The 56692-nt window shown below is 62.6% G+C and carries 54 protein-coding genes (1 of these 54 cut by a window edge); 29 read left to right on the top strand and 25 right to left on the bottom strand.

From position 1 onward, the window contains the following. From EP165_RS18920 to EP165_RS18845, 16 genes are all read left to right on the top strand, one after another. Positions 1 to 3073: the 3' portion of a baseplate multidomain protein megatron gene (locus EP165_RS18920; protein WP_127524417.1), read on the top strand. Its footprint begins 836 nt before the window's first position; 3073 of the gene's 3909 nt are visible here — the last part of the coding sequence; its start codon lies beyond the left edge, outside the window; it ends in the stop codon at positions 3071 to 3073. Positions 3074 to 3092: 19 nt separating this feature from the next. Further along, positions 3093 to 3299 (top strand): hypothetical protein, encoded by a 207-nt coding sequence (locus EP165_RS18915; protein ID WP_127524416.1) that lies wholly within the window; start codon positions 3093 to 3095, stop codon positions 3297 to 3299. Between the two features lie 72 nt (positions 3300 to 3371). Further along, on the top strand, positions 3372 to 3794 hold the full coding sequence (locus EP165_RS18910; protein ID WP_127524415.1) for a GFA family protein: 423 nt from the start codon (positions 3372 to 3374) through the stop codon (positions 3792 to 3794). An 80-nt stretch (positions 3795 to 3874) separates the two neighbouring features. Beyond that, entirely contained in the window at positions 3875 to 4180 is a 306-nt protein-coding gene (locus EP165_RS18905) for a hypothetical protein (RefSeq protein ID WP_127524414.1), read from the top strand. Between the two features lie 63 nt (positions 4181 to 4243). Continuing rightward, positions 4244 to 4909 carry a response regulator transcription factor gene (locus tag EP165_RS18900; RefSeq protein ID WP_127524413.1) on the top strand — a complete coding sequence of 222 codons (666 nt, stop codon included), beginning with the start codon at positions 4244 to 4246 and terminating at the stop codon, positions 4907 to 4909. A 36-nt stretch (positions 4910 to 4945) separates the two neighbouring features. Further along, positions 4946 to 6331, top strand: coding sequence for an ATP-binding protein (locus EP165_RS18895; RefSeq protein WP_127524412.1), 1386 nt, complete (start codon positions 4946 to 4948; stop codon positions 6329 to 6331). Between the two features lie 106 nt (positions 6332 to 6437). Next, a complete protein-coding gene (locus EP165_RS18890) occupies positions 6438 to 6866 on the top strand; it encodes an RT0821/Lpp0805 family surface protein (protein ID WP_245440227.1) in 429 nt (142 codons plus the stop codon). Positions 6867 to 6952: 86 nt separating this feature from the next. Beyond that, a complete protein-coding gene (ccmI, locus tag EP165_RS18885; protein ID WP_127524469.1) occupies positions 6953 to 8080 on the top strand; it encodes a c-type cytochrome biogenesis protein CcmI in 1128 nt (375 codons plus the stop codon). After that, complete coding sequence (gene ccmE / locus EP165_RS18880; protein WP_127524411.1) at positions 8077 to 8514, top strand: cytochrome c maturation protein CcmE; 438 nt, start codon at positions 8077 to 8079, stop codon at positions 8512 to 8514. Before ccmI ends, ccmE begins: the two co-directional genes overlap by 4 nt. A gap of 12 nt (positions 8515 to 8526) precedes the next feature. After that, positions 8527 to 10506, top strand: coding sequence for a heme lyase CcmF/NrfE family subunit (locus tag EP165_RS18875; protein WP_127524410.1), 1980 nt, complete (start codon positions 8527 to 8529; stop codon positions 10504 to 10506). Next, complete coding sequence (locus tag EP165_RS18870) at positions 10503 to 10964, top strand: cytochrome c-type biogenesis protein (RefSeq protein WP_127524409.1); 462 nt, start codon at positions 10503 to 10505, stop codon at positions 10962 to 10964. Before EP165_RS18875 ends, EP165_RS18870 begins: the two co-directional genes overlap by 4 nt. Positions 10965 to 11142: 178 nt before the next feature. Continuing rightward, the gene (locus EP165_RS18865) at positions 11143 to 12675 is read left to right on the top strand and encodes a Do family serine endopeptidase (RefSeq protein WP_127524408.1); all 1533 of its coding nucleotides are present in this window, start codon (positions 11143 to 11145) and stop codon (positions 12673 to 12675) included. 186 nt (positions 12676 to 12861) lie between these two features. Continuing rightward, entirely contained in the window at positions 12862 to 13536 is a 675-nt protein-coding gene (locus EP165_RS18860) for a response regulator transcription factor (RefSeq protein ID WP_127524407.1), read from the top strand. Beyond that, a complete protein-coding gene (locus EP165_RS18855; RefSeq protein ID WP_127524406.1) occupies positions 13533 to 14972 on the top strand; it encodes a sensor histidine kinase in 1440 nt (479 codons plus the stop codon). The genes EP165_RS18860 and EP165_RS18855 overlap by 4 nt, the downstream gene beginning before the upstream one ends. Beyond that, positions 14969 to 17938 carry a bifunctional [glutamine synthetase] adenylyltransferase/[glutamine synthetase]-adenylyl-L-tyrosine phosphorylase gene (locus EP165_RS18850; protein ID WP_127524405.1) on the top strand — a complete coding sequence of 990 codons (2970 nt, stop codon included), beginning with the start codon at positions 14969 to 14971 and terminating at the stop codon, positions 17936 to 17938. The genes EP165_RS18855 and EP165_RS18850 overlap by 4 nt, the downstream gene beginning before the upstream one ends. A gap of 66 nt (positions 17939 to 18004) precedes the next feature. Continuing rightward, complete coding sequence (locus EP165_RS18845; protein ID WP_127524404.1) at positions 18005 to 18463, top strand: EF-hand domain-containing protein; 459 nt, start codon at positions 18005 to 18007, stop codon at positions 18461 to 18463. A gap of 47 nt (positions 18464 to 18510) precedes the next feature. Here the strand turns inward: EP165_RS18845 and EP165_RS18840 are convergent, their stop codons facing one another. After that, positions 18511 to 20862, bottom strand: a complete 2352-nt coding sequence (locus EP165_RS18840; RefSeq protein ID WP_127524403.1) for an ATP-binding protein — start codon at positions 20860 to 20862, stop codon at positions 18511 to 18513. 122 nt (positions 20863 to 20984) lie between these two features. Then, positions 20985 to 23618 (bottom strand): aminopeptidase N, encoded by a 2634-nt coding sequence (pepN, locus tag EP165_RS18835; protein ID WP_127524402.1) that lies wholly within the window; start codon positions 23616 to 23618, stop codon positions 20985 to 20987. Positions 23619 to 23761: 143 nt separating this feature from the next. Here pepN and EP165_RS18830 point away from each other — a divergent pair, with 143 nt between their 5' ends. Both EP165_RS18830 and EP165_RS18825 read left to right on the top strand, forming a co-directional pair. Then, entirely contained in the window at positions 23762 to 26068 is a 2307-nt protein-coding gene (locus EP165_RS18830) for a xanthine dehydrogenase family protein molybdopterin-binding subunit (RefSeq protein WP_127524401.1), read from the top strand. A gap of 55 nt (positions 26069 to 26123) precedes the next feature. Next, on the top strand, positions 26124 to 27080 hold the full coding sequence (locus EP165_RS18825; protein ID WP_127524400.1) for a DMT family transporter: 957 nt from the start codon (positions 26124 to 26126) through the stop codon (positions 27078 to 27080). Here the strand turns inward: EP165_RS18825 and EP165_RS18820 are convergent. Continuing rightward, positions 27064 to 27864 (bottom strand): helix-turn-helix domain-containing protein, encoded by an 801-nt coding sequence (locus EP165_RS18820; protein ID WP_127524399.1) that lies wholly within the window; start codon positions 27862 to 27864, stop codon positions 27064 to 27066. The genes EP165_RS18825 and EP165_RS18820 overlap by 17 nt on opposite strands. Before the next feature lie 125 nt (positions 27865 to 27989). On the opposite strand from EP165_RS18820, the gene EP165_RS18815 reads away from it, so the two are divergent. Then, the gene (locus EP165_RS18815; RefSeq protein ID WP_127524398.1) at positions 27990 to 28385 is read left to right on the top strand and encodes a hypothetical protein; all 396 of its coding nucleotides are present in this window, start codon (positions 27990 to 27992) and stop codon (positions 28383 to 28385) included. Here EP165_RS18815 and EP165_RS18810 read toward each other — a convergent pair. Beyond that, entirely contained in the window at positions 28382 to 29215 is an 834-nt protein-coding gene (locus EP165_RS18810) for a uracil-DNA glycosylase (RefSeq protein ID WP_127524397.1), read from the bottom strand. The genes EP165_RS18815 and EP165_RS18810 overlap by 4 nt on opposite strands. A gap of 37 nt (positions 29216 to 29252) precedes the next feature. Next, positions 29253 to 29843 (bottom strand): hypothetical protein, encoded by a 591-nt coding sequence (locus EP165_RS18805; protein WP_245440225.1) that lies wholly within the window; start codon positions 29841 to 29843, stop codon positions 29253 to 29255. 234 nt (positions 29844 to 30077) lie between these two features. Here EP165_RS18805 and EP165_RS18800 point away from each other — a divergent pair, with 234 nt between their 5' ends. Beyond that, positions 30078 to 31757 carry an electron transfer flavoprotein-ubiquinone oxidoreductase gene (locus EP165_RS18800; protein WP_127524396.1) on the top strand — a complete coding sequence of 560 codons (1680 nt, stop codon included), beginning with the start codon at positions 30078 to 30080 and terminating at the stop codon, positions 31755 to 31757. 40 nt (positions 31758 to 31797) lie between these two features. Continuing rightward, positions 31798 to 32721: a diacylglycerol/lipid kinase family protein gene (locus EP165_RS18795; protein WP_127524395.1), complete on the top strand. Its 924-nt coding sequence runs from the start codon at positions 31798 to 31800 to the stop codon at positions 32719 to 32721. Here EP165_RS18795 and EP165_RS18790 read toward each other — a convergent pair. From EP165_RS18790 to EP165_RS20585, 4 genes are all read right to left on the bottom strand, one after another. Beyond that, on the bottom strand, positions 32718 to 33614 hold the full coding sequence (locus EP165_RS18790; RefSeq protein WP_164743098.1) for an endonuclease/exonuclease/phosphatase family protein: 897 nt from the start codon (positions 33612 to 33614) through the stop codon (positions 32718 to 32720). The two genes, EP165_RS18795 and EP165_RS18790, sit on opposite strands and share 4 nt — an antisense overlap. A gap of 147 nt (positions 33615 to 33761) precedes the next feature. Continuing rightward, positions 33762 to 35264 carry an AMP nucleosidase gene (locus EP165_RS18785; RefSeq protein WP_127524393.1) on the bottom strand — a complete coding sequence of 501 codons (1503 nt, stop codon included), beginning with the start codon at positions 35262 to 35264 and terminating at the stop codon, positions 33762 to 33764. 112 nt (positions 35265 to 35376) lie between these two features. Beyond that, on the bottom strand, positions 35377 to 35565 hold the full coding sequence (locus tag EP165_RS18780; RefSeq protein WP_127524392.1) for a hypothetical protein: 189 nt from the start codon (positions 35563 to 35565) through the stop codon (positions 35377 to 35379). A 22-nt stretch (positions 35566 to 35587) separates the two neighbouring features. Then, the gene (locus tag EP165_RS20585) at positions 35588 to 35758 is read right to left on the bottom strand and encodes a hypothetical protein (RefSeq protein ID WP_206075948.1); all 171 of its coding nucleotides are present in this window, start codon (positions 35756 to 35758) and stop codon (positions 35588 to 35590) included. Positions 35759 to 35946: 188 nt separating this feature from the next. Here EP165_RS20585 and EP165_RS18775 point away from each other — a divergent pair, with 188 nt between their 5' ends. Next, on the top strand, positions 35947 to 36651 hold the full coding sequence (locus tag EP165_RS18775) for a glutathione S-transferase family protein (RefSeq protein ID WP_127524391.1): 705 nt from the start codon (positions 35947 to 35949) through the stop codon (positions 36649 to 36651). A gap of 57 nt (positions 36652 to 36708) precedes the next feature. Here EP165_RS18775 and EP165_RS18770 read toward each other — a convergent pair whose 3' ends face one another. Next, positions 36709 to 37056 (bottom strand): DUF2147 domain-containing protein, encoded by a 348-nt coding sequence (locus EP165_RS18770; RefSeq protein ID WP_127524390.1) that lies wholly within the window; start codon positions 37054 to 37056, stop codon positions 36709 to 36711. A 416-nt stretch (positions 37057 to 37472) separates the two neighbouring features. On the opposite strand from EP165_RS18770, the gene EP165_RS18765 reads away from it, so the two are divergent. Beyond that, entirely contained in the window at positions 37473 to 37730 is a 258-nt protein-coding gene (locus EP165_RS18765; protein WP_127524389.1) for a sel1 repeat family protein, read from the top strand. Positions 37731 to 37746: 16 nt separating this feature from the next. On the opposite strand, the gene EP165_RS18760 is transcribed toward EP165_RS18765, so the two are convergent. Together EP165_RS18760 and EP165_RS18755 are read right to left on the bottom strand one after the other, a co-directional pair. After that, complete coding sequence (locus EP165_RS18760) at positions 37747 to 39708, bottom strand: acetyl/propionyl/methylcrotonyl-CoA carboxylase subunit alpha (protein ID WP_127524388.1); 1962 nt, start codon at positions 39706 to 39708, stop codon at positions 37747 to 37749. An 84-nt stretch (positions 39709 to 39792) separates the two neighbouring features. Beyond that, positions 39793 to 40746 (bottom strand): DMT family transporter, encoded by a 954-nt coding sequence (locus EP165_RS18755; protein WP_245440224.1) that lies wholly within the window; start codon positions 40744 to 40746, stop codon positions 39793 to 39795. A 147-nt stretch (positions 40747 to 40893) separates the two neighbouring features. Between EP165_RS18755 and EP165_RS18750 the strand changes: the two genes are divergently transcribed. Next, positions 40894 to 41490 (top strand): DUF922 domain-containing Zn-dependent protease, encoded by a 597-nt coding sequence (locus EP165_RS18750; protein ID WP_127524387.1) that lies wholly within the window; start codon positions 40894 to 40896, stop codon positions 41488 to 41490. Between the two features lie 4 nt (positions 41491 to 41494). Here EP165_RS18750 and EP165_RS18745 read toward each other — a convergent pair whose 3' ends face one another. From EP165_RS18745 to EP165_RS18720, 6 genes are all read right to left on the bottom strand, one after another. Continuing rightward, on the bottom strand, positions 41495 to 41983 hold the full coding sequence (locus EP165_RS18745) for a CreA family protein (protein ID WP_127524386.1): 489 nt from the start codon (positions 41981 to 41983) through the stop codon (positions 41495 to 41497). 78 nt (positions 41984 to 42061) lie between these two features. Then, positions 42062 to 42391 (bottom strand): SH3 domain-containing protein, encoded by a 330-nt coding sequence (locus tag EP165_RS18740; protein WP_127524385.1) that lies wholly within the window; start codon positions 42389 to 42391, stop codon positions 42062 to 42064. A gap of 130 nt (positions 42392 to 42521) precedes the next feature. Then, on the bottom strand, positions 42522 to 42902 hold the full coding sequence (locus tag EP165_RS18735) for a YciI family protein (RefSeq protein ID WP_127524384.1): 381 nt from the start codon (positions 42900 to 42902) through the stop codon (positions 42522 to 42524). A 26-nt stretch (positions 42903 to 42928) separates the two neighbouring features. Beyond that, positions 42929 to 43144, bottom strand: coding sequence for a DUF4287 domain-containing protein (locus EP165_RS18730; RefSeq protein WP_127524383.1), 216 nt, complete (start codon positions 43142 to 43144; stop codon positions 42929 to 42931). Between the two features lie 105 nt (positions 43145 to 43249). Then, positions 43250 to 44146, bottom strand: a complete 897-nt coding sequence (locus tag EP165_RS18725) for an HNH endonuclease (protein WP_127524382.1) — start codon at positions 44144 to 44146, stop codon at positions 43250 to 43252. Between the two features lie 62 nt (positions 44147 to 44208). Continuing rightward, a complete protein-coding gene (locus tag EP165_RS18720; protein ID WP_127524381.1) occupies positions 44209 to 44550 on the bottom strand; it encodes a DUF2200 domain-containing protein in 342 nt (113 codons plus the stop codon). Positions 44551 to 44766: 216 nt separating this feature from the next. Between EP165_RS18720 and EP165_RS18715 the strand changes: the two genes are divergently transcribed. Further along, positions 44767 to 45150, top strand: a complete 384-nt coding sequence (locus EP165_RS18715; protein WP_206075946.1) for a DUF2314 domain-containing protein — start codon at positions 44767 to 44769, stop codon at positions 45148 to 45150. Between the two features lie 33 nt (positions 45151 to 45183). Here the strand turns inward: EP165_RS18715 and EP165_RS18710 are convergent, their stop codons facing one another. Continuing rightward, the gene (locus tag EP165_RS18710) at positions 45184 to 46791 is read right to left on the bottom strand and encodes a carboxyl transferase domain-containing protein (protein WP_127524379.1); all 1608 of its coding nucleotides are present in this window, start codon (positions 46789 to 46791) and stop codon (positions 45184 to 45186) included. A 310-nt stretch (positions 46792 to 47101) separates the two neighbouring features. On the opposite strand from EP165_RS18710, the gene EP165_RS18705 reads away from it, so the two are divergent. Continuing rightward, positions 47102 to 48259, top strand: coding sequence for a PcfJ domain-containing protein (locus EP165_RS18705; RefSeq protein WP_127524378.1), 1158 nt, complete (start codon positions 47102 to 47104; stop codon positions 48257 to 48259). A 32-nt stretch (positions 48260 to 48291) separates the two neighbouring features. On the opposite strand, the gene EP165_RS18700 is transcribed toward EP165_RS18705, so the two are convergent. Both EP165_RS18700 and EP165_RS18695 read right to left on the bottom strand, forming a co-directional pair. After that, positions 48292 to 49455, bottom strand: coding sequence for an isovaleryl-CoA dehydrogenase (locus EP165_RS18700; RefSeq protein WP_127524377.1), 1164 nt, complete (start codon positions 49453 to 49455; stop codon positions 48292 to 48294). Continuing rightward, a complete protein-coding gene (locus EP165_RS18695; RefSeq protein WP_127524376.1) occupies positions 49436 to 50065 on the bottom strand; it encodes a TetR/AcrR family transcriptional regulator in 630 nt (209 codons plus the stop codon). Before EP165_RS18695 ends, EP165_RS18700 begins: the two co-directional genes overlap by 20 nt. Before the next feature lie 144 nt (positions 50066 to 50209). Between EP165_RS18695 and EP165_RS18690 the strand changes: the two genes are divergently transcribed. The 3 genes from EP165_RS18690 to EP165_RS18680 all read left to right on the top strand — a co-directional run bounded on the left by EP165_RS18690 (position 50210) and on the right by EP165_RS18680 (position 52191). Beyond that, positions 50210 to 51136 carry a bifunctional helix-turn-helix transcriptional regulator/GNAT family N-acetyltransferase gene (locus EP165_RS18690; RefSeq protein WP_127524375.1) on the top strand — a complete coding sequence of 309 codons (927 nt, stop codon included), beginning with the start codon at positions 50210 to 50212 and terminating at the stop codon, positions 51134 to 51136. A 95-nt stretch (positions 51137 to 51231) separates the two neighbouring features. Then, positions 51232 to 51759, top strand: a complete 528-nt coding sequence (locus tag EP165_RS18685) for a hypothetical protein (protein WP_127524374.1) — start codon at positions 51232 to 51234, stop codon at positions 51757 to 51759. Positions 51760 to 51792: 33 nt separating this feature from the next. Continuing rightward, a complete protein-coding gene (locus tag EP165_RS18680) occupies positions 51793 to 52191 on the top strand; it encodes a VOC family protein (protein ID WP_127524373.1) in 399 nt (132 codons plus the stop codon). On the opposite strand, the gene EP165_RS18675 is transcribed toward EP165_RS18680, so the two are convergent. The 4 genes from EP165_RS18675 to EP165_RS18660 all read right to left on the bottom strand — a co-directional run. Beyond that, positions 52188 to 53300, bottom strand: coding sequence for a pyridoxal phosphate-dependent aminotransferase (locus tag EP165_RS18675; protein WP_127524372.1), 1113 nt, complete (start codon positions 53298 to 53300; stop codon positions 52188 to 52190). The two genes, EP165_RS18680 and EP165_RS18675, sit on opposite strands and share 4 nt — an antisense overlap. A gap of 24 nt (positions 53301 to 53324) precedes the next feature. Then, positions 53325 to 54488 (bottom strand): serine hydrolase domain-containing protein, encoded by a 1164-nt coding sequence (locus EP165_RS18670; RefSeq protein ID WP_164743097.1) that lies wholly within the window; start codon positions 54486 to 54488, stop codon positions 53325 to 53327. Between the two features lie 77 nt (positions 54489 to 54565). Further along, a complete protein-coding gene (locus EP165_RS18665) occupies positions 54566 to 55462 on the bottom strand; it encodes a tyrosine-type recombinase/integrase (RefSeq protein ID WP_127524370.1) in 897 nt (298 codons plus the stop codon). Positions 55463 to 55753: 291 nt separating this feature from the next. Next, positions 55754 to 56692 (bottom strand): porin (locus EP165_RS18660; RefSeq protein WP_164743096.1); only part of this gene is annotated, 939 nt, incomplete at its 5' end.

Here is a 56692-nt window from a genome sequence, read left to right as displayed (position 1 = left end):
CAGCTGTACCGTACGCCCGAAGGTCACGCAGACCAATCCGGCCGGTATTTCACAGTCCTGGTTGGTTTCTGGGCTCGATCGCGCGAGCGCGCTGGCGGTTTCGCAGCATCAGGGCGGCGCGGCTTATGGCGGCACGCCGACCGACCGTAGCGTGATGGACGCGATTTCCGAGATCAAGGCGCGGGGCATCAAGGTCACGCTCTACCCCTTCGTGATGATGGATGTGCCGGCCGGCAACGCGTTGACCGATCCCTACACAGGCGGAAGCGGTCAGCCGGCCTATCCCTGGCGGGGCCGCATCACCTGCTCGCCGGCACCTGGTGTTTCCGGAAGCGCAGACAAGACCGCCAGCGCCCGGAGCCAGGTCGACACCTTTTGCGGGTCGGCTGTGCCCGCGCATTTCAGCGCCGCCGGCGACACCATTGCCTTTTCCGGGTCGGCAAGCGACTGGGGCTATCGGCGCCTCATCCTCCACTACGCGAAGCTGGCGGCAGCGGCGGGTGGCGTCGACGCTTTTCTCCTTGGTTCCGAGCTGCGCGGACTGACGGCGCTGCGCGATGGCCTGGGCGCTTTTCCGTTCGTGGAGCAGCTTTGCGGCTTGGCTTCCGACGTGCGCGGCATTGTCGGAGGCGGCACCAAGATCAGCTATGGTGCCGACTGGTCGGAATATTTCGGACACCAGCCGGGCGACGGCACAGGGGATGTGCTGTTCCATCTCGACCAGCTCTGGTCGCATGCCGACATCGATGCGGTGGGCATCGACTGCTATTTCCCGCTGGCCGACTGGCGCGACGAAGACCATGGCGCAGGCAGCCCCGACGGCTATGCCGGACCCTACGACGTTGCGAAGCTGCGCGAGGCTATCGCTGCCGGCGAGGGGTACGATTGGTACTACGCTTCGGATGCCGATCGGCTGGCTCGTACGCGCTCGCCGATTTCGGACGGCGCCTACGCCAAGCCTTGGGTTTACCGCTACAAGGATCTGGTGAACTGGTGGAACAACCACCACTACGACCGGCCCGGCGGCGTGGAGGCGGGGAGCCCGACCGCCTGGGTGCCTCGTTCCAAACCGATATGGCTGACCGAACTTGGCGGGCCGGCGGTGGACAAGGGGCCGAACCGGCCGAATGTATTTCCCGATCCGAAGTCGGCCGAAAGCGCATCGCCGCATTTTTCGAACGGCGCGCGGTCGGACATCGCCTCGCAAAGCCTGATCCAGGCCCATCTCGACCGTTGGGACGGCGTTGCTGCCGATTTCGACGCGGACCAGAACCCGGTTTCCGAGGTCTATGGCGGGCGCATGCTGGACGCCTCGCGCATCTATCTGTGGGCGTGGGACGCACGGCCATTTCCGGCATTTCCGCTGCGGCGCGATCTTTGGAGCGACGGCGACAACTGGCTGCTCGGCCATTGGCTGAACGGCCGCCTGAATGGCGTCGCCGTTTCGGACCTGATTGCCGCCGTCATGGAAGATTTCGGCGCCGGTACTGTGAGTGCGGCCGGCGTGTCCGGTTCGGTGACGGGTTACATCGTTTCCGACCCGACCACTGCCAGGAGTGCGCTCGAGCCGCTGGCGGACCTGTTCGGTCTGTCTTTCGCTGCCGGCGAGGTTGGTCTTGTGGTCACCAGCGACGACGTGCGCCCCGCCGCGGTAAGCGCGTTATCGGAACTTGTGATCGGGGACGGCGAGCCGGTGATCAGCAAGACCCGGCTGCCGGATCACGAATTTCCGTCCGAATCTGTTCTCGTCTTTGCCGATCCGATGCAGGACTATCAGTCGGCCACAGCTCGGCGCCTGCACCCCGATGCGCCGCATGACGGGCAGGATTATCAGAGTTTCCCCGGCGCGTTGGACCCGGCGCAGGCCGAAAGCCTGCTGGCCGATCGAACCCGCCGCAAATGGATGGGACGCGAGGAGGTGCGTTTCGCGCTGCCGCAATCGCGTATCGATGTCGGTGCCGGCGCAGTCGTGCGGCTGGAGCAGGGATCGGCGGCCACCGATTATCTGGTCACGAATTGCGAGGCCGGGCTGACGCGCCAGATCAGTGCGCGGCGGTTGCGCCCCGTAGCGCCAGCGCCTTGGCGAGCGCAGGTCGTCGGGCAGGCGAAAAACAAGGTTCCGCGCGCCGGGCCGCCGCTCGCGGTGTTTCTCGACCTGCCGCTTTTGCCTGGCTACGCGGAACCGCGCAACGCGTTAAGGCTTGCACTGCGTGCTTCGCCCTGGATCGCACACGCAGCCTATGTGTCGCCGGGAGAGAGCGGCTTCGAACGCCGTGGGCTTTTCTCCCGCGAGGCGACGATCGGAGTGCTCGATGCGCCGCTTGCTGGCGGGTTTGAGGGCCGGTACGACGATGCGAGTGTTCTCGATGTGACGCTCTATTCTGGCGAACTTTCCAGCACCGCCGATCCGAATCTGCTCAACGGAGCGAATGCGGCGGCGGTACAATCGAACAGTGGTGCGTGGGAGGTGCTTCAATTTGCGAACGCCGAAGAGATCGGCCCTTCGCAATGGCGGCTGACCCGGCTGCTGCGCGGCCAGCGGGGCAGTGGCGCGGCTTTGAAGTCAGGCGCGGACGCGGGAGCGCATTTCGTGCTGCTGGATACCGCCGTGGGCGCGGCGGGGCTGAACGCCGCCGAGGTCGGGCTCACGCTTAACTGGCAGGTCGGGCCGCTGGGCTCCGATTTTGCCGGACCGGCTTTCGCGAATGCCACGCTTGCTGGCGGGACACGCGCGCTGACGCCGCTTTCGCCGGTACATCTCGATATGCAGATTGGCTCAGGTGGAGATGCCGAATTCACCTGGGTGAGACGCGACCGGCTAGCCGCAGACACCTCATGGACCGGCGCCCTGCCGCTTTCGGAGGATGATGAGTCCTACCTGATTTCGGTTGCCGCTCCGGGCGGATCGGCCGTCAGAACAGTCGCAGTAACGTCTCCCGCATGGACCTATTCAGCGGCCGAAATCGCCGCCGATTTCGGGTCGCCGCCAGCTGAGATCGAACTGACCGTGCAGCAGCTGAGCGGCACAATCGGTCCTGGCGACCCCGCAGTCTCTGTTTTCGACTACTCCTGACCATCTGAAAGGACGTTCCGTGGATAGCATCAAACCTTGGTATCTTTCGCGCACGATCTGGGCCTCTGTTGTGACTGTCGGCAGCGCAGTAGCGGCGATTTTCGGCATTCCGGTCGCTGGCCTCGACAATGCGGCATTAACGGAGACCGTGCTGCAGGGAGTGACCGCAATTTCCGGTATCGTCGCAATTTTCGGGCGCGTTGGCGCAATGAGCCGCATTGCGTAGAAGGTCTGTTATCTTACCTTGAGCGATCGGCGATCTCAGTATACCTGATCGCCGATATTGCGAGGTGGATAAATGTATGCAGAGAAGACCGGCAGTTGTGCTTGCGGATCCGTTACATTCAAGGTTATTGCACCTTCGACTTACGGCGCTTGTCACTGTGAAATGTGCCGCCGCTGGTGCGGCGGTATTTGGATGGGTGTGGTCTGCGAGGAAGTCGTATCGATTACAGGCACAGTGATCGAGTGGAAGTCATCCAAAATCGCTTCACGCGGCTTCTGCGGAGACTGTGGAAGCTCTGTTTGGCACAAGCCTAGACATACTCAGAAATTCACCTTCGGCCAGGGGCTGTTCGATGACCAGTCGGACTGGCGGTTGACCCGCGAACTGTTCGACGAATTGCGGCCGAACCATTACGCATTGGCTGAACGAGGCCAAAAGGCATTCACCGGCTGGGGAACGCTTTGGGCGGCACTCCTGGGACGTCTTCCCCGCTAGCGCGTTGTTACGCCGCCGGCTGTCATAATGAACTTCTTTCGTTCATTTCACGTTCAGGCCCGATCGGTTAAACAGGCAGCATGAAAACGTACACCAAATGGCTGGCGGCCGCCTTGTTTGCCGCATCTGTGCCCCTGGCTCCCGCTGCCGCGGCTGCCGGCGTTGTGCAGGTCACGCCTGCCGTGCCGGAGAACGGCATCCCCATTGTGACGGTCCAAAGCAGCTGCAGCGCGGTCGGCCAACAGCAGGCCGCGAAATACGGTGGCACGCTGGCTAGCGTCAGCGCGGAAAATCGCGGTGGCCGTACCGTATGTGTCGGGGTCGTGATCGTGCCGGCGAAGGATGGCGAACGCGGACGTCGCGTGTCTTTCGAGGAGCCGCTTTAACGGCTATCTATTGAACGGGGACCGGCTACTCCGGCCCCCGTTTTGTCACGAGGGGGGTAATCGATGCGCATTCTGGTCGTGGAAGACGACAAGGATCTCAATCGCCAGATTGCAGAAGCGCTCGCCGACGCGGGGTATGTCGTCGACAAGGCCTTCGACGGTGAGGAAGGTCACTTTCTCGGCGACACCGAACCGTATGACGCCATCGTGCTTGATATCGGCCTGCCACAAATGGACGGTATCAGCGTACTGGAACGCTGGCGCCGCGACGGCCACAAAATGCCTGTGCTGATGCTGACTGCGCGCGATCGCTGGTCCGACAAGGTGGCTGGGATCGACGCCGGTGCCGACGACTATGTCGCGAAACCCTTTCATATCGAAGAGGTTCTGGCGCGCCTGCGCGCGCTCATCCGCCGTGCGGCGGGTCACGCGTCAACCGAGCTGACCTGCGGCCCCCTCAGGCTCGACACAAAAGCCTCCAAGGCCGACGTCAACGGCATGACGCTGAAGCTGACATCGCATGAATTCCGCCTTCTTGCCTACTTGATGCACCACATGGGCGAAGTCGTCTCTCGAACCGAGCTGGTGGAACATCTCTACGATCAGGACTTCGATCGCGATTCCAACACCATCGAGGTATTCGTCGGCCGGCTGCGCAAGAAGATGGGGATCGACCTTATCGAGACCGTGCGCGGCATGGGCTACCGTATGCGTGAGCCGCAGGCGTGACCGGGCGCCGGAAAGCCTCGCGAGGCTGACAGCTCCATGCCGTTTTTCCGGCAACTTTTCCGCTCGCTCACCTTTCGCGTCATCGCCTTTTCTTCGGTCTGGGCAGTGCTTGCCCTGATCGTCATCGCTACCGTGATCTCCACGCTCTTCAGGCAGGCGAGTGAACGCGGTTTCGAGAGCCTACTCTCTGCGCATCTGTTCAACCTCATCAGCGCCGTCAATGTTGCCGACGAGGGCATCCTCACCGGTCTCCCCAACCTGAGCGACCTGCGTTTCGCCCAGCCGCAGTCTGGCTGGTACTGGACGGTCGAGCCCGTAAGCAGCAATTTGCGGGGCGAATTGAGCTCGCCGTCCATGACCGGGCCGGTGCCCGGAGTTTCGACGAGCGTTGTTCCGTTCGACGACCGCTTTCAACGCCGCTACCGGGCCCTGGGACTTGCCGGTGAGGAACTCGAAGTCATTGAAAGCGAGTTCGTGCTCGATGACGAGAACCGCGTTGCGCGTTTCCGGATGATGGGCAACCGGACGGAACTGGAAAGCGAAATCGCCGCGTTTGAGCGGCAGCTTTATACATATCTCAGTGTCTTCGGTCTTGGCATGATCGGCATCAACGCCGTTGCCATCTTTCTGGGGCTAATCCCGTTAGGCAAGGTCAGCCGGGCGTTGGCGAGGATTCGCGAAGGCTCCGCACAACGGCTCGACGGCCGTTTTCCAACCGAGATTGCCCCGCTAGCTTCCGAAACCAATGCATTGATCGAAAGCAACAAGCGCATCATCGAGCGCTCGCGCACGCAGGTGGGCAATCTCGCGCATTCGTTGAAGACGCCGCTCGCAGTGATCCAGAATGAAGGCCGCGCACTGGATGACGCCAAGGGCAAACTGATCGCCGAACAAGCGTCCCTCATGCGCGATCAGGTCGAGCATTATCTGCAGCGTGCTCGCATGGCTGCACAACGCGAGAGTGTGGTGTTCCGTACTCCCGTGGCCGAAACGCTTCAGCGGCTGGTACGCGTTACGCGCAAGCTCTCGCCGGACAAGGAACTCAAGCTGATATTGCCGGAGGAGGAGCTGATCTTTTCCGGCGAGCGCGAGGATCTCGAGGAGATTGTCGGAAATTTGCTGGAAAACGCGATGAAGTGGGCGGCCGGCAAGGCGCGCATTTCGGTGGAGACCGGTGCTGACGATGCCGAAGGGGAGCGGTTTCGCTTGACGGTCGAAGATGATGGCCCCGGTATTCCTGATGACAAAGCGCGCGAGGCGGTGAAACGCGGCCGCCGGCTCGACGAATCGAAACCGGGCACCGGACTCGGCCTCTCGATTGTTGCCGATCTCGTCAGCGAATATGGCGGTGCGCTGTCGCTTTCCCGCTCAGACCTTGGAGGACTCAAGGTCGATCTGATCTTGCAGCGTGTCGATGCCTGACATCATCAACCATTTGTGTGGCGCATGCGGGCCGCATTTCGGTCAAATATAAGGGTTAGCCAGACCTCTACTGATGCTTCTGCGAATTCGAGCGGCAAATCAAACAATGAAAGCAATTCTCACAATGCTCGGCGTGGTGCTTTTGCTGGGCGGCTGCGCAACGAGCGGCGGCGGCAGTTCCGCGCTTGTCGGCAGCTTTGCGGGAACGAACCAGCTGTCGCGCAATTCCGCCGCCCGCCCGATCGGCAATGGGCTGATTGCTGCCTATCAGGGTGCGCGGCTGGCCGCGGGCGACAGGCGCCTCGCGCTCGAAGCCGAATATCAGGCGCTGGAGTACACGCAGGCCGGTGAGCCTGTGTCGTGGACCGGCACGGATGGCGGTGTCAAAGGCCAAGTAACCGCATATCAGCCCTACCGCGTGGGATCGCAGGATTGCCGCCAGTATCAGCATGTGCTGCAGCACGGCGGCTCGCCGCAAACGCTTCTCGGCGCAGCGTGCCGCAACGAGGACGGCAGCTGGTCTCTTTTGACCTAGCTGGCCGCGTCAGGGACCCGACGCCAAATGGTCGCAACCCCCGCCTATAGGCTGGACGGCACCGTGGCGATATTACCACCGGCATGATTGTCTTCTGGATAGTCGCAGCGCTGATGACGGCCGCAGCATGTCTGGCGGTCATTTTGCCGTTTCTTCGGCCGCAAGCCAGTTTGGAAACAGGGCACGACGTCGAGGTCTATCGCGACCAGCTTGCTGAAATTGATCGCGACCTGGCGCGCAGAGCAATTTCGCCGGCCGAAGCGGACGAGGCCAAGGCCGAGATCGGCCGCCGGATTTTGCGGGCCGCCGAAAACAGGCCCGGCGGTACAGAGCGCGCCGACAGCAGTCTGACACGCATTGCCGCAACCCTGGCGATCCTGCTTGTGCCCGTCCTGGGTCTCGGCGGCTATCTCTATCTGGGATCGCCGGCGATACCTGATCAGGCTCTTGCGGCGCGGCTGGATGCCAACCCCTCAACAAACTCCGTCGAAGAGTTGATAGCCCGCGCCGAGCGGCATCTTGTCGAGAACCCGCAGGACGGGCGCGGCTGGGACGTGCTGGCGCCGATTTACCTGCGTGTAGGGCGCGCGGAAGATGCGGTGATCGCGTTTCGCAATACGATCAGCCTGAACGGCCCCAACGCCGCGCGCGAAGCCGGGCTTGGCGACGCGCTCTTTCAATTGGCCGGCAACGTCGTTACGGCCGAGTCGCGCGAGGCATTCGAACGCGCGCTTGGACTTGACGGTGCCAATCCGAAGGCACGCTTCTTCCTGGCTCTCGCGCTGGCACAGCAAGGCGATACGGAATCGGCCGCCGGCCGATGGCGGGCCCTGTTTGATGATCTGCCGCAGGATTCGCCCTGGCGTGGCACGATCGTGCAGGCACTGGAACGCGTTCACGGGGCGCCAGCCCCGCAACCGGGAAGCGGACCGTCCGCCGAGGAGATCGAAGCCGCAGCCGATATGACGCAGGAGGATCGTGCGGCGATGATCGAGGGTATGGTCGCGCAACTTGCCGAACGCATGCGCGACAATCCTGACGATGTCGCCGGATGGCAGCGTCTGATACGGTCATATTCGGTGTTGGGCCGGGCCGACGACGCGCGCGCGGCATTGCAGAGCGGCGTTGAGGGACTTGGCGCCGAAAGCAGTGCGGCTCAGGAACTGATCGGCTTCGCCGCCGGTCTTGGGATAGCGTTGCCGGAGAGCCGATGACCCGAAAGCAAAAACGGTTGACCGTGATTGTGGGCGGCCTTGCGTTTCTGGCGGCGGCGGCGGCGCTGACCTTCTACGCGCTCGGTCAACGCACGTCTTATTTCTACATGCCGGCCGATCTGGAAGCCGCGAATGTTGCGCCTGGCGAGCGGTTCCGCCTGGGCGGATTGGTGGCAACGGGCTCGATCGAGCGCGGGCAGGGGCTCAATGTGAGTTTCGCCGTTACCGATCACGAGCAGACGGTGAGCGTGCGCTATTCGGGAATCTTGCCGGACCTCTTCCGGGAGGAACAGGGCGTCGTAACCGAGGGCGCTTTCGACGAAAACCGCGTTTTCGTGGCCGACAGCGTGCTGGCAAAACACGACGAAACTTACATGCCGCGCGAGGTAGCGGACGCGCTCAAGGAAAAGGGCGTGTGGCAGGAAGAAGAGTGATGGCCTGACGTTATGACGGTAGAGATTGGCCATTTGGCGCTGGTGCTGGCCTTCGCGCTGGCGGTTGTACAGGCAACGGTTCCGATGCTGGGCGCACGCCTGGGCGATGCCCGGCTCATGGCAATGGCGGCGCCCACGGCAATGGCCGGCTTCGCGCTGGTCACCCTGTCGTTCTGCTCGCTCGTTGCCGCCTATGTTACGTCCGATTTTTCGGTCGCGAATGTCTGGCAAAACTCCCATTCGCTGAAACCGATGCTTTACAAGGTCACCGGCACATGGGGAAACCATGAGGGCTCGATGCTCTTGTGGGTGCTTATCCTTGTGCTGTTTGGCGCGCTCGTCGCCATGTTCAGCTCAAATCTGCCTGCCACTCTGCGCGCCAATGTGATCGCTGTTCAGGGCTGGATCGGCGCTGCTTTTCTGCTGTTCATTCTTGCGACGTCCAACCCCTTCGTGCGGCTCGATCCAGCGCCGATCGAGGGACGCGACCTCAATCCGATCTTGCAGGACATCGGCCTCGCGGTACATCCGCCGCTGCTTTATCTCGGCTATGTCGGATTCTCGATCAGCTTCTCTTTTGCCGTAGCTGCGCTGATAGAGGGACGCATAGACGCGGCATGGGCACGATGGGTAAGGCCTTGGGTGCTCGCGGCCTGGGTATTCCTGACTGGCGGTATCGCGATGGGTTCCTACTGGGCCTATTACGAGCTGGGCTGGGGCGGTTTCTGGTTCTGGGACCCGGTCGAAAACGCTTCCTTCATGCCATGGCTCGCGGGCACGGCGCTGCTGCATTCGGCGCTGGTGATGGAGCGGCGTTCGGCTCTTAAAATATGGACTGTTCTGTTGGCGGTTCTGACCTTCTCGTTGTCTCTTCTGGGCACTTTCCTCGTCAGATCTGGTGTGCTCACCTCCGTGCACGCCTTTGCGACCGACCCGGCACGTGGCGTGTTCATCCTTATCATCCTGGGCATCTTTATCGGTGGCGCCCTCACACTCTTTGCGCTGCGCGCGTCTGAGCTGAAAGCGGGCGGTATCTTCCAGCCGATTTCGCGCGAAGGCGCACTTGTCCTCAACAATCTCTTTCTGTCGACCGCGACCGCGACGGTGCTGATCGGCACACTCTATCCGTTGGTTATCGAGGCTTTGACCGGCGACAAGATTTCCGTCGGCGCGCCGTTCTTCAACCTGACCTTTGGCCTGCTGATGGTGCCGCTGCTCGTAATCGTGCCCTTCGGCCCGCTGCTCGCGTGGAAGCGGGGCGACCTTTCCGCTGTTTCGCAGCGCCTCTTTGCCGCGCTTGGCATCGGTCTTGCCATTGCGCTGGTGAGCCTCGTCTTCATCGACCGGGTGTCTGTCTTCGCTGCTCTCGGCTGTGGATTGGCGGCATGGTTGATTGCCGGGTCGGTCACCGATCTGGCTTTCAAATCGGGATATCCCAAGGTCGGCGCAGCCGTAGCAATACGCAGGCTGATGGGCCTTCCCGGCGCGGCCTTCGGCACTGTCTTTGCTCATGCCGGCCTCGGCGTGACACTGCTGGGGCTGGTGTCGGTGACCGCGCTCGAGGTCGAGAAATTCGTGACAATGAAACCGGGCGAGACACTGGATGTTGCCGGTCTTGTGCTGAACTTCGACGGAATGATGCCATTGCGTGGTGCGAATTTCGTTGAAGATCAGGCGCGGTTCTCGATCGCCGGCGCAGATGGCAAGTCGCTTGGCGAGATCGTCTCGGCCAAACGCGTCTATACCGCGCGGCGCATGCCGACGACGGAGGCCGGTATCCGTACCTTTGGATTCAGCCAGCTCTACGTTTCGGTAGGCGACCCGACCGAGGATGGCGGCATCGTTGTGCGCGTATGGTGGAAGCCGAATGTGACGCTCATCTGGCTGGGCGCGGTTGTGATGATGGTCGGCGGGGTCTTTTCGCTGGCGGATCGTCGGCTGCGCATCGGTGCCCCGGCCGCCCGACGCAGACAATCCGAGCGTCCGGCATGACGAGGCTCTTGCGCGCCGCCATGCTGTCGCTAGCGCTGGCAGCATCGACCGCACCGGCATTTGCCGTCCTGCCGGACGAGGTTCTGGATGACCCTGCACTGGAGGAAAGGGCTCGCGATCTATCAGTGTTGCTGCGCTGCATGGTCTGCCAGAACCAGTCGATCGACGATTCCGATGCGGAACTCGCTCGCGACCTGCGCGTGCTGGTGCGCGAGCGGCTGGTGGCCGGCGACACCGATGATGAGGTGATAGCCTACATCGTTTCGCGCTATGGCGAATTCGTTCTGTTGCGCCCGCGTTTCAACTACCGCAATGCACTTCTGTGGGGTGCGCCGCTGCTTCTTCTGGTTGCCGGCGGCATTGCAATCGCGATTCGCGCCCGCAAGCCGGCACAGTCCAGGGCGGCGCCGCTGGATGCTGTCGAACAGAAGAAGCTCGACGACATACTTAAAAGCTAAATATCTGTATTCATTGTCCTATGCGCTCTTCAAGGGTATTGAGAGGCTGCGAGCACTGCACGTGACATTACAAAATTGTCATGTCCCGGAAATGGCTGCGTAATGTAGCCGCAACTATCTGTCTTGTCCGAACGGTGGCGAAGCTGCGCCACCCAACGATCAAGAGGACAAGACAGCAATGGACACTCCCACTCCAGTCTCCCGAAAAACCCGACGTTCCCGCCTGCTGGCTGCGGTCGCTTCGCTTGCGATTGCCGGCGCAATCGGATTCGGCGCTGCAACCACCGGCACCAGCCCGGTCCTGGCCGAAGCAGTCCGGGTTGAGTCGGACCAGCAGATCACGGGCTTTGCCGATGTCGTCGAACGCGTGTCGCCGGCCGTGGTGAGCGTGCGCGTGTCGGCGCGCATGGCACCCGCTTCCGACAGCGGCCCAGGTGGTTTCTTCTTCGACTTCCCCGGATTTGAAGACCTCCCCAAGGATCATCCGCTGAACCGTTTCTTCCGCGAATTTCGCGGTGAGCGCGGTCCCGATGCGAACCCGCGGTTCCGCGACCGTCCAAACCGCGCACGCCCGTCCTCGCAGGGCTCGGGCTTCTTCATTTCCGAGGACGGCTATCTCGTCACCAACAATCATGTGGTGGAAGGTGGTTCCGATTTCACGGTCGTTATGGACGATGGCACGGAATTGTCGGCCAAGCTCGTCGGCACAGACCCGCGCACCGATCTCGCCGTACTGAAGGTCGAGGAGGCGCGTGAGTTTACCTATGTCGCCTTCGCGGACGACACGAAGGTCCGCGTCGGCGACTGGGTTGTCGCAGTCGGCAACCCCTTCGGCCTTGGCGGCACTGTGACCGCAGGCATCGTTTCTGCCCGCGGCCGCGACATCGGCGCCGGCCCATACGACGATTTCATTCAGATCGATGCTGCCGTAAACCGCGGCAATTCCGGTGGTCCGGCCTTCAACCTCAGCGGCGAAGTCGTTGGCATCAACACAGCGATCTTCTCGCCCTCCGGCGGCAATGTCGGCATTGCCTTTGCGATTCCCGCATCAGTTGCCCAGGATGTTGTTACCGGCCTCATTGAAGACGGGACGATCGACCGTGGCTGGCTTGGCGTGCAGATCCAGGATGTGAGTGCCGATATCGCTGAATCGCTTGGCCTCGATGAAGCCAAGGGTGCGCTGGTTTCCGAAGCGCAGCCCGACAGCCCGGCACTGAAGTCCGGCGTCAAGTCCGGCGACGTTATCGTCGCTGTCGACGGCAGGGATGTGAAATCGCCCCGCGAACTCGCACGAATGATCGGCAATCTGGATCCGGGTCAGGATGTCGAATTGACATTGTGGCGTGACGGGAAGGCGGAGACCGTGAGTGTGAAGCTCGGCGAAATGCCGGCAGCCCAGCAGGTCGCCGCGGCCGAACCGCAGGAACCCGATGCGGGTGACACGCTTGAAGGTTTCGGCCTCACGGTAACACCGGCCGAGGATGGCAACGGACTTGTCGTGACCGACGTATCGCCTGACGGCGAGGCTGCGGCACGCGGCATTCAGGCCGGCGACGTGATCGTTTCGGTCAACTCCAGGCAGATCAAGGCTGTTGCAGATGTGGACGAGGCTGTGAAGGCCGCGACCGGCGCCGGCCGCAAGGCGGTCCTGTTCCAGGTGCAGCGTGATGCTGCAAACCGCTTTGTCGCACTGCCTGTCGGTCAGGGCTAGTCCACCGGAATGCGGCTCCGGCCGGCGGTCTCAACGACCCCCGAACCGCCCTCGGAGCCGCATGGGAATCGGTGCGACAGTAGCCTCGTTCCGCCCGGTTCCAGCGGCAGCGGGTCCCATCACCCGCTGCCGTTTTCTTAGCCGGTCTGGCGCGGCACAATACAACATTTCGCTTATAGTGGCGCCATGAAGATTCTGGTTATCGAAGACGACAGGGAAGCTGCGGAGTATATCCGCAAGGCTTTCGACGAGGCAGGCCACACCGCCGACATCGCCGGTGACGGCGAAAGCGGCTACGCGATGGCCGAGGGCGGCGCCTATGACGTGCTCGTGGTCGACCGCATGCTGCCGCGCCGCGATGGCCTTTCCGTGATTTCGCAGTTGCGTACCGGCGGCGACAAGACCCCGGTTCTGATCCTCTCCGCGCTGGGTGAGGTCGATGACCGGGTAACGGGCCTTCGCGCCGGCGGCGATGACTATCTCACCAAACCCTACGCCTTTTCCGAGCTTCTCGCCCGCGTCGAGGCACTCAACCGGCGCGGCGCTTCCAAAGAGGTCGAGACCCAGTACAAGGTCGGCGATCTCGAGCTCGACCGGCTGGCTCACACGGTGCGCAGGGCAGGGCGCGATATCCTGCTTCAGCCGCGCGAGTTCCGCCTTCTTGAATATCTGATGCGCCACGCGGGCCAGGTCGTCACGCGCACCATGCTCCTGGAAAACGTCTGGGACTACCATTTCGATCCCCAGACCAACGTGATCGACGTGCATGTGTCGCGGCTGCGCGCCAAGATCGAGAAGGAATTCGATACGCCGGTTCTGCACACGGTGCGTGGTGCGGGCTACATGCTGAAGGGCGGTTGATGCCCTCCCTCCCGGCGATCATGAAGACCACGGCAGCGCGGCTGACCGCGCTCTATCTTGTGCTGTTTGCCGCCTGTGCGGTTGCGCTTGTCGTCTACATGACCTCGCTTTCGTCGCGCATGCTGGTGGCGCAGACGCGCGGCACCATCAGCGAGGAGGTCGCCGGACTGGCGGGCGCCTACCGGCGCGGTGGCCTGCCGCATCTGGTACGGGTCGTGGAGCAGCGCGCGCGCCAGCCCGGTGCGAACCTCTATCTCATCGCCGATCCCAACGGCCGTATCCTCACGGGCAACGTCGAAAGCCTCGCGCCCGGGGTCATCGACAATGTCGGCTGGACCGAGCGGCCATTCGTTTATCGCCGCTATGGCGAGCGCTCCAACCTGCTTGCGGGCGAAGGCTCGGAGCGCTCCGACCGTACGCCACGCCACAGCGCGTTGGCGATGGTCTTCAAGCTGCCGAACCAGATGCTTGTCTTGGTGGGGCGCGATCTGGTGGAGCCGCAGCGCTTCAACGACATCGTCCAGCGATCGATGGTTGTGGCGTTGGCGATGATGGGTATCGGGGCCTTTCTGATCTGGTTTTTTGTTGGCCGCCGGGCGCTGAAGCGCATCGACAATCTTTCGGAAGCGAGCCGCCGCATCATGGGTGGCGACCTGAATGGCCGGCTGCCGGTCTCCGGTTCCGGCGACGAGTTCGACAGGCTGTCTGAAAATCTGAACTCCATGCTCGGCCGGATTGCGCGGCTGAATGAGGGCCTGAAGCAGGTCTCCGACAACATTGCCCACGATCTGAAGACGCCGCTGACGCGGTTGCGCAATCGTGCGGAGTCGGTGCTGGGCGGCAAACGCTCAACGCGCGAATATCGCGAGGCGCTGGAAGCGACGATCGCCGAATCCGACCAGCTCATTCGCACCTTCAACGCAATCCTGATGATTTCCCGCCTCGAAGCGGGTAAGTCGACGGAGGCTACGACAGAGGTCAATCTGGCCGAAACGGTCCGCGACGTCGTCGAACTTTACGAGCCCCTTGCGGAGGATCAGGGTGTTGCTTTGTCCGCTTCCGTAGCTGTCGAAGCGGTGATTTCCGGCAATCGCGAACTGATCGGACAGGCACTGTCGAACATTGTCGACAACGCGATCAAATATTCAGCCAATGCAAATGACACGCCGCAGGTTTCAGTGGCGTTGAATGTCGAGGGAGCCGGCGTATCGCTGACGGTGCGTGACAACGGCCCGGGCGTTCCTGAGGCCGACCGGGAGCGCGCAACCGAACGCTTTGTGAGGCTTGAGGAAAGCCGCAGCATGCCGGGTGCCGGGCTTGGCCTCAGCCTTGCCAAGGCTGTGATGACGTTCCATCACGGAGAACTGTTGCTTGGTGATGCCGACCCCGGACTTGAGGTGAAGATGGTGTTCCCCCGAAGCGGAAAACCGAAGTGAGTTCCGCTCGCAAGAAGCAGGCGGGAGGTGCCGGTGCCTGGTTTGGCACCCCGCCCAAATCGTTGCGCCCGCTCGACGCGGACCATGCAGTTGAACAGCGTGAAGACCTGGCCGAGGCGGCAGGTGAGGCCGGTGCCGTGCAGCTGGCGGCATTGCTGGCCGGCGCTGACCCGCTCGCCGATTTCATTTCCGCGGCGATGGATCTGTCGCCATTTCTGCGTGGCTGCCTGAAGCGTGAGCCCTCCATTCTGGAGCGGCTGTTCGATACCAGTGTTGCGATGCGGCTGGCTGCCATCGACGCCGAGATCGCCGCTCTGGCCGATGGCGACGATCTCACCGAAACCGGGTTGATGCGCGGCTTGCGTGTCCTTAAGCGCGAAGCCCATGTGCTGATCGCGCTGGGCAACCTCGCGGGCGAAGTTGAGGCGCAAGAAACGACTGCCCGTCTCAGCCGGCTGGCCGACAATTGTGTCGGCGCCGCTATTCGTTTCCTGCTTCGTCAGGCGCACAAGGCCGGCAAGCTGCAACTGCCAGACCCGTCGGACCCGGAAAAAGATAGCGGCTGGATCGTCTTGGGTATGGGCAAGCTGGGCGCTTGCGAGCTGAATTTCTCGTCGGATATCGACCTGATCGTCTTCTTCGATCCAAACGCGCCCGCCATCGTCGACCGCTACGAAAGTGCCGACCATTTTGTGCGCATGACGCGGCAGCTGGTGCGTATCCTGCAGGACCGCACCGAGCACGGCTATGTGTTCCGCACCGATCTGCGGTTGAGGCCCGATCCCGGCTCCACGCCGCTGGCGATCCCGGTGGAAGCCGCGCTTCACTATTACGAAAGCCGCGGTCAGAATTGGGAACGCGCCGCCATGATCAAGGCGCGTGCGATTGCTGGTGACCTTAAGGCGGGTAAGGCTTTTCTGGCTGAGCTGCGGCCTTATGTCTGGCGCAAATATCTCGACTACGCGGCAATCGCCGACGTCCATTCCATCAAGCGGCAGATCCACGCCCACAAGGGCTTTGGCGACATCGCCGTGCGCGGCCACAACGTTAAACTCGGACGCGGCGGTATTCGCGAGATCGAGTTCTTCGTGCAGACGCAGCAACTGATTGCCGGCGGACGTTTCCCCGAGCTGCGCGGGCGCGAAACCACCGCGATGCTCATGGTGCTGGCCGAACGCGGCTGGATCAGCGACGAAGCGGCCGAGACCCTGACCAGCCAGTACTGGTTCCTCCGCGATGTCGAACACGCCATCCAGATTGTCGCCGACGAGCAGACCCACACGCTGCCCGAAGAAGACGAAGGTCTGGAGCGTGTGGCGCGCCTGCTGGGCTACCGGGATGCTGACGCGTTTTCAGACGTGTTCCGCAAGGCGCTGAAGCTTGTCGAAAGCCACTATGCCGCCCTGTTCGAGACCGCGCCGCAGCTGTCTTCCGGTATTGGCAATCTAGTGTTCACCGGCGAGGGCGATGACCCCGGCACCCTGCAGACGCTTTCCGAACTTGGCTTCGAGCGTGCGAGCGACATCAGCCGTGTCATCCGCACCTGGCACTATGGCCGCTACCGTGCCACCCAGTCCGCAGAGGCGCGCGAGCGATTGACGGAGCTCACACCGGCGCTGTTGCAGGCCTTTGGCGGCACCCGGCGGGCCGACGAGGCACTGCTGCGCTTCGACGAGTTTCTGGGTGGCCTGCCGGCGGGTATACAGCTCTTTTCGCTGCTGCACTCCAATCCAGGCTTATTGAAGCTGCTGGCCACCATAATGGGTGCCGCGCCCCGCCTGGCGGCCATCATCACGCGCCGCCCCCATGTTTTCGACGGTTTGCTGGACCCGGCGCTGCTTTCCGAGCTGCCCAGCAAGGCCTATCTCGATGAGCGGCTTACGGCCTTCCTGCAAGGAGCAACGCTGCACGAGGAGATTCTGGACCGCCTGCGTGTCTTCGCGGCCGAGCAGAAGTTCCTGATCGGCATGCGTTTGCTCACGGGTTCGATAGACGCCGCGCGTGCGGGCAAGGCCTTTTCCGATCTGGCCGACCTGACGATCGCGGCCGCGCTTGAAGCGGTCATGGCGGAATTTGCGCTGCGCCACGGCAAGGTGGCCGGCGGACGGATTGTCGTGCTTGGCATGGGCAAGCTCGGCAGCCGCGAGCTCACTGCCGGCTCCGACGTCGATCTGATCCTGCTCTACGAGCATGACGCCGACGCCGAATATTCCACCGGCGACAAGGAGTTGGCGCCGGCGCACTATTTCGCCCGGCTGACCCAGCGGCTCATCGCGGCGGTATCGGCTCCAACCGCCGAGGGCGTGCTCTACGAACTCGATCTCAGGCTGCGGCCGTCGGGCAACAAGGGGCCCGTGGCGACGCATGTCGATGCTTTTGGCAAGTACCAGCTGGAGCAAGCCGAAACCTGGGAACACATGGCGCTCACGCGTGCCCGCATCGTCGCTGGCGACCCGGAGCTGGCTGCGCGCGTCGAGGCGGAAATCGAGGCCGTCCTCGGATTGACGCGCGACCCCGCGAAAATCAGGCAGGAAGCCGCCGAAATGCGTAAGCTGATCGCGGAGGAAAAGCCGCCGCGCGACAACTGGGACATCAAGCTCATTGCGGGCGGTTTGATCGATCTGGAATTTGTGGCTCAGGTCGCGACTCTCACCGGACAGGTTGGCACCGAACATCGCCAGCCTTCGACCATCGAGACATTGTCGCGGCTGCGTGAATCGTTCGCGGACGCGCAAACCCGTGCCGATCTTGTCGCCGCACACAACTTGTACACAACGCTGTCGCAGATCATCCGGATCTGTCTCACAGGTCCGCTCGAACCGGAGGATGTGCCCCCAGGCCTCGCCGATCTGATGCTGGCCAGTACCGATTTGCCCGACATGGCCGTTCTTCAAAGCCATGTCGAAGAAACGTCGCGGAAGGTCGATATCCATTTCGGCCGGCTGCTGCGTGGGAAGATGGGTTGACGCGATGGGAAGCGCGACCGGTCTTCTCCAGCTGCATCGGGGGTTTTCGATGCATGGAGCAATGACATGAGAAAGTCAGTCAAACTGGCAATAGCCTTTGCAACTCTGGCCGGAATGGCCGGTTCGGTGGCCTACGCCAAGGAAGGCCCGCGACGCCATCACGGCCCGGGCGGTTTTGAGTTCGAGCGTGCAGACGCCGACAACAGCGGCGACATCACCTTCGAGGAATTCGCGGCTGCGATGAGCCAGCGCATCGGGTTTGCCGATGCCGACGCGAATTCCGATGGATCTTTGACGGTCGAGGAAATCGCCGCCGAAATGCAGCGTCAGCGTGAACGCAGGCGCGCCGAGCGCATGATCGAACGCTTCGATGCCGACGGTGACGGCGTGCTGTCTCTGGCGGAAATCGAGACCCATCAGCGCAAGGTGTTCGCACTGATGGACCGCAACGACGATGGTGTGGTTGCCGAGGATGAGCTTCCGCGCCGTGACCGCGGCAACCGTGAGCGCCGCCGCCGCAACTAGCTGCGAACCGCCCTGTCCGGCCGTCGCCGGGCAGGGCGCCCTTTCGGCTAGGCTGCCTTTTTGGCAGGCTTGGCGCGCGGTGCGATGCGTTTCCTGCGCGACGGCAGACGCACCGAGACGATGGTGCCGACCCCCTCGGTAGAGCGGATTTTCAGCGCGCCGCCATGGAGCTCTGCCAGCGACCGCGAAATAGCCAGCCCAAGCCCCGAACCCGTATGCGATTTGGTGAACTGGTTTTGAACCTGCTCGAACGGCCGGCCGAGGTTTTTGAGTGCATCCTTGGGGATGCCGCAGCCATTGTCCTCGATCGAAAGCACGACCGTCTTGCCCACCGCACGGGCGCGCAGCAGTACCCGGCCGCCTTCGCCGGTGAATTTTACGGCGTTTGAAAGCAGGTTGATGACGATCTGTTTTGCCGAGCGGCGGTCGGCATCGAGCTGAAGTTTGCTCGAGACCTGAGTGTCGATCGTGATGCCCTTTTCCTCCGCCTGCAGAGCCACCACCCTGACCGTCTCCAGGATGAGCGGCCTGAGATCGATCGCTTCCCGTTCGATCGAAAACTGCCCGGCCTCGATCTTCGACATGTCGAGAATGTCGTTGATGACGCCCAGCAGATAGGTGCCGCTGGTATTGATGTCGCTCGCATAGCCTTCGTATTTTTCCGAACCCAGCGGGCCGAACAGCCTCTGCTGCATGACTTCCGAGAAACCGATGATCGCGTTGAGGGGCGTACGCAGCTCATGCGACATGTTTGCGAGGAACTCGGATTTGGCCCGGTTGGCGGCTTCCGCGCGCTCGGTCTCGCGCATGCAATGCTTGTTCAGTTCCGCCAGCTCCGCTGCGCGCTGCTCCTCGGCCTTGCGTGCAAGACTGAGGTCGTGGATCGTCGCCATCAGCCTGCGCTCGCTATCGACCAGTTTTTCCTGATGCAGCTTGATCTGGGTGATGTCGGTACCGACGGAGACGGTGCTGCCGTCGCGCGTTTTCAGTTCATTCACCTGCATCCAGCGGCCGTCGCCGAGCTCGCGCTCGTGAATGGAGCCGCCCCGGTTCGCACTCGGATTTGGCAGGCGGCGGTCGGTTACGAATGCCGCCATGCGCTCTTCGATATCGGCACGCGCAGCGCCGGGCAGCACTTCCGATGCCGCCAGCCCGGCATCTTGCTGGAACTTGGTATTGCACATCACCAGGCGGTCGGATGCGTCCCACAGGACGAAGGACTCGGTGATGCTTTCGATCGCCGTTCTCAGCCGCATATCCGCCGCTTCGGAGCGCTGTGCGAGGTCACGCTGCTCCGAAACGTCGAGTGCAATTCCGACCAGGTGAATGTCGGAAGCTTCAGGATCGACCACCTGGGCGCGTGCGCGCATCCATATCCAGTGTCCGTCGGCATGGCGCATGCGAAAGACGCGGTCGATATGGTCTGTCTCGCGCGAGGCGATCCGGTTGGCGAAGTCGAACAGATTGCCGTCGCCGGGATGCATGATCTTGGCGACTTCGCCGAACGACAGCATTGCATCGCAGGGTTCGTAACCAAGCATGTCGAACATCGATTGCGACCAGTACATGCGCCCGCGCGACATATCCCAGTCCCACAGCCCACAGCGTCCGCGCACCAGCGCGAGATCTACCCGGTCGTGCGCCTTTTCGTAGAGCTTGTCGGCTTCCTGTGCCCGCGCCGCCTGACCGAAATACGCGTAAAGAATGATGAGCAGCAGCGATGAGGTCAGAACGAACAGCGTCACGTTCAGCGAAACCACCTTGTGCCATCCGGCGAGCACGGTGGAGCGCGGGACAAGTACAATGCCCGCTCCGCCGGTGCCGGAGCGGTCCAGCGCGGCAAACCAGGTTGCCCCCCCGATGTCGACTTCGAGAACGCCAGCGCGGGCACCGAACATGAACAGCGGCTGGCCACCGCGAATGATCTCGTCGAGGCCGCGGCCGACCCAGGCCTGGCCCGCATTGTTTGCCGCTGCGAGAACGAGCTCGCCGTCCGTCACGCCCAGCACGTAGCCGGGGCGTTCCAGCCCGTCGCGCGACAGCGCCTCGATCACGCTTTGACCGGCCGATGCAAGCGGCAGCTCGCTGCCGTCCCTGGCGGCAAGCGCCATGGCGATTGCGTTGGCGGTCAATCCGAGCATCGCCTTGCCGTCGCGCTCGACATCTTCGCGCAATGTGGAAAGCGACAGAACGCGCGAGGCAGCGATGACCAGCAGAAAAATGATGATGAGGGCAGGGATGGAGCGCCGGAACAGCGGTTCCGCGGCCAGCAGGCGTTTATAGGCGGGCGCTGCGATCATCTTGGCATTGCCCGTGAGCCGGCTTTCGGCCCGCCGAGCCCCGCTCAACAGGTTAGCAGCTATCGCAGCGGGCGCGCGCAACGCGTCCGTTCTGGCCATCGAAGGCTCTCCGCACAAATCCGATCCAAAAGCTGATCCGGTTACCCCTACGCCCGAATCGTCCCTAAAGAATCAGACGTGATTCGCGCTGTCCAGCCCCGCCCTCGATTTTTGTTGCGGCATCACGCCAGCGTGCGCTGCACGATGTCGGCCAGATCGCGCGAAAGCCCCTTTTTTGCGGCAATGCGGGAGAGCGTTTCGCGGGCCTTTGCCTGTCGCTTTGGCTCCAGCGAACGCCATGAGCGGAACGCCGTTGCAAGCCGGGCCGCAACCTGCGGGTTCTGGGCTTCGACTGCCAGAATAGCGTCGGCCACGAAAGCATAGCCACTGCCGTCCGCGGCGTTGAAGGCGGTCTGGTTGGCGCTGGCAAATGCACCGATCAGCGCCCTGACGCGGTTTGGGTTGTCCATCCTGAATCCACGGTGCTGCGCAAGTGTTGCAACGCGCTCCACCGTTTCGACCCCGGGTATCATCGCCTGCACCTGGAACCATTTGTCCATCACGATGGCGTCGCTACCGTAGCGCGCCTCGAATGCGCTAAGGGCCGCTTCCGTTTCCGGTGTCGCCGCGAACCGGTCTGCAAGCACGGCAAGCGCCGCGGCGCGGTCGGTCATGTTCGTCGCTACATGGAACTGTTCGGCCGCGCGTGCCGGGCTGCTGCTGGCGGCACTGCAATAATCGAGCAGCGTGTTGCGCAGCGCGCGCCTGCCGCTGCCTGCCGCATCCGGCACATAGGCGCCCGTGTCCGCCAGCCCGGCGTATAGTTCAGCAAATCGTTCGCCATTGTGTTCCGCTATGGCCGCGGCGAGACCGCGCCTGGCCTGCAGAATGGCATCGGGGTCGATGTTGGAGCCGATCTCCCGCGCAATGTCGGTTTCGGAGGGCAGCGACAGAAGCAGCGCGCGATAGTCGGGATCGAGCTCCTCGTCCGCGGCAATCTCGCCGGCAAGCACAAGCAGGTCCTTGCCGAATTTGGCCGGCTTGCCGCCCTTGGCCGCTTTGCTGGCGGCAATCAGCGTCTCCAGATAAAGCGTATTGAGTGCCTCCCAGCGCGCAAACGCATCGCCGTCGTGCCGGGCGAGAAACAGACGGTCATTCGCATTCTGCGCCGCTGCAAGTGTGACCGGCGCCGAAAAACCGCGATTGATCGACAGAACCGGCCGCTCTGCCACACCCTTGAAGCGCACCGTCTGCTTGCGTTTGTGCAGATGAATGATCGCGCCATCTGTTTCACCGCCGGCGGCAAGGTCCTGGCCGTCGGGGCCCACCAGCCCGAACGCCAGCGGAATGTGCATCACCCGCTTGCGGCTTTCTGACGGAGTCGGCGGCACTGATTGTTCGAGTTCGAGCACGAATTCCTGCGCAACTGCATCGTAGGAGGCGTTGACCGCGACATTCGGCGTGCCTGCCTGATGGTACCAGAGCGCGAACTGGGCAAGGTCCGCGCCCGACGCATCTTCGAATGCGGCGATGAAATCCTCGATCGTGACCGCCTGTCCGTCGTGGCGGTCGAAATAAAGATCCATCCCTTCCCGGAAACCGTCCTCTCCGACGATGGTGCGGATCATGCGGACGATCTCCGCACCTTTTTCATAGACGGTCGCGGTGTAGAAGTTGTTGATCTCGCGGTAGCGGCGCGGCCGCACGGGATGCGCGAGCGGCCCCTGATCTTCCGGAAACTGGTGCGCACGCAAAGTCCGCACGTCGCTGATGCGCTCCACGGCGCGCGAACGTTCGTCGGCGGTGAATTCCTGGTCGCGGTAAACCGTCAGGCCTTCCTTCAGGCAAAGCTGGAACCAGTCGCGGCAAGTGATTCTGTTACCGGTCCAATTGTGGAAATACTCATGCGCGATGATCGCCTCGATGCGGGCATAGTCGGCGTCTGTGGCGGTCTCTTTGTCGGCCAGTACATACTTGTCGTTGAAGATGTTGAGGCCCTTGTTCTCCATCGCGCCCATATTGAAGTCGGAAACGGCGACGATGTTGAACACATCGAGATCGTATTCGCGGCCGAACCGCTCTTCGTCCCAGCGCATCGAACGTTTCAGTGCATCCATCGCGAACGCGGCACGCGCTTCCTTGCCCTTTTCGACATAGATGCCGAGCGCCACTGCGCGCCCCGAAATTGTGGTGAAGCGGTCGTCGACCAGTCCAAGGTCGCCGGCAACAAGCGCGAACAGATATGACGGCTTGGGATGCGGGTCGTGCCACACGGCGAAATGCCTGCCGCCGCCAAGATCGCCCTGTTCGACCGGGTTGCCGTTTGACAGAAGCAGAGGCGCGGCATCGCGGGCCGCCTCGATGCGCACTGTGTAGACCGACAAAAGGTCAGGGCGGTCGAGGAAGTAGGTGATGCGGCGGAACCCCTCCGCCTCACATTGTGTGCAGAACACGCCGTTCGACTGATAAAGACCCGAGAGCGCCCTGTTTGCGGCCGGGTCGACGTCGGTTTCGATGCGCAGTTTGAAGCGCTTCGCCCGCGGCGGCGCTTTGATCGCAAGCCGGTCGGGCGCTACCTCGACATTGTCGAGATTGACGCGCGTGCCGTCGATTTCCAGCCCGGCGAGTTCGAGTCCGTCGCCGTCGAGAACAAGCGGCGCGTCGTCGGCTGTGCCCTGGCGCCGTTCGACCGTCAGCTCGGCGATCACGCGTGTCCGGTTGGGCGAGAGCCGGAAAGTCAGCTGCGTTTCGGGGATCAGGTAGTCTGTTTCCCGATAGTCCTCGAGACGAAATACCTGCCCGGTATCGGCAACCATGACTCACCTCGCAACATGCAGACCGGATTGGCCGTATCTGGCGCATTGAAAACAGCGGGCTGCCCTTTACATGAAAACCAGCCGGCGACAAAATTGACTTTGCATTTCCTCCCGCAGGCTCCGACTCCCGTAAGGTAGAACCGATGAATGTGATGACGCCGAAATTCGGAATGGGAGCATCCGTGCTTCGAAAAGAAGACGATGCCTTCATCACCGGCCGCGGCCGATATACCGACGACATCGCGCCGGACGGAGCCCTTTTCGGCTATGTTCTGCGCTCGCCGGTCGCAAAGGGTTCGTTTTCGATCACTTCAGTTGAGACTGCGCGCGAAGCCGAGGGCGTTCATCTGGTGCTGACCGGGGCCGATCTCGCTCACCTCGGCGATCTGGTTTCGCCCGCCATGCAGAAGCAGCCCGACGGCAGCAGGGCACCGACTCGCGATATCCCGATTCTATGCAGGGACCGGGTCCAGCACGTCGGCGACGCGATCGCCTTCATCGTCGCTGAGACGCGCGAACAGGCACAGGACGCCGCGGAACTGATAGAGGTGGATTTCGATCCCGGGGACGCGGCCGCCGATACCAGAACCGCGCTCGGTGCAGACTCACCGCTTGTCTGGCCCGAGCTCGGCTCGAACCGGGCATTCCAGTATCAGCTGGGTGACAAGGCGCTGACCGAAAAGGCATTCGCCGAAGCCGAACGCACTACCAAAATCGCATTTCTGAACAATCGGCTCGTCTGCAACTACATGGAGCCGCGCTCGGCCATTGGCGAATGGGTAGAGGCCGAAAACCGCTTTGTGCTTACCGCCGGCTCTCAGGGGGTCCATGGCATCCAGGGGTTCGTCTGTCGCTCGATGAAAATCGAGCCTGCGCAACTGCGTGTGGTCACGCCGGATGTCGGCGGCGGTTTCGGCCCCAAGAGCTTTGTCTATCGCGAGTATCCGCTCGTGCTCGAAGCGGCAAAGCGCCTTGGCCGTCCGGTCAAGTGGACGGGCGACCGTACCGAACATTTCCTGGAAGATGCGCAGGGCCGCGACAACTGGGTGGAAGCCGAAATGGCGATGGACAGTGAGGGGCGCTTCCTCGGGCTGCGCATCGACCTCACCGCCAATATCGGGGCCTATTGCCACCAGTTCGGGCCGTTCATTCCCTGGATGGGCGCCACCATGTCGACAGGGGTCTATGACATCAAGGCGCTCGATGTGCTGGTGACCGGCGTTTACACCAACACGGTCCCGGTCGACGCCTATCGCGGTGCCGGCCGTCCGGAAGCTGCCTTCCTGATCGAAAAGCTGGTCGACGCCTGCGCGCGCGACATGAAGCTGTCGCCCGACGAAATCAGGGCGCGCAATTTCATCAGGCCGGAACAGTTTCCCTACGGCACCCCGACCGGCCGCAATTATGACGTCGGCGAGTTTGAGGGCCACATGCGCCAGGCCATGGAGCGCGCCGACTGGGCGGGTTTCGACGAGCGCCTCAAGAAATCTGCCGCCGGCGGAAAGATCCGCGGCATCGGCATGGCGACTTACATCGAAGCATGCGCATTTGCCGGCTCGGAGCCCGCCAAGGTGCGTCTCGAAGAGGACGGCTCGGTGACAATCTTCATCGGCACCCAGTCGAACGGGCAGGGGCACGCGACCGCCTATGCCCAGTTTGTCGCCGACAAGCTGAACACGGATGTTTCGCGCATCAATCTGCGCCAGGGCGATACCGACGAACTCGCCAAGGGCGGTGGAACCGGCGGCTCCCGCTCGATCCCGCTGGGCGGCGTTTCGGCGGCACGCGCAGGCGAAGACCTGGCCGCCAAGATGCGCAAGATTGCAGCCGACGAGCTGGAAGCGGCGGAGGCCGATATCGAACTGGCCGGGGGCGAGGCGGTTGTCGTCGGCACCGACCGCAAAGTCACCTTCTCCGATATCGCCAGGGCGGCGAACTCGGCGGAAGACGTGACCGGGCTGGGCGAGTTCGTTCAGGAAGAGGCGACCTATCCAAACGGCACCCATATCTGCGAGGTCGAAATCGATCCCGACACGGGGATGCTCGAAATCGCGCGCTACACGATCGTCGACGATTTCGGCGCGACGGTGAACCCGCTGCTCCTCGCCGGCCAGGTGCATGGCGGCGTGGTTCAGGGCTTGGGCCAGGCGCTGACGGAGGAGACGGTGTTCTCCGAAGACGGTCAGCTGGTGACGGCGAGTTTCATGGACTACTCCATGCCGCGCGCCGATCTGACGCCGTTTATCGATTTCGAGACGCGCAACGTGCCGTCGACAACCAATGCCATGGGCATCAAGGGTGCCGGCGAAGCCGGCACGATCGGTGCCGCGCCCGCAGCCATCAATGCCGTGACTGATGCCCTCAACCGTGCCTTCGGTATCGGTCATATTGAAATGCCGGCGACGCCCATGCGCATCTGGCAGACCATTCAGGACCACCGGGCGGCCTGAACCAACAGCATGCGGCGATGCCGGCCCGAAGCGGGTCGCTGCGGGGAAGACGGGGATGCCAGAAGATAACGCCGGCGGTGGCACGATGGGTTTGCGCCCGGCGCTCGGCATACTGCTCAAAGTGCTGTCGGTGTCGGTTTTCGTCGGCATGTCGACGCTCATCAAATCCACCGGTGCCGTGCCGCCGGGGCAGATAGTGTTCTATCGCTCCGCCTTCGCTGTGATTCCAATCCTGATTTTGCTCGCCTTCCGCCGCGAGCTCTCGACGGCACTCCGCACCAGCCGTCCTGTCAGCCATATCGTCCGCGGCATTGTCGGTGTCAGTGCCATGGGTTGTGGTTTTTATGCGCTCACGCTGCTGCCGCTGCCGGAGGTGATCACCCTTGGTTACGCGCAGCCCCTGATCGTCGTTGCGCTGAGCGCGTTGATCGTCGGCGAAACGGTTCGGCTTTACCGCTGGTCGGCGGTCGTGGTTGGCCTCGCCGGTGTTATCGTGATCATCTGGCCGCGGCTGACGCTGTTTACCAGCGGCACGCCACTGGGTGACACCGAGGCGCTCGGGGTTGCCGCTGTGCTGGCATCGGCGGTCATTTCGGCATTCGCGATCATCATGGTCCGGCGCCTGGTGGCCACAGAGCGCTCGGGAACCATTGTGATCTGGTTCTCGCTGACGGCCAGCGTGGCCGGGTTGCTGACTTTGCCGTTCGGCTGGATTTCATTGTCGCAAACGCAGATTCTCGCCCTGATCGGGGCCGGAATTTGCGGTGGTGTCGGCCAGATACTGATGACTGAAAGTTACCGCCACGCCGACATGTCGACGGTTGCACCTTTCGAATATACCTCGATGGTGCTTGGCATCGCCGCCGGCTATGTTTTCTTCGGCGACCTGCCGACGCTGAACATGCTGGTCGGCGGGCTGATCGTGGTCGGCGCCGGCATGTTCATCATCTGGCGCGAAAGCCGCCTTGGCCTCGAACGAGGCAAGGCGCGGCGGGTTACGCCGCCGCAGTAGCACTACCGGCAAGAAATGCCCGCGTTGTGTCGTCGGCGGGGAAAAATGTCTCAATGGCGAGTTCGGAAAGCGTCACGTCGAGCGGCGTGCCGAAAACCGTGATCGTCGAGATGAAGGAGAGCGACAGGCCGCCGAGAGACAGCTTCAACGGCACCGCGATGTCGTGCGCTCCGTGGCGCTGCAGCGGTTTTGTCGATCTACCGGGATAGTTTCGCAGCTCGTCTTCCAGGTCACGCAGCGTCGCGTCGGCATACTGGTCGTTGAGCCGGGCAAGCCGGTCAAGCAGGTGGGCACGCCATTCGTCCAGATTGGCGATCAGCGGCGCCAAACCGCCGGGATGAAGGCTGATTCGCAGAACATTCATCGGTTCGTCCAGCAGCGACTTGTCTGCCACCAGGTCGAGAAACGGCATGATTGCGTCATTGCCCAGCACCAGGTTCCAGTGCCGGTCGACCGCGATGGCGGGGCTCGGCAGGTGCGCAGAAAGCACCAGCTGAACGGCATCGAGCGCGGGTTTCATCGGCTCGCTGTCGATGGGCTGCTCGGCGAAATGCGGGGCAAATCCGGCGGCGGTCAGAAGCCGGTTGCGTTGCCGCAGCGGCATGTCGAGCCGCTCCGATATCACCAGCGCCATATTGCGGGAGGGACGCGAGCGCCCGCTTTCCAGAAACGAGAGATGACGCTGTGAAATCTCGGCTTCAAGCGCCAGGTCGAGCTGGCTCATGCGGCGTTTCTTGCGCCATTCGCGGATGATTGTGCCTGGTTCGGGGGGCGTGTTTTTCATGCAGCCACCTTATCCGAAAATGTTGTTGAGACCATTACCTGATGGGTAATCGCTTTCATCCAGCGGCGATGGCAGGGTCCGCTCATTCGCCGGCAGCGGCCGGCCAGATCAACAAGGAGACCGCCATGAGCATTCAGATCAATTCTTACGTCCGCAATGTCCTCGCCCTCGATGCGTTGACGAGCGGTCTCGCCGGCATCGCGATGATTGCCGGAGCCGGCTTCATCTCTGGTCTTACCGCACTGCCATCGGGCCTGTTGTTCTGGGCCGGGGTGGTTCTGATGCCTTGGACGGCGGCTCTGCTGTATTTCTCCCGCCGCAGCTCGATGTCGCGGTTCGCCATGATCGACATTGTTGCGGTAAACGCTCTGTGGGTCGTGGCGAGCATCGGCATCCTCGTCACCGGAGCGGTGACACCCAACATGCTGGGTGTCGCTTTCGTAATTGCCCAGGCCGCCGCGGTGCTGCTGTTCACGGTGCTGCAGATGGGCGTACTGCGCGCTTCGGCGCAGCCGGCCTAGGTGCCGGCGCCTCTCAGCCGCATTTTGACTTCCAGGAAATCCCGCCACGCAAGCTTCTTGTGGGCGGGGTTTCTCAGCAGGTAGGCTGGATGCAGTGTCGGCATCGCCGCGACCTGCTTGCCGCCGGCCGTCGTGTGTTCCGCCCATTTGCCCCGCATGCGCATGATGCCGGTCTGGGTCTGAAGCAGCAGCTTGGTTGACGGGTTGCCCAGCGTCACCAGAACAGCCGGATCGACCAGCTCGATATGCCGCTCGATAAAGGGGCGGCATATTTCCGTTTCGAGCGGCGAGGGGTCGCGATTGCCCGGCGGACGCCATGGAATGACGTTGGAAATATAGGCGTTTGTCCTGTCGAGGCCGATCGCGGCCAGCATCCGGTCGAGCAGCTGGCCCGACCTGCCAACGAAGGGCAGACCCTGAATGTCCTCGTCGCGCCCCGGCGCTTCGCCGACCAGCATCAGTTTTGCCGCCGGGTTGCCGTCGGCAAATACAAGGTTCTTTGCAGTGGTCTTGAGGTTGCACCCGTCGAAGGAGGCGAGTGCCTGACGAAGCTCCTCGATTGTCTGCGCCTCGCGGGCCAGCGCCCGTGCGCGCATGGCCTGCTGCTCGTCGGGCACGGCGGCAGTAGCAGGCGCCCGCACGGGCGGCTGTGCGGTCTGCGGCTGGGTGCCGGAATTCGCCGGCTGCGCGGCTGCGGCCGGCGAAGGAGCGGCCTGTTCCGCAAACCGGTTGACGGCTGTCTCGCTCAGCGGCTCATCGTGACCGGCATCCGCGTAGAAGCGAAGCAGTTCTTCCGGATTGCCGGTATGATTTGGGTCGCTTGGCACCATGCCGGCACATTCTCGCCGCCAGCGCCCAAATGCAAGTTCACGAGAACGGTATCTGCGGATCTTGCAGAAGGTAAAACCGCTCGACCGGTGTGAAATCGGTGATGAAAAACCGAAACGATGCGTCTTCCATCGGGTCGACATGCCCGTCGCCGAATTCGAGCCGGTCATACGGTTCGAAATGCCGCTCGACGCTGGCGAAGGGATGCACGCCGATGTTGCCCGTATACGCCTGCCGCTGATCGAATGAGAGCCCGTCGCCGAAGGTGCTGGGTTTGCCGCGGATTTCTTCAAGCTCGAAGGCGAAGCCGATCCATGGCAACCCGCTGTTGTTCAGCGTCACCACGCGCAGATGCAACATCCCCGTAACCCGTTCGCCAACTCTGCCTGTCGGGCTGATCGGCGACGCGGCATAGATCGTCAGCACGGCAGGCTGTGGAGATGTGAGCTCCTGAACGATGACGATGGGGTCTGCGAGAGAACCGGCGCCCGACGCCGAAACGATGCGAAACCCGCCCAGTTCGTCCGAAAACGCGTAGGCGCCCGTATACCAGCGGCCATCATCCGCCGGACCGGCCCAGGCACTTGCGGCGGTTGCAACCAAAAGCGGCAATGTCAGACAGCGAAACATGGCGGCTCCGCTTTCATTCGCCACCAGTATGCGTCCAACCGGCCGATCGGCGGGCATCACAACCGCTTGAGCGGGCGCATCGCCATATTATTGACGTTTACGTCAACGGAATATAGGCATCGGCTCGATTGCCGTTCCTGGAACGGTGGGAGTTGAAAAGGCCGCGTTTCCTCTATAGCGCTGCCTGATGCGGACCTGCAGCCAGCGTCGCGGTGCGTGCAAGCGGAGGGATTGATGAGCGAAGTCGAACGCGAAAGCATGGAATTTGATGTCGTGATCGTGGGAGCCGGCCCGGCCGGGCTCAGTGCCGCGATCCGCCTCAAACAGCTCAATTCCGAGCTTTCCGTCGTGGTGCTTGAAAAGGGCGGCGAGGTCGGCGCCCACATTCTGTCCGGCGCGGTGGTGGACCCGATCGGCATCGACCGTCTGCTGCCGGACTGGCGCGACGACCCCGAGCATCCGTTGCGGACACCGGTAACTGACGATCATTTCCTGCTTCTGGGACCGGCCGGTTCGCTCAAACTGCCCAACTTCCTCATGCCGCCGCTGATGAACAATCACGGCAACTACATCGTCTCGCTCGGCAATGTCTGCAAATGGCTGGCCGCGCGCGCGGAAGCGCTGGGCGTCGAAATCTATCCCGGCTTTGCGGCCGCCGAAGTTCTCTACAATGACGATGGTGCTGTCATTGGCGTCGCTACCGGCGACATGGGCGTCGAGCGCGACGGCTCGCACGGTCCCAACTATGCGCCCGGTATGGCGCTGCTCGGCAAATACACGCTGATCGGCGAGGGTGTTCGCGGTTCGCTTGCCAAACAGCTGATGCAGAAGTTCAATCTCGGCGAAGGCCGTGAGCCGCAGAAATTCGGCATCGGGCTCAAGGAGCTGTGGGAAGTCGCGCCCGACAAGCACAAGCCCGGTCTCGTGCAGCATTCCTTCGGCTGGCCGCTCAAGTCGAACACCGGCGGCGGCTCGTTCCTCTATCATTTCGGCGACAATCTGGTCGCGGTCGGTTTTGTCGTTCACCTGAACTACAAGAACCCGTATCTGGCGCCGTTCCAGGAATTCCAGCGCTTCAAGACCCACCCGGCGATACGCGGCACATTCGAAGGCGGCAAGCGGGTGTCCTATGGCGCACGCGCCATCACCGAGGGCGGCTGGCAGTCTGTGCCGAAACTAACCTTTCCCGGCGGTGCGCTGGTGGGCTGCTCTGCCGGTTTCGTTAACGTGCCGCGCATCAAGGGCTCGCACAATGCGGTGCTGTCGGGCATGCAGGCGGCCGAACAGGTTGCCGCCGCACTGGCCGAAGGCCGCGCCCACGACGAACTCAGCGCCTATGAGGCGAACTGGCGTGCAACCGAGATCGGCAAGGATCTGAAGCGGGTCCGCAACGTAAAGCCGCTCTGGTCGCGCTGGGGTACCTTCCTCGGCGTCGGCATTGGCGGCTTCGACATGTGGTGCAACACGCTTTTCGGCTTTTCGCCATTCGGCACGCTGAAACACGGCAAGACCGACGCTGCCTCGCTCGAACCGGCATCGAAACACGAGAAGATCGACTATCCGAAGCCCGACGGCGTTTTGACCTTCGACCGGCTGTCATCCGTGTTTTTGTCGAACACCAATCACGAGGAAGACCAGCCGGTTCACCTTCAGGTCCAGGATCAGGAATTGCAGAAGGCATCCGAGCATGACGTGTTCGCCGGGCCTTCGACGCGTTATTGCCCGGCCGGCGTTTATGAGTGGGTCGACGCCGACGGCAACGCCGCTGCCGATCCTTCGGTCGCGGATGCGCGCTTCGTCATCAACGCGCAGAACTGCGTTCACTGCAAGACCTGCGACATCAAGGATCCCAATCAGAATATCAATTGGGTTCCGCCGCAGGGCGGCGAGGGACCGGTTTACCAGAACATGTAAGTGCTTCGCGGCGGGGGCGAGCTGTGGAAAGGCTTAGCCCATGAAGCTACACCTCGTGCTCAACCGCGATGGCGGCACCTTCGGCACGCTCGATATGGATGCGTTCCGTGCCACCGCGGACGCGCTGCTCGCTGCCTCCGGCCATGATGCGACATTCGATATCGTTGCCGGCGCCGAAATCGAAGCCGCGCTGGTGCGCGGAGCGGACAGGACCGGCATTGACGCGATGATCGCCGGCGGCGGCGATGGTACCGTCTCGGCTGCCGCGCGCGCCTGCTGGCAATCGGGCATGCCGCTCGGCGTGCTGCCTGCCGGGACAATGAACCTTTTTGCGCGCTCGCTGGGCCTTTTCCCGCTCGGTCTGGAGGCGGCACTTGCAGCGCTCGCGCGCTCTGAAATCGCACCCGCCGACATTTCCAGCGTTAATGGAAAGGGCTTTGTGCACCAGTTCGCGGCTGGCCTTCACCCCCGCATGGTGCGCTTTCGAAACCGCTACGATTACGCGACCCGGCTTGGGAAAATCCGCGCCAGCGTGCAGGCTGCCGTCGATGTGATCTTCGATCCGCCGACCTTTCAGGTCGACGCCAGTGTCGACGGCGCGAGCGAGCGCTCGACGGTCTCCATGATATCCGTATCCAACAACCCCTACGGCCCCGATCCGCTTATGTTTCAGGACCGGCTGGATACCGGCAGGCTTGGTTTTTACACCGCGCCGGCCTTGTCGCCGGCCGGGGTCGCGCGACTGGCGTTCGATATTCTGTCAGCCCGCCGGGATCGCAACCCGCATCTGACCGAGCGTCCGGCCGAAGCAGTCGCGCTCTCTTTCCCCCGCCACCGCAACAGTGCCAACATGGTGCTCGACGGCGAATTGCTGCCGCTGCCGCGTGAGGCTGACATCCGCATCCACCCTGGCGCGCTCAAGGTCTTGAGGCCGGTGAATGGTCCGACCGCCGATGCCCGCTAGTGCACAAGCGCGAAATCCATCAGGATCGGCAGGTGATCTGACGCGATCGGCGGTCCTCGCTCCATATGCGTCGGCGCGATCGCGCCCTTGACCAGCACCTGATCGAGCGGAAGACCGGCAACGCGGCGCAGCGCGTTCGGCATCCATGCTCTCAGCCATGTCGGGCCGGCAAGCCCCGCCGCCGCCAGTCCGCCGCCTGCGGCAAGCATGCGGGTCGTTTCGCTCCAGGGGGCGGCGTTGAAGTCGCCGGCCAGAAGCGCCGTTTCGCCGAGCCGGGCAAGGTCGCGTGCGTTCCATTGCGCCTGCGCATGCTGGTCGAATGGCCAAGGCCAGTGCAGGTGAAGCGCCGCGATATCGACGTTCCGGCCTTCGATCTCCAGCGTCGCGAATGCCAATAGCCCGTCGTCGACGCATTCCGCGCTGCCGGGCGCCACCGCGTAGCGCGAGAGGATCGCCACACCGCCCAGTCGCGATTCGCGTTCACAGACGATGCCATGCGGATATTGCGAGCGAAGCCGCGAAAGCTGTTCGATCCAGGCGGTTGAAACTTCCTGGAATGTCAGAATATCGGGCCCCGTCCGCGCGATTAGCTCGAACAGCCTGTCCGGTTCCCTGTTGTCGAAGCGCAGATTGGCTTGGAGCAGCCGGTGAGGTTCGCCGCCGGCCATTGCCGCGGCCGCCCCGAACCCGCCTTTCGGCCACAGCGCCCCGAAGGTCGCCGCCGACACGAGGGCCGCGGCTGCGGTTGCAAGCACGGCAAAGCGGCGCCGGCGCTTCGAAAACAACAGGGGCAGGGCGCACAGGACCGACAGCGAGGCAAGGTGCATCCGGAAATGCGATAGGGAGTCGAGCGCCGGGTGCAGCGCATTCGCCAGGCTCGTCAGTGCAAGCATGCCGGCCACCGCTGCCGTCCCCGCGAGCAGCCGCGCAATGACTGGTGCTGTCAATGTCAGAACGCGCTTCAAGCGAAACCGCTCATCCGGTTGGGCAGGAAACGCGCAGGCCGCGCAAACAAGGCCTTGGCGGTGTGTTTCCTCATTCTACTGGAACGCGGTTTCGGCGAAACTTCTGAGCTTGCGCGAATGCAGCCGCTCCGACGGCATCTCGGCCAGCTTCTCGACCGCCATAAGTCCGATTTTCAGATGCTGCGCCACTTGCCGTTTATAGAACTCGGTCGCCATGCCGGGCAGCTTCAGCTCCCCGTGCAGCGGTTTGTCGGAAACGCAAAGCAGCGTGCCGTACGGCACCCGGAAGCGGAAGCCGTTCGCAGCAATCGTCGCCGACTCCATGTCGAGCGCGATCGCCCGCGACTGCGAAAGCCGGTGTACAGGACCGCGCTGGTCGCGCAGCTCCCAGTTGCGGTTGTCGATGGTGGCGACGGTGCCCGTGCGCATGATGCGTTTCAGGTCGTAGCCGGAAAGCCCCGTAACCTCGGCAACGGCCTCTTGCAGGGCCACCTGCACTTCCGCCAGCGCCGGCAGCGGCACCCAGACCGGCAGGTCGTCGTCGAGCACGTGGTCCTCGCGCACATAGGCATGCGCCAGCACGTAGTCACCGAGTTCCTGGCTGTTGCGCAGGCCCGCGCAGTGGCCGAGCATCAGCCAGGCGTGCGGGCGCAGCACGGCAATGTGGTCGGTAATCGTCTTGGCGTTGGAAGGCCCGACGCCGATATTGACCATGGTCACGCCGCCATGTCCGGGCTTTACCAGGTGGTAGGCAGGCATTTGCGGCAGGCGTGGCACCGGTGTTCCCTCGCTCGGAGCGTCGTTGCCTGCATATGTAACCACATTGCCGGGCTCCACAAACGCGGTGTACCCGCCGCCGCCTTCAGACATCAACTCGCGGGCCAGCGCGCAAAACTCGTCGATGTAGAACTGGTAATTGGTGAACAGCACGAAGTTCTGGAAGTGGAACGGGCTGGTAGCCGTGTAGTGCGCCAGCCGGTGCAGCGAATAGTCGATGCGTTGCGCGGTGAAGGGCGCCAGAGGGATCGGTTCTCCAGGAAGCGGCTCGAAGGTGCCGTTGGCAATCTGGTCGTCGGTGGCGGTGAGGTCGGGCACGTCGAACAGGTCGCGCAGCGGCCGGTTGATGCGCTCGGCCACCGCGGTATCCACATAGGCACCTTCGTGAAACGCGAAATGAAGCGGGATCGGGGTTTCGGATTCGGCGACCGTGACGGGAACGCCGTGGTTGCGCATCATCAGCCGCAGCTGCTCGGTAAGATAGTTGTCGAACAGGTCGGGCCGCGTCACCGTGGTCGAATAAAAGCCCGGCGACGTTACATGGCCATAAGGCAATCGCGAGTCGGCCTGTGTATAGCTGGCCACTGAGATGCTGATCTCGGGGTAGTGCGCGCGATAGCGCGTCGTCGGCGGTTCGTCCGCCGAGATTGAATTGAACGAGTCACGCAGGAAGGTGGTGTTGCGGTCGTAGAGTGCACGTAACGCAGCCACGGCCTCCGCAGCGTCTGTAAAGCTGCGCTGCCCATAGGGCTCGGGTGTAGCTACGGATTCGATGGGTTGTGGGTAGATTCGTTTGTCCATGTCCCAATATAGAGACTTTGCATGACGTTTGCGAGAATACCCGGCGTCGCATCTGGGGTTTGGTTTACAGTTTCAAGGTGATCGCCCGGTTTGTCTAAGCCAGCGCGGGTTTTCATGAGCGCTGCAGGCTGACCATGAGGACAAATCCCGCACCGCTCGACATCGACGGCGTTTCGCCGATGAACTGAGACGAGCCGGCGCGCACGCTCTGTACCGCGAGCATCGGCGCCGCAACGGCTGCTGCGATCATCAATGCGCGGAAGAAGGTGCCGAGGTGGCGGCGGTTTGATCTGGCGGTCATGTTCGTTGATCCCTTCACGGCGTTACTGGCGGACAGGCGGGCTGCAGCGCACGCCGTTTTCGAAGATGCAGGGAACAACCGTGCCGACCGTCCACGAGTGGGCCGGGCGGCTCGCTTCAACCGCGAGACCGGCAAAGCCGATTCCGAAGAGCGTTATGAGCAGGCACACAATGGTGAAACGGCGGATGAGCATCTGTTGTCCCTTCTGATGACGCGAAGATGCCAAACCGCTGCTGAACCACCTCTGAGAGCGCTGTTCAGCCAGCGTTCAGGGTCGTTAACGTCGTGTTGCGGGGACAATTGGCTGCGGCTGGCCCAACCGCCGGCCGTTGGCGCGTGCTGACGGATATGCTGATGTGCCCTCCTTGGAGGAGCATGCATATGCCAGCGCAGACGAAGCCGATTGAACTCTACTACTGGCCGACGCCGAACGGCTGGAAGATCAGCGTCATGCTGGAAGAACTGGGCGCACCATACGAGGTGAAGTTCGTCAATATCGGCCGCGGCGAGCAGTTCGAACCGTCATTCCTGCAGATTGCGCCAAACAACCGCATGCCAGCGATCATCGACCCCGAAGGACCGGATGGCGCGCCGATCTCGGTTTTTGAGTCCGGTGCGATCCTGCAATATCTCGGCCGCAAGTTCGGCCGCTTCTACCCGGCACACGAGCGCAGCCGCGTCGAGGTTGACCAATGGCTGATGTGGCAGATGGGCGGGCTCGGGCCGATGTGCGGCCAGGCGCATCATTTCAGGCAATATGCGCCGGAGCAGGTGCCGTACGCCATCGAGCGCTACACCAATGAGGTGAACAGGCTCTATGGCGTGATGAACAAGCGCCTTGCCGACCGCGACTTCCTCGCCGGCGACTATTCGATTGCCGATATCGCCTGTGTGGGGTGGGTGCGGCCCTACAAGAACCAGGGCCAGAATCTGGAGGACTTTCCGAACTTGAAGCGGTGGTTCGAAACGATCATGGCGCGGCCGGCGGTGGAGCGCGGCATGGCCGCCGGGCAGGAATACCGCCGCAACCTTGCCGACGACAAGGATGCCCAGAAGGTGCTGTTCGGCCAGAAAGCGCGGAGCTAGTTTCTTGGCAAGACAGCCGCACCGGTTCGAGGCCGGCGCGGCGTGTTTCTTTCGTCGTTACTGGCGTTTCAGGTTTTCGCTCTTGCAGACCAGGCCACCGAGCACGCAGCCTGCCAGCGACAGCGTATTGCCGCTCACGGTCGCCTTGCCGGAATAGGTCTTGCCTTCATCGAGCTTGTTGACCTTACCTTTGTAGCTGGTTCCGGAGCCGCTCATGCAGCCAATCGATTTGTTCTTGTATTCTCCGGTCAGAACCGTACCGCAATATTTGTCGCCGCCGGCTGACGCATAGCGGATCAGCGTACCATTAGGTCGCTTCCACGTGCCAACGATGGGCTCGGCCGCGATGGCGGTGGTTGTGAAGGCAATGCCGGCTGCGAGCGCCAGTGCCAGGCTACGGATCATGATGTCCTCCCATTAGCGAACGCCGCCATGCCGGCGCGTTTACGCATACGTAAAAGTAAAGCAAATCGATGCGTCGGAAAAGCCGCCCGGCAATCGAAATTTTCGCGCGGAAAATGAGCGAAACGGCGGCTCGGTTTTAGCCGTTTCGCGGACCTTGCTCCGATTCCTTGGTGAAGAATCCGTTGCCCGGCAGCCATCGCATTTTAGCGGTTTGTGCGATCAAACCGCAGAAAACCGGCCATCTCTATGATTAACGGAAATTCGGATTTACTGAAAATTTTATCTTTGTTTTCCTGTAGTTAAGCAACCCGCTTAACGGCGGATTCAAGCCTCCCCGGCAATCTGCGAACCATCGAAACGCAAGCGCAACAGGCGAAAACGCCGGGCGCTCTCAGGGGTAAGACAGGGGATTGAAAATGGCTCGTTACGAGATGATCGAAAGCGGAATGGGAAGTGCTGCCAAAGCCGACATCCTGTTCGAACTCGGCCTGATGTATGCCACAGGCCGTGATTGCGACACCGATGTCGTCGCCGCTCACAAGTGGTTCAACATCGCCGCGATCAAGGGCTCAGAGCGCGCTGCCGCGCTGCGCACCGAACTCGCCGCCGGCATGTCGAAGGTCGAAATTGCCCGCGCCCTGCGCGAAGCCCGCGAGTGGATGACCACCCATTAAGGTCATCCAGTCGCAGCTATTCGGTCTCAGCGAAGCGCACCAGCACCGTCCCGTCGCTCACCTGGGTCCCTTCGGGCACGATCTCGGCGATCTCGCCATCATGCGGCGCGCTGATTGTGTGTTCCATCTTCATCGCTTCGAGCACCAGCAGCGCCTGGCCTTTCGAGACGGTTTGACCGGTCTCGGCCCGCACCACCTTCACCAGACCCGGCATCGGCGCGCGAAGATTGTCGCCGCTGGCTGCGTCGTCCTCCGCCGCATCAAGCGGGTCGGGCGCGACAAAGCCGTGTGCCACAGCGCGTTCGAACACAGTCACATGCCCCGGCCATCTTGCATGCCGTAACCCGCTGGACGCGCCATGCCGCGGTTCGATCGTCTGCACCGAACCATCGATATCGATACTGAACCGGCCGCCGCTTTCGGCAGTCAGCGATGCGGAGATCGCCCGATCGCCGTGAGAAATCTCGACCCTCCGTGGTGTCGCACAGAAATGCGCGTAGCCGGAGAGCGTCGACCACGGCTCGTCCGTGCGAAGGTTTTCAGCGGCACCCGATGCTGCAAATGCGGCAAGTGCCACAACACGTGCCGAGGGTGCCGGCTGCGCGGTCAGTGCGTCCTGCTTGCGCGCGATCAGTCCGGTATCGACATCGCCGGCCGCAAAGTCCTCGTCGGCGGCGAGGGCGGCCAGAAAAGCTGTATTCACCGTCGAGCCCGCCACATTCGTCTGCGCAAGCGCTTCACCCAGAGCACTCAGCGCCGATGTGCGATCGGGCCCATGCGTCACCAGCTTCGCAATCATCGGGTCGTAAAAGGGTGAAATGGCGTCGCCCTGGCGCACGCCGGTTTCGACGCGGATTCCGGTTCCGGGTGCCGCCTGTGTCGGGAAAACAAGGTGATGCAGCGTCCCGGTCGCTGGCAGAAAGCCGCGTGTCGCATCTTCCGCATAAATACGCGCCTCGAAAGCGTGGCCGGCGAGCGTGATATCCTTTTGGGCGCGCGGCAGCTTCTCGCCCGAGGCTACGCGCAATTGCCACTCGACCAGATCGACGCCGGTCACCATCTCCGTCACCGGGTGTTCGACCTGCAGGCGTGTGTTCATTTCCATGAACCAGAAGCGGTCGGGCCTGAGCCCCTCGGATGCATCGACGATGAACTCGATCGTGCCTGCACCCGAATAGCTGATCGCCTTGGCCGCTTTCACCGCCGCCGAGGTCATCGCCTCGCGCATTTCCGCTGTCATGCCGGGCGCCGGGGCTTCCTCGATCACCTTCTGATGGCGGCGCTGCGCGGAGCAGTCGCGCTCGTAGAGGTGGACGGCATTGCCGTGATTGTCGCCGAACACCTGCACCTCGATGTGGCGCGGCTTTTCGACGAATTTTTCGACCAGCACCGCCTCATCGCCGAAGGCGGCCTTGGCCTCGCGTTTCGCGCTTGCCAGCGCGTCGGCAAAGTCGTCGGCATCGTCGACCCGGCGCATGCCCTTGCCGCCGCCGCCGGCCCGCGCCTTGATGAGCACGGGATAGCCGATCTCGCGCGCTTTGCCCGCCAGCACCACGATCTCCTGCGCTTCGCCGTGATAGCCGGGAACCACAGGCACTCCGGCTTTCTCCATCAGCCGCTTGGCCGCGTCCTTCAGGCCCATAGCGCGGATCGACTTGGCCGAGGGGCCAATGAAGGTCAGTCCGGCGTTCTCAACGGCCTCGACGAAGCCTGGGTTCTCAGACAGAAAACCGTATCCGGGGTGGATTGCCTGCGCGCCCGTTGCCTTCGCCGCTTCGATGATGCGTTCGCCGACCAGATAGCTTTCCGCAGCTGGGGCAGGGCCGATATGCACCGCCTCGTCCGCCATTTCGACATGCAGCGCGTTGCGATCGGCGTCGGAATAGACCGCTACGGTGGCGACACCCATGCGTCGGGCGGTGCGGATGACCCGGCAGGCGATCTCACCGCGGTTTGCGATCAGGATTCTGGAAAACATCGGCATCCTCGCAAGCTTTGTAACCTCGAATAGCCATGCAATGGCGGCCAAGTCCAGCGTTGTGTGGGTGCGGTGGCGGGCGGCTCAGGTCTGCGGCGGCAGCGGCCGCGTTGTCGCCCGCTCACGCCACACGATGTAGAGGCCCGACGCCATCGTGACGGCGATGCCGATGGCCGCAAGCCCGTTCGGCAAATCATGGAAAACCAGCCAGCCGATGAAGGTCGCAAAGGGGATTTCGAGATATTGCATTGGTGCCAAAGTCGCCGAGGGCGCAAAGCGCAGCGACCAGGTCATCAGGAGATGCGCGAATGTGCCCAGCGCGCCGATACCGACAAGCAGCCACAGATCGCGCGTTGTCGGCGTCACGAAGCTGAGCGGCTGGACATCGATGCCGCGGGTGAACAGGACGACCACACCGAGCACGGCAAGCGCCATCAGTCCGGCGACCGCCTGCAGCACCATCGGGTCGTTGTCGCGTGCAAGCTGCCGGCTCACCAGCATGTAGAGCGCGAAGACAACCGCCACGACGAGCGGAAGCAGGGCTGGCCAGCCGACTTCCGCAAAAGATGGCTGGATGACCAGCAGTGTGCCGCCGAAACCGACGACGCAGGCCATGATACGCCGCGCGCCCACCATTTCGCCAAGCACCAGCCGCCCAAGCAAAAGCATGATGAACGGCATCACGTAAGCGATCGCCACGGCATCGGCGAGTGGCAGAAACCGCAGCGCAGTAAAGAACACGCCGATGCCGATGATGTGCAGCAGCGTCCGTGCCGCCGTCAGCCAGAATACCCGCCGGGTCATGCGAAACGAGTGGCCGCCGAGCAGCGCCAGCGGCAGCAGGATCAGCGCCTGCGCGGCAAACCGCACCACCAGAAGCTGCAGCAGCGGTATCGTATCGCCCAGCACCTTGGCGATCGCATCGCCCAGAGGCGCGGCGGCACAGAACCCGATCATCAGCATGATGCCGAGGCTCGGGCGGTCCTGGCCGTCATTCTGCATGGAAATGGCGGGATTTATGGCGCGGTTCTGGGTCACTGCGCGACACTATTGAGCTGCGGCGTATCGCGCAATTGGGCCAGCGCAGCCCGCGTGCTGGGCAGCCGTCGCCTTTTCGCCAGGCCCGAATTGAGCCATGAATGTCTGGAATGCGAATGCCGAACCCGCCTGCCGCAAGGAAGCTCCATGCCCGACCGTTCGACGATATGCGCAGCCTTGTTGGCCGCCGCGATGATCGCCATGCCCGTTTGTGCGAGCGCCGGCTGGCAAGCCGCCGAGAAGGTCGAAACCTATGCGGTTCAGGGCGCGACCGGGCTGGAGCTCTACCGCTCGATTGGCCGCAACGGGCCAAAGCTCGGCCCGACCCGCGCCATCGCCTACACAACCTTCGACCTGAAATGGTCGCGCGACTATCGCGAAAGCGGAGGCGGTTGCCGACTGGCATCGGTGAAGCCCTGGCTCACCATTATCTACAAGCTGCCCAAGGCGCCGGCGAACCTGCCGGCCGAAACAGCGGCGCGCTGGCAGCGCTTCTTTGCCGGGATTCAGGCGCATGAGCGCGTGCACGGCGACATCATCATCGAGATGGTGAAGAAGATCGAAGCATTCTCGACTGGTCTTTCCGCAGACAACGACCCTGGCTGCAAGAAGGTGCGCGCCACGTTGCAGAAGCGGCTTGGCGAGCTTTCAAATGAGCAGCGTCAGAAAAGCCGCGACTTCGACCGCGCCGATCTCGGCCCGGGCGGCAACGTTCACAGGCTGGTGCTGGAACTGGTGAAGTGACAGCCTATTCGCTGGTCGCCCAGGTCACATCCTGGCCGTAGAGCGGCACCGTCGAAATCGCCATCTTGGCCGAGCCGTCCTGCACCTGGCGCGAATGCGACAGGTAGATCAGCGTGTCATTCTTCTCGTCATAGATGCGGTTCACGACCAGCCGCTTCCAGATCAGCGACAGCCCTTCCTTGAACACTTCCTCGCCATCCTTGCCCCGGTCGATATCGTGAATGACGATCGGCCCGGTCTGCCGGCAGGCAATGGACGAGTTGGACGGATCTTCGAACCAGTTGCCCTTTGACAGCCGGTCGATAAGCCCGCGCTCGAAATAGCTGACATGACACGTGACGCCTTCCACTTCCGGGTCGTGGATTGCCTCAACGACGATGTCGTTGCCGATCCAGTCGACACCAACCTCGCCAACCTGTTCGGCATTGGCCGGCGCGGACAGGGCGAGCGCGATTATCGTCGCTGCGGCGACGCGGGCGAGGGCGGTTTTCATGGGCGAGGGCTCCGGCTGTTCCTGTGGAGCCGTTCATTTAGGAACTGGCGCCCCCTAGCGAAAGGGCCGGCGCCGCCGTTACGGGCAATCGCTGTCGCGCACATAGCGCGCCTTCACGAAGCCCTTGGTGGTGCGGTCGCCATTGTAATGCGTGATCGGGCACCAGCGGCTGCCCCATGGCCGCGAGAGCGGCTCGCAGCGCGCATCGAGATGGATGATGCCGTGCTGGCCGGGCACCAGAATATCGACGATCGGCGAAGAGGCCGACGCCCGCTTCCTGACATTGAGCGCATCGTTGCTGGCGACATTGACCACAACCAGACAGCCGGGCCCGGAGGTGGCAAGCGCCGGCGCGGCGGGCGCCAGCAGGAACATGGCGGCAAGAGCCGATTTCAGGACATTCGACATGGCACTCTCCTCACTGAAAGAACAATGCACGGCAGCTGGCGGCGGGTTCGTCCGGACGCCGGGGCAGATGTTAACATGCCGGGGCGGCAGGAGAAGTTTTTATGAAGCGCTCCGCCGGAGCACCGTTGCGCTAGGCTTCGCTCGCTGCGAGTTCGGCTCCCGGCAGATAGAGCAGGATCGGCCGAACTTCGTAGACTGCGCTCGGGTTGGAGCGGCGCATTTCGCGCGCCGCCTCGAGTGCCGCGTCCATCGACGGGAAATCGACGACGTAAAAACCGAGCAGTTGCTCCTTGGTTTCGGCAAACGGCCCGTCGATCACCATGCCGCCGCCCGGCCCGCGCAGGGTCTTGGCGTCTTCGGTCGCACCCAGCCGCGCCGCCGGGCCGAAATGTTTCGCGGCCACCATGCGCTCATGCGTCGCCAGCAGCTCGTCCATCAGCGCCTTGTCCTCCTCCTCGCTCCAGGATTCGACAACGCCTTCGACATGATAGGCGAGGATGGCGTAATGCATGGGTTTCCCTTCTGACGGATGCGATCTCAATTGGTGTTCCGAGCGCGCCAATAGGCAACAAGTGCATTGGCATGTCCATGGCCCAGCCCGTGCCCAGACTTGAGCGCAGCAACCATCTCCATGTGTTTCATCGCACCCATGCCATCGAGCAGCGTCAGCCAATGGTCGATCGGCTGGCCGTACGTCTTCTCGATCGACGGAAAATAGGAAGCGGGGCCTTTCACTTTCGGCTCGGCGGGCATCACTTCACTCCTTAGCGGGGCAGACAGGTCTACCAAGGACGTTTGGGGAAGGCGGGTTCCGACATTGGAAGGTATCATTCTGAAATTTGCTTCAAATTCAATAGCTTAGTTCTTGAAACAGTTTTCCCGATGCCACCTTAGGAACTGAGGTGCTGGGCGCTGCGAGGTGCGGGGTGGCGCTAACGCGCGCCCGGTCCGATTGATCATCGCCCGCACGCTCTCTTCATCGTTTACCTGTCGCGAGACGAGGATCGCTAGATCGTCGTCCAAACTGATCAGTCCGCGATCGAACATCCAATGTGCGGTGCCCGACAGAGCGATGCCATTAGCCAGGATGTCCGGGCCATTTGCCTCGACCGGGCGAATGTGCGCGGCTTCGACTTCGGCGCGACCACGACCATTGATCAGCTTGAGGCCTGTCACCGCGCACCGCTGATCGTATGCCCCCAGCACAACGCGCCTGAAAACACGGTCGCGGAGGACGCGCGAGGTCAGTTGTTCAATGCGCACACGCTCTTGCTCGTAGGTGAATGGTTCCTGCTCGTCCTCGAAACCATTGACAATGGTTTCGCCGATGCGGGGCAGTACCTCGTCATGCTCATCCAACCCGAGAGTGACGATACGGGAGAAATCGGTCGGCGAGAGCGTGCGCACTGCCGATTGCGCACGGCCTGAAATTCGGCCCTCGTCGTTTAGGACACCACTTTCTGTCACGCCATCCGGACCGCTGAACGGGACAGGGTTAGCAAAGTCGAGATAGCTGTTGGGTTCGATGAGAGCTAGATACATGCCCGGCGAACCGGGGTCAGGGATGACTTGTTGGACCTTGGCGACGGCGAAGTAACCACGCGACTGGGGCACCTTGGTAGGTTCCAGATAGACGATCCAGTCGCCGGCACATGCCCCAACGCGACCCAGATATTGTCGTGGGAATTGATACCGCTCCGCCGGACTATCGTCGTAGATTGAATCCGCACGGTGCATGAAGACGCCGAAAGCCATGCCCTAATTTTCTCCCCAAGCTAGTTGAGGTTGCACCGGACCAAGTTGTCAACGCGCCCCAGTCACCCCTCCCTCAATATCTTCTCCATCTTCTTGCCTTTCGCCAGCTTGTCGAGGTGGCGGATTTCCTTCATCAGCGGGTCTTCGATCTCCTCGACGCGGACGCCGCAAATAACGCCGGTGATCTGTTCGCGGTTGGGGTTGAGGCGAGGGGCATCGGTGATGAAGTGCTCGATGTCGGTCTTGTCGTCCAGCACGGCCTCGAGGCCGGCGGCGTCGTAGCCCATCAGCCACGAGATGATCTGGTCGACCTCTTGCCTGCTGCGCCCCTTCTTCTCCGCCTTGGCGATGTAATGCGGATAGACGCTGGCGAAACTCATTCCGAAGATGCGGTGCTTGGGCATGACTGATCCAGTGTCTGTCATTGAAGTGGCCTGAGGCTACCAGCTCGCGGCAACGGCGGGAACGGTTGACATTAGCAAGTGTTCCTGTTTTGTTCTATTCATTGGGTGGAGGGCACCATGACGCATAGGCTCGTCAGGGCAGCAGCAGCAATTGTCAGTGGCTTGACGGCGGGTAGGTCTGCACAGTCCGGCGGCATTCAGGCTGGTGACGACCTGATGAGTTATCCCACTGGCGATGATCGTTTTGCCGAGGCGAGGCGGAAAGCACAGGCGACGTTGCCGCGCTTTCATGAGCTGGCGAGAGCCGGCCTGCACGGCGCCTATCTGGTCAAGATGCGCCTGGAGGGTGGCGGCGAGGTTGAACACATCTGGGTGGAAGTCACAGGCCTGAGAGGAGATCGTTTCCAGGGTCGGCTCACCAACGACCCTATCGTGCCCGGCTACAGCGCCGGCGATGCGGTCCAGTTGCATAGCCATGAAATCGAGGACTGGATGATCAACACAGGCGAGGTGCGTTACGGCGGTTACACGGTGCGCGCAATGCTCGACGACATGCAGCCGGAGCAGGCGGAGGAGCTCAGGAGCCAGCTTCGCGATTGAAGCAATGACGGGTGCCGCTGCACCAAACGGTCTTCACATCCTGAACACGCCGAACTTCGTCTCCTCGATCTCGGCGTTCAGCGCCGCGCTCAAGGATAGCGCCAGTACCTCGCGGGTCTTTGCCGGGTCGATAATGCCGTCGTCCCACAGCCGGGCGGAGGAATAGAGCGGGTGGCCCTCGCGTTCGTATTTTTCCAGGATCGGCTTTTTGAATTCGGCCTCTTCCTCGGCCGACCATGAGCCGCCCTTGCGCTCGATGCCCTCGCGCTTGACCAGCGACAAGACGGTGGCGGCCTGCTCGCCGCCCATCACGGAGATGCGCGCGTTTGGCCACATCCACAGGAAGCGGGGCGAATAGGCGCGCCCGCACATGCCGTAATTGCCGGCGCCGAACGAGCCGCCAATGATGACGGTGAGCTTCGGCACCTTTGCGGTGGCGACCGCCGTCACCAGCTTGGCGCCGTCCTTGGCGATGCCGCCGGCCTCGTATTTCCGGCCCACCATGAAGCCGGTGATGTTCTGCAGGAAGATCAGCGGGATTTTGCGCTGGCAGCACAGCTCGATGAAATGCGCGCCCTTCACCGCGCTTTCCGAAAAGAGCACGCCATTATTGGCGAGAATGCCGACAGGCATGCCGTGAATATGCGCGAAGCCGGTGACCAGCGTGGTGCCGTAATTCGCCTTGAACTCGTCGAGTTCCGAGCCGTCGACGATGCGGGCGATGATCTCGCGCACATCATAGGGCGTGCGGGTGTCGGCCGGCACTATGCCGTGGATCTCATGCGGTGGGTGAAGCGGCGGAATCACTTTGCGCGTTTCGAGCGATACCGGCTTGGTTCGATTCAGGTTTTTGACGATGCGCCGCGTGATGGCGAGCGCGTTGGCGTCGTCGTTTGCGTAGTGGTCGGCCACGCCGGAAAGCCGGGTGTGGACGTCGGCGCCGCCGAGGTCTTCGGCACTGACATCCTCGCCCGTCGCCGCCTTCACCAGCGGCGGCCCACCGAGGAAGATCGTCGCCTGGTTTTTCACCATGATGGACTCGTCGGCCATTGCCGGCACATAGGCGCCACCCGCCGTGCAGGAGCCCATCACGCAGGCGATCTGCGGAATGCCGGCGGCGCTCATCGTGGCCTGGTTGTAGAAGATGCGGCCGAAATGCTCGCGGTCGGGAAACACCTCGTCCTGGTTGGGCAGGTTGGCGCCGCCGCTGTCGACCAGATAGATACAGGGCAGGCGGTTTTGCAGCGCGATCTCCTGCGCGCGCAGATGCTTCTTCACCGTCACCGGGTAGTAGGTGCCACCCTTCACGGTGGCGTCGTTGACGACGATCATCACCTCGCGGCCTTCGACGCGCCCGACGCCGGCGATCATGCCGGCAGACGATATGTCCCCGCCATACATGTCCCAGGCGGCGAACTGGCCGACCTCCAGAAACGGCGAGCCGGCATCGAGCAGCTGCGCCAGGCGTTCGCGTGGCAGCAGCTTGCCGCGGCTGGTGTGGCGCTCGCGCGCCTCGTCGGAGCCGCCGCGCTGCGCGGTCTGCGCCTTGTCGGCGATCTCGGCGACCAAGGCGGCCATGCGCTTCGCATTGGCCTTGAACGCGTCGGAAGTGGCGTTGATTTCGGATTTGATGACGGTCATTTTCTGCTTCCAACGGCGCTGCGAACTGCGCAGAGCCTCCCATAGCGGTCTCTGTACCGCACCTCTAGATGATCACGGCAGCAAGCGGTGCCGCAAGTGTGAGTGGCGCCAAATCTGCCGCCCTATTCCTGCCACGGATCGTCATTATCGACCGCGACCCCGCCCGGCTTCCGTAACGGAAGCGGGGTTCTTTCAACCATGATTTTCGACCGCAAGGAGACCAGCATGCCGAACCAACCGAGACCGACACCATCCGTGCCGGCGCTCGAATTGCGTCCGGCTGTCTGCAACCCAAGGAGGTCGAACGATCATGGCCCGTTCCATGACCCAGCGCCGGCAGGAGGTCGAGCGCGAGCGTATTGCGGCTTATGACGCGGTTCTGAAGCGCGTCCGCCGCGCGCCGCGCAAAGCTCCGGATTTCCGGCAAGCGCTCGATGATGCAAGCCGCGGTTTCGCTAGTGAGGCGATCCGCGACAAGGCATCCTGGCGCCCGAAAATGAAGACGCGCAACGCGGCGCGGCTGCGGCTTGCCGCGGCCCGTCACCTTTTCGCGCGCTTTCCCGTATCGTCCGCGCTGGAAGCTGTCTGGCTCGGCGATGCTGGACTTGCACCCGACGAGGTGCGGCTGCGCAAGCGCTGGTACATCGTCGTTGCGCGCGGCGGCTCGCTCTACAAGGAGGGCGCAGGCGAGTGGCTGACCCGCAAGGAGGTCCACCGCTTGCTGAACCCGCCGGGCGAGCTCGGCTTCGATGCCGCGCTCTGGTGCGCGGTGGCGCAGACCTATACCGACGATGTCGGAGTGGCGCTGCGCATCGCCCGCTCGAAGATCCGCTACTACCCGCGTGCCCAGATCGCTTTCTGGCGCGAGGCGGCGCGGTTCTTCGCCGTGAATGCAGTCGCGCTCGAGGAGATCAACGATCTCTGCGATTTCCTCGCCGCGAAGCGCCGTGGCGACCGTGGCTGGTCGCTGAAGGGCCGCACGCTCGGTTCGCTGCGTCGTGCCATGCACGAGTGGCATCGCGATGCGGCAATCGTCGCCCGCATCGAGGCGGCGCGTCAGCGTGCAGCCGCCGCGGCAAACGGCAATCGCGGTCCCGTCTCCCAGGGCGGCAGCTGGAAGGGCTCGCCGCTTGCCAACTGGGAGTGGACGCCGTCGGCGAAGCGGGGTGGCAAGGCGCGCGAAAAATATGTCGTCGCGCAGCTGCTCAGCGCGGACAGCCTGGTCGTTGAAAGCCGGGCTATGCGCCACTGCGTCTGGACCTACGCGTCCAAGTGCATCGCCGGCAACGCGTCCGTGTGGTCGCTGCGTTATCACGCCGACGGTGGCATGACGCGGCTGCTGACGATCGAGCTCGATCGCAATGGGCGCGCGGTTCAGGTGCGCGGTTTCGCAAACCGCATTGCGAAGCCGGACGAGCGCAACGTACTCACTCGCTGGGCCAAGGCCCGCGGCGTGGCGATCGTCTGACATGGGCTCCCCGCGTTTCGGCGTGGGGAGCCTCACACCGCCTCCGCCATCATCTCGCGGCCGATCAGCCAGCGGCGGATTTCGGATGTGCCGGCGCCGATCTCGTAGAGCTTGGCGTCGCGCAACAGGCGGCCTGCAGGGAACTCATTGATATAGCCATTGCCGCCGAGAAGCTGGATCGCATCGAGTGCCATCTGGGTGGCGCGCTCGGCTGAATAGAGAATGCAGCCGGCGGCATCCTTGCGGGTCGTCTCGCCGCGATCGCAGGCGGCGGCAACGGCATAAACGTAGGAGCGGCAGGCATTTAGCGTCGTGTACATGTCGGCCATCTTGCCCTGCACGAGCTGAAATTCGCCGATCGCCTGGCCGAACTGGCGCCGCTGATGCACATAAGGCACCGCAACATCCAGGCAGGCGGCCATGATGCCGAGCGGGCCGGCGGACAGAACGACGCGCTCATAGTCGAGGCCTGACATCAGCACCTCCACGCCGCGCCCGTCCTCATGCAGCACGTTGTCGTAGGGAACTTCGACATCCTCGAATACGAGCTCGCCGGTGTCGGAGCCGCGCATGCCAAGCTTCTCCAGCTTCTGCGCGACCGAAAAACCCTTCATGTCGTTTTCGATGATGAAGGCGGTAATGCCGCGGCTCGAGCGGTCGGGGTCGGTCTTGGCATAGACGACCAGCGTGCTCGCGGTCGGGCCGTTGGTGATCCACATCTTGGTGCCGTTGAGCACATAGCAATCGTTGCGGCGCTCTGCCCGCAGCTTCATGGAAACGACGTCGGAGCCGGCCCCGGTTTCCGACATGGCTAGCGCACCGCCCTTGGCGCCAGAGCACAGGTCGGGCAGGTATTTTTCCTTCTGTTCCCTGGTGCCCCAGCGATTGATCTGGTTCACGCACAGATTGGAGTGCGCGCCGTAGGAAAGGCCGACAGCGGCACTTGCACGTGAAATCTCCTCCATCGCGACAACATGGGCGAGGTAGCCCATGCCCGAGCCGCCGAAATCGGGATCGGCGGTCACGCCAAGCAGCCCGAGCGCGCCGAGCTTTTCCCAGAGATCGGCTGGGAAGCTGTTGTCCTCGTCGATTTTGGCGGCGCGCGGCGCGATCTCGTCGGCCGCGAAACGGCGCACCATATCGCGCAGCGCGTCGATATCCTCGCCAAGCCCGAAATTAAGCGCGTTCAAGTACATGGGTTTTCTCCGAGTGCCGGGCAGCGCCCACTAGGCGCATCGTCATGGCAAGATAGGTTTCAGTCACTTCGTCTACCGACAGCCTTTCGTCGGGCCGAAACCAGACGATGACGCCGGTGATCATCTGGATGATCGCCATCGCGGTCATCGCGCTGTCTTCGATCAGGAACGAACCGTCTTCCGCGCCTTCGCGCAGGATGGTCCGCAGCTCTTTCTCGTAGCGGTTACGCAGCTTGAGAATGGTGCTCAGCCGCTCATGCGAGAGGCTGCGCAGCTCCATGTTGTTGACATGGGTGGAGTGCCGCCGCTCGACATGGAAGCGAATATGGTTGGCGACGAATGCCACGAGCCGGGCAGGGCAGTCGCGATGCTGCGGTCGCACAAGCTCCCAGCTGTCTATCAGCGCTTCCATATGTGCGATCATCAGATCGTACAGCAGGTCTTCCTTGGTCGGGAAGTAGCGGTAGAGCGCGGCGGCCTGCACGCCGACCTCGGCTGCGAGCTGGCGCATGGTCACGGCTTCATAACCGTGCCGCGCGATCAGATTGACCGCCGCGTCGCGGATCGCCGCTTCCGTCTTTTGCCCGTCTGAACCTGCAGTGCGCGCCATCGTTTTTCTCGCCTTAGGCATTAATAAAACAAGCGTTCATTTAATTCAAGAGATGGCGGCGGGTTCTCAACAGGAGTCAGTACCGGTTTTTCGAAATTAGTTGACTCAGTCCATTAAAATGACATTCTGCTGGCGGAGGAGCCCATGATGGCCGGACTGGAAGAAACCGTCAGTCGAGTCCGCGCTTTCAACCGCTTTTATACGCGCCGAATCGGGCTGTTGAATGAGACGCTGACCGGTAGCGAATTCACGCTGACCGAAACGCGCGTGCTGCTGGAACTGCGAATGCGGGAGCCACATGTTGCGGTCGATATCGCGCGCGATCTCGGTCTCGACCCGGCCTATCTGGCGCGCATTCTCAGAAAGTTTGCCCGGCTGGACCTGGTCGACGGCAGCCCCGACGCGGCGGACGGCCGGCGCCGGCTGTTGAGACTGACCGACAAGGGTCGTGAAACAATCGACCGGCTGCAGGCACTCACCGAGCGCGACCTGACCGCGATGCTGGCCTCCGCGGGAGACGGCCAAAGGGCTGCGCTCGGCAAGGCCATGGACGAGATCGAGAGCGCGCTCGGTGAGGGCGCGGCTTCGGACGCGCCGGTGCGCCTGCGCAGTCATCGGCCAGGCGACATCGGCTGGGTGATTTCGCGCCAGGCGCAGCTTTATGCCGACGAATATGACTGGGACATCAGCTTCGAAGGTCTGCTTGCCGAAATCTGCGCGGCGTTCCTGCGCGATTTTCAGCCGGGCAGGGAGTTCTGCTGGGTCGCCGAGCGCGCCGGCATGCGCCTCGGCGCCGTTTTCCTGGTCTCGCAGGACGACAAGACCGCCAAGCTGCGCATGCTGCATGTCGAACAGGCGGCGCGCGGCCAAGGCGTGGGCTCTCTGCTGGTCAACACCTGCATCGAACAGGCACGCGCCTGCGGTTATCGCAAGCTGGTGCTGTGGACGAACGACATTCTGACAAGCGCCCGCAAGATCTATCAGGCGGCAGGTTTCGAATTGGTGGAGGAGGAACACCACCATAGCTTCGGCAAGGATCTCGTCGGCCAGAACTGGGAGTTGGTTCTCTAGCGCTGTCCTTGTGTCGCGCTGCCTTGCCGGCTAGCGTATTTCAAGCGCTGTGCCTTCAGGCCAGCGCTTTTCGTTTTCAGATACGGACCGTGACCATGCATGAACCGAGCTTGAGCGCCGACTGCGGACAATGCGCGGCGCTCTGCTGTGCCTATCACGCGTTCGACAGCTCGGATCAGTTCGCGATCGACAAACCTGCCGGCGTTCCGTGCCCCAACCTGACGGGGCAGGGCCGCTGCAAGATCCACGCCTCGCTTGCCGAACATGGATTTCCGGGTTGTGTCAGCTACGATTGCATGGGCGCCGGCCAGCATGTCGTGCAGGGCGTGTTTGGCGGCCGTAGCTGGCAGACGGAGCCCGCTCTGATGGAACCGATGTTCGAGGCATTCCGGGTGATGCGGCGCGTACATGAAAATCTGCAGCTGCTGGACGCCGCCCGGCGGCTGCCGTTGTCGGAAGCTGAGGCTCGGCGCTGCGCCGAGCTGGAACTGGCGCACGCACCTGCACAGGGCTGGACGCCGGCTCGCCTGAAGGAGTTCGAAGCCGGCCCGGTTCCCGGTGCGTTTCGCGCGTTCCTGCACAGCCTGCGCTACAAGCTGGGCGGTACGGCTCGATCTGCCTGATCCCGATGATAACGCAACAACAGGGAGGAATGCGTGCAAACATCCATCATAGAACGGACAATGTTCAACATCGTGGCGGACGATGTCGGCAGCCTGCGTGATTTCTACACGCGGCTGCTGTCCTTCGAACCGACATTTGACAGCGACTGGTACGTCGTTCTGGCGCCCAAGGACGGACCGAACATGGAGCTGGGTATCATTGCCCGGTCCAGCGATATCACTCCGCAGGCCGCCGCAAGCCCGCCTGGCGGCGGTTATCTCACCTTCGTGGTGGAAAATGTCCTGCTTGCTTTCGAGCAGGCCAAGGCGATGGGCGCCGACATCATGGAGCCGCCGGCCGATATGGACTATGGCCAGCGCCGCATGCTCCTGCGCGATCCGGCCGGCACCGTCGTCGATATCTCCTCGCCAACCCCCGCGATGACCGCTTAGTTTCCACGCGCCTGTGCTACTGCGCCGGGCAGTTCAGCAGCGAAGATCGCCAGCTCCTCATCAGGCCCGGCGCTCACCCTTATGCAACGGTCGAGCCCCGGCGCCATCGGCTTGCGCACAAAGACGTCGCGGTCGAGCAGCGCATTCATCAGCTTCAGCGCGAATGCGCCGTCGCCGGCATCGAGCGCCACGAAATTGGTTGCCGAAGGCAGCGGCGTCAGTCCGTTTTCACGGCCGATGCGGCTGATCTCATCGCGTGCGCGGGCGACCTTGGCGCATGTCTCAACAAGATAGGCCTGGTCGGCGAGGGCCGCCCGGGCGGCGATCTGTGTCATCAGGCTCATGCCGTAGTGATTGCGCACCTTTTCGAATGCGGCGATCGTGTCCTCATGGCCGATCGCATAACCGCAGCGCATGCCGGCAAGCCCGTAAGCCTTTGAAAAAGTCCGCATTCTGAGAACATTCCTGCGTGACGGGTCGAGTGCCGGAATGGCGGAAGCCGGCGCGAATTCGCCATAGGCCTCGTCGAGAACGAACATGGTGCTAGTGGGTAGCGCCGCCGCGAAGCGCTCCAGCTCGTCCGCCTCCCACCAGCTTCCCATCGGATTGTCGGGGTTGGAGAGATAGACGATCGGCGCGTTCTCCTCGCGCACCGCGGCGAGCAGCCCGTCGAGGTCTTCGCGGTCGTCGCGGTATGGCACCGCGACTGCGCGCCCGCCAAATCCGGCGATATGGAAATTGAAGGTCGGGTACGCACCCTGCGAGGTCACCACCGGCTGGCCGGCTTCCATAAAGAGCCGCACTGTCAGGCCCAGCAGCCCGTCGATGCCTTCGCCGATGGTTATATTGCCTGCGGGCACGCCGAGATGCGCGCAAAGCGCCTGTTTCAGGTCGTGGCTTTCAGGATCGCAATATTTCCACATCTGCGGAGCTGCTTCAGCCATTGCCGCCACAACATTGGGCGAAGGGCCGAAGCTGTTTTCATTGGCGCCAAGCCGAGCACGGAAGACGTGTCCGCGGTTTCGCTCCTGGGTCTCGGGCCCGACGAAGGGCACCGTGGCCGGCAGGGACTGGGCGAGGCGGGTGAGTTTTGGTGAAGTTTCGGTCATCGTTTTCGGCTTCGTTTGAAGTAGCTAAAGGCGGCGCGCGATCTGGCTGAATACGGCAATGTCTCGCGCGTTGGCGTCGTCGTCGCTGGGCGCGCCGCGAGAAGCCGTCTTGGCAATGACGACACCGGTTTCCGGGTCGACCCAGATCCACTGACCGTGAATGCCGATGCCGCAGAAACTGTCATGGTCGTCGCCGGCCGAATACCAGCATGAGCGGTAGCGGCCGTTCTCGAACAGGTCGGCGAAATTGCCCGTTTTCCAGGCCGATATACTGCCGCCGCGGCGCATGTCGGCCACCCAGCCGGCCGGTACGACTTGCCGGCCGCTACGCGCCCGCCCTTCATCGAGCATCAACTGGCCGAAACTGGCGAGGTCGGAGACCGTCACGCAGATGCCGCCCGCCGCGCGAGCGGTGCCGACACCGTCGACGGTGACATAAGCTCCACCCGTGCCGCCCATCGGCCGCCAAAGCCGCTCCGCCAGATAGCGGTGGAACCGCACACCGGTGGCGCGCTCGATGACGATGCCCAGCATGTCGGTGTTGGGCGAGGCGTAATAAAAGCGTTTGCCGTGCTCATCGCCGGTCTTGCCGAGCGAACCGAGCACCGTTGCGAGCGATTCCGGTTCGGCGCCAGCGCGCTGCGGGTTCCACAACATCGCCCGGCGGTAACGGTCGAAGGCGCCGTCGGCGTCGAGATACTCCTCGTCGAAATCGATCGCGACCGTCATGTCGAGCAGATCGCGGACCCGCGCATCGGCATAACCGGAAGACGCCGGAAGGTCGACATATGCCGAAACCGGCTGATCCGGGTCGAGCAGGCCGTCGCCCGCGGCTATCCCGGCCAGCATGCCCGTCACCGATTTCGAGATCGAGAAGATAATGTGCGGTGCATTGAAATCGGCATGCGGGGCGGACCAGGCTGCGACCGGATTGCCGTTCTTGAGCGCCACAAGGCAGTCGGCCTCTGTCGCGGCGAAATACGCGCTGGCGCTTGTGCGCTGCCCGGTCGCGGGATCGTCGATCTCAATGCCGTCCGCCACCTCGGGTACTGCCTCGGTTTCGAGCGCCGGGTGGCTGACTACGGCGCTGGGTACGATCTCGCGGACATTGTGAAACGACCAGCGGCAATAAGGTGCGGTGCGCCAGTTGGCGAGCGTGATGTCGCTGCGGGAAAAACTGTCTGCCAAGTGCGGGCCTCCGTTGCCGGAGTGGATAGCCCGCACGCGTGATGGCCGCAATTGAGAAGATGTCGGTCGGGAAGACGTCAGCTGCGGTGTTCAAGCACAGCGACACATTTGTCGAGGTCGGTGGTGGCCAGGTGCGCGTAGCGCATGGTCATCTGCAGGGTCTGGTGGCCGAGCCACATCTGGACCCGCCTGATGTCGATGCCGCCCTGTACCAACCGCGACGCGCAAGTGTGTCTCAGCGCATGAGGGACGAGGTCCTTGTCGTTGACAAAGCCGGTCCCGGATTTGGCTTCGTTCCAGATGGCGCGGTAACGGTGTTGTGCGATATGGCGGAAGGGGCCGCGCTGATGTCGTCTCTGCTCGCAGATGACGCCGCAGGCGCGCGCCGTCAGCGGCACCGTCCGGCTGCGGCCGGATTTCGTGATCCAGAAGGTTACGCGACTATCCGCGACGTCGGACCATTTCAGGCCGATTGCCTCGCCGAGCCGGCATCCCGTGTCGACGAGAAAGACGCTGAGTGCGAGTGCCTCCCGCGACATCTCGCCGATGGCGGCGAACAGCCGGTCCTCTTCCTCGCGTGTCAGAATGCGCAGCCGACCCGCCCGCTCCTTCTGGCGGCGAAACTCCGGCAGGCTGTGAATGTCTCCCATCTTGAACGCCTTGCGAAGCAGCTTCTGCAACGCCGCCATCTTGCGGTTGATCGTTGCATTGCTGTTGCCACGTTCGCGGAGCTTTCCGATCACTTCATCCAGTGTTTCCTGGCTGAATGTGGAAAATTTTCTGCCGAGCAGGATTTCGTCTATTTCGCCGATGAAGGACGTGACGTTGTATTTGTGCGTCCCGTTCTCCCAAAGGATATCGCTGTATTTTTCAAACAGCAACCTAAGCGAGTTTTCTTTGACAAGATTGATGTGAGCATTGTTTGACCAGCTGTTTAAGCTGTACACGAATGTATTGTATTGGATGGCGCTCATTTTGCGACCAAATCCATTGCCAGCAAGTGCGCGGACTTGTTTATTTTTTGTATTAACATTTATTGAAGCCCGCTTTTTCAGCGTGTTCTTTGCTGCTGGCAGTGATGCGTGCGTTGAGCCCCTTGAAGCACGCTGGCCGTATTTGTCTTGTCCCGTCGTCCCCTTTTCGATTCCCCAGCAGTCGCGAACGTATGTTCGGTCGATAGGCGAGGGCGCTAACCCTCACCTGGTGAATGAAGCCGGCGGTTTCCCGCCGGCTTCGTATGTGGTGAGTTCCCGTTGTTTGGTCGCTTACGGGATTTCGCGATCGAAGCGGACGACTGCGTTCCAGAGGTTGGTGTCCGTAGCGTACGCCACTTCCGGACGGATGCGCAGTCCGTCGACCGGCCTGATATCCAGACCGCCGGAGAGCGTGAACGCGCCGTTGCCCGAGAACCACTGAGCAGACAGGGTGCCGGCAACCTTAGCCGTGAACTGCCCCTTCACATGGGCCAGTACCGACCACGGAGCAAGGACATTGGCGGCAGATGTAACGCCATAACTGCCACCGCCGGACGAGTACATCACGTGCAGGCCACCGGAGAACGAGCCGTTCGGCGCGTTGAAACGGAGTACACCCTTTGCGCCCCAGGTCCCGGCGCTTTCGTCGTAGCCGGCGATTACACCGATCGAACCCCAACCCTGGGCGAAATTTACGCCGCCTTCGATGTCCGGCACGAAGTCCTGGTCAGCATCTTGCACCAGTGCAAGGATGGCGGAGAAACCATTCGAGCCGCTAAAGGTGTAACTGATTTCATTGCGAGTGCTGACATTGTAGGTGCCGCCGAACACGTTGCCTGAACCGTAGCCCAGGAAACGGGAGTAGGCAGTGTCGGTTAGACCCATACGCAGTGTGCCCGAAGCCCCGATCACTTCAATGTAGCCTTGGTTGAGGTAGGCCCTGCCGAAGTAGCCCCCTGCGACCGCGTTGATGCCTAGGCCCAGGTTTGCACCGGCATTGATCCAACCGTAGTCGAAGTGGCCCTCGGCGTAGCCACGCAATGTGCCCCACTCGGTCTCGTTGCGTACGTCTACACTGAGCTGGAACCGGGAAAACCAGTTCATGTTGCTTGCATACGCCGCGCCGGTGCTGCCAAAGCGGGTCTCGAACCGGTAGTAGCCGCCGATGTGCATGCAGGTCTCGGTGCCCGGGATATAGAAGAATCCGGTGCCGTACACGTCGCAGATGCG

Source organism: Mesorhizobium sp. Z1-4 (assembly GCF_004000235.1).
Classification (GTDB): domain Bacteria; phylum Pseudomonadota; class Alphaproteobacteria; order Rhizobiales; family Rhizobiaceae; genus RCIO01.
This window is presented reverse-complemented; position numbering and strand designations above follow the sequence as displayed.

Coding starts and splice junctions, on each gene's coding strand:
- EP165_RS18910 (WP_127524415.1), top strand. CDS start 3,372: ATGTATGCAGAGAAGACCGGCAGTTGTGCTTGCGGATCCGTTACATTC.
- EP165_RS18905 (WP_127524414.1), top strand. CDS start 3,875: ATGAAAACGTACACCAAATGGCTGGCGGCCGCCTTGTTTGCCGCATCT.
- EP165_RS18900 (WP_127524413.1), top strand. CDS start 4,244: ATGCGCATTCTGGTCGTGGAAGACGACAAGGATCTCAATCGCCAGATT.
- EP165_RS18895 (WP_127524412.1), top strand. CDS start 4,946: ATGCCGTTTTTCCGGCAACTTTTCCGCTCGCTCACCTTTCGCGTCATC.
- EP165_RS18890 (WP_245440227.1), top strand. CDS start 6,438: ATGAAAGCAATTCTCACAATGCTCGGCGTGGTGCTTTTGCTGGGCGGC.
- ccmE (WP_127524411.1), top strand. CDS start 8,077: ATGACCCGAAAGCAAAAACGGTTGACCGTGATTGTGGGCGGCCTTGCG.
- EP165_RS18875 (WP_127524410.1), top strand. CDS start 8,527: ATGACGGTAGAGATTGGCCATTTGGCGCTGGTGCTGGCCTTCGCGCTG.
- EP165_RS18870 (WP_127524409.1), top strand. CDS start 10,503: ATGACGAGGCTCTTGCGCGCCGCCATGCTGTCGCTAGCGCTGGCAGCA.
- EP165_RS18865 (WP_127524408.1), top strand. CDS start 11,143: ATGGACACTCCCACTCCAGTCTCCCGAAAAACCCGACGTTCCCGCCTG.
- EP165_RS18860 (WP_127524407.1), top strand. CDS start 12,862: ATGAAGATTCTGGTTATCGAAGACGACAGGGAAGCTGCGGAGTATATC.
- EP165_RS18845 (WP_127524404.1), top strand. CDS start 18,005: ATGAGAAAGTCAGTCAAACTGGCAATAGCCTTTGCAACTCTGGCCGGA.
- EP165_RS18840 (WP_127524403.1), bottom strand. CDS start 20,862: ATGGCCAGAACGGACGCGTTGCGCGCGCCCGCTGCGATAGCTGCTAAC.
- pepN (WP_127524402.1), bottom strand. CDS start 23,618: ATGGTTGCCGATACCGGGCAGGTATTTCGTCTCGAGGACTATCGGGAA.
- EP165_RS18830 (WP_127524401.1), top strand. CDS start 23,762: ATGAATGTGATGACGCCGAAATTCGGAATGGGAGCATCCGTGCTTCGA.
- EP165_RS18825 (WP_127524400.1), top strand. CDS start 26,124: ATGCCAGAAGATAACGCCGGCGGTGGCACGATGGGTTTGCGCCCGGCG.
- EP165_RS18820 (WP_127524399.1), bottom strand. CDS start 27,864: ATGAAAAACACGCCCCCCGAACCAGGCACAATCATCCGCGAATGGCGC.
- EP165_RS18815 (WP_127524398.1), top strand. CDS start 27,990: ATGAGCATTCAGATCAATTCTTACGTCCGCAATGTCCTCGCCCTCGAT.
- EP165_RS18810 (WP_127524397.1), bottom strand. CDS start 29,215: ATGGTGCCAAGCGACCCAAATCATACCGGCAATCCGGAAGAACTGCTT.
- EP165_RS18805 (WP_245440225.1), bottom strand. CDS start 29,843: ATGTTTCGCTGTCTGACATTGCCGCTTTTGGTTGCAACCGCCGCAAGT.
- EP165_RS18800 (WP_127524396.1), top strand. CDS start 30,078: ATGAGCGAAGTCGAACGCGAAAGCATGGAATTTGATGTCGTGATCGTG.
- EP165_RS18795 (WP_127524395.1), top strand. CDS start 31,798: ATGAAGCTACACCTCGTGCTCAACCGCGATGGCGGCACCTTCGGCACG.
- EP165_RS18790 (WP_164743098.1), bottom strand. CDS start 33,614: ATGCTTGCACTGACGAGCCTGGCGAATGCGCTGCACCCGGCGCTCGAC.
- EP165_RS18785 (WP_127524393.1), bottom strand. CDS start 35,264: ATGGACAAACGAATCTACCCACAACCCATCGAATCCGTAGCTACACCC.
- EP165_RS18780 (WP_127524392.1), bottom strand. CDS start 35,565: ATGACCGCCAGATCAAACCGCCGCCACCTCGGCACCTTCTTCCGCGCA.
- EP165_RS20585 (WP_206075948.1), bottom strand. CDS start 35,758: ATGCTCATCCGCCGTTTCACCATTGTGTGCCTGCTCATAACGCTCTTC.
- EP165_RS18775 (WP_127524391.1), top strand. CDS start 35,947: ATGCCAGCGCAGACGAAGCCGATTGAACTCTACTACTGGCCGACGCCG.
- EP165_RS18770 (WP_127524390.1), bottom strand. CDS start 37,056: ATGATCCGTAGCCTGGCACTGGCGCTCGCAGCCGGCATTGCCTTCACA.
- EP165_RS18765 (WP_127524389.1), top strand. CDS start 37,473: ATGGCTCGTTACGAGATGATCGAAAGCGGAATGGGAAGTGCTGCCAAA.
- EP165_RS18760 (WP_127524388.1), bottom strand. CDS start 39,708: ATGTTTTCCAGAATCCTGATCGCAAACCGCGGTGAGATCGCCTGCCGG.
- EP165_RS18750 (WP_127524387.1), top strand. CDS start 40,894: ATGCCCGACCGTTCGACGATATGCGCAGCCTTGTTGGCCGCCGCGATG.
- EP165_RS18745 (WP_127524386.1), bottom strand. CDS start 41,983: ATGAAAACCGCCCTCGCCCGCGTCGCCGCAGCGACGATAATCGCGCTC.
- EP165_RS18740 (WP_127524385.1), bottom strand. CDS start 42,391: ATGTCGAATGTCCTGAAATCGGCTCTTGCCGCCATGTTCCTGCTGGCG.
- EP165_RS18735 (WP_127524384.1), bottom strand. CDS start 42,902: ATGCATTACGCCATCCTCGCCTATCATGTCGAAGGCGTTGTCGAATCC.
- EP165_RS18730 (WP_127524383.1), bottom strand. CDS start 43,144: ATGCCCGCCGAGCCGAAAGTGAAAGGCCCCGCTTCCTATTTTCCGTCG.
- EP165_RS18725 (WP_127524382.1), bottom strand. CDS start 44,146: ATGGCTTTCGGCGTCTTCATGCACCGTGCGGATTCAATCTACGACGAT.
- EP165_RS18720 (WP_127524381.1), bottom strand. CDS start 44,550: ATGCCCAAGCACCGCATCTTCGGAATGAGTTTCGCCAGCGTCTATCCG.
- EP165_RS18715 (WP_206075946.1), top strand. CDS start 44,767: ATGAGTTATCCCACTGGCGATGATCGTTTTGCCGAGGCGAGGCGGAAA.
- EP165_RS18710 (WP_127524379.1), bottom strand. CDS start 46,791: ATGACCGTCATCAAATCCGAAATCAACGCCACTTCCGACGCGTTCAAG.
- EP165_RS18705 (WP_127524378.1), top strand. CDS start 47,102: ATGGCCCGTTCCATGACCCAGCGCCGGCAGGAGGTCGAGCGCGAGCGT.
- EP165_RS18700 (WP_127524377.1), bottom strand. CDS start 49,455: ATGTACTTGAACGCGCTTAATTTCGGGCTTGGCGAGGATATCGACGCG.
- EP165_RS18695 (WP_127524376.1), bottom strand. CDS start 50,065: ATGGCGCGCACTGCAGGTTCAGACGGGCAAAAGACGGAAGCGGCGATC.
- EP165_RS18690 (WP_127524375.1), top strand. CDS start 50,210: ATGATGGCCGGACTGGAAGAAACCGTCAGTCGAGTCCGCGCTTTCAAC.
- EP165_RS18685 (WP_127524374.1), top strand. CDS start 51,232: ATGCATGAACCGAGCTTGAGCGCCGACTGCGGACAATGCGCGGCGCTC.
- EP165_RS18675 (WP_127524372.1), bottom strand. CDS start 53,300: ATGACCGAAACTTCACCAAAACTCACCCGCCTCGCCCAGTCCCTGCCG.
- EP165_RS18665 (WP_127524370.1), bottom strand. CDS start 55,462: ATGAGCGCCATCCAATACAATACATTCGTGTACAGCTTAAACAGCTGG.